At 64.9% G+C, this 55,898-nt stretch carries 51 protein-coding genes and 1 pseudogene; 21 read left to right on the top strand and 31 right to left on the bottom strand.

Annotation, left to right across the window (positions count from 1 at the left end; all coding sequences use genetic code 11):
- Positions 1-217 precede the first annotated feature (217 nt).
- The 9 genes from ACVOLL_RS16695 to ACVOLL_RS16655 all read right to left on the bottom strand — a co-directional run bounded on the left by ACVOLL_RS16695 (position 218) and on the right by ACVOLL_RS16655 (position 12,062).
- Positions 218-1,078: a PA4780 family RIO1-like protein kinase gene (locus tag ACVOLL_RS16695; protein WP_481513902.1), complete on the bottom strand. Its 861-nt coding sequence runs from the start codon at positions 1,076-1,078 to the stop codon at positions 218-220.
- 263 nt (positions 1,079-1,341) lie between these two features.
- Positions 1,342-2,898, bottom strand: coding sequence for an FAD-binding oxidoreductase (locus tag ACVOLL_RS16690; protein WP_481513901.1), 1,557 nt, complete (start codon positions 2,896-2,898; stop codon positions 1,342-1,344).
- A 14-nt stretch (positions 2,899-2,912) separates the two neighbouring features.
- Entirely contained in the window at positions 2,913-4,493 is a 1,581-nt protein-coding gene (locus ACVOLL_RS16685) for an alpha/beta hydrolase (protein WP_481513900.1), read from the bottom strand.
- A 9-nt stretch (positions 4,494-4,502) separates the two neighbouring features.
- On the bottom strand, positions 4,503-5,510 hold the full coding sequence (locus tag ACVOLL_RS16680; protein WP_481513899.1) for an NADP-dependent oxidoreductase: 1,008 nt from the start codon (positions 5,508-5,510) through the stop codon (positions 4,503-4,505).
- Entirely contained in the window at positions 5,510-6,682 is a 1,173-nt protein-coding gene (locus tag ACVOLL_RS16675; RefSeq protein ID WP_057626965.1) for an acyl-CoA dehydrogenase family protein, read from the bottom strand. The genes ACVOLL_RS16680 and ACVOLL_RS16675 overlap by 1 nt, the downstream gene beginning before the upstream one ends.
- A 55-nt stretch (positions 6,683-6,737) precedes the next feature.
- On the bottom strand, positions 6,738-8,102 hold the full coding sequence (locus ACVOLL_RS16670; protein ID WP_481513898.1) for a flavin monoamine oxidase family protein: 1,365 nt from the start codon (positions 8,100-8,102) through the stop codon (positions 6,738-6,740).
- Positions 8,103-8,393: 291 nt separating this feature from the next.
- Positions 8,394-10,829 carry a TonB-dependent receptor gene (locus tag ACVOLL_RS16665; protein ID WP_481513897.1) on the bottom strand — a complete coding sequence of 812 codons (2,436 nt, stop codon included), beginning with the start codon at positions 10,827-10,829 and terminating at the stop codon, positions 8,394-8,396.
- 89 nt (positions 10,830-10,918) lie between these two features.
- Entirely contained in the window at positions 10,919-11,770 is an 852-nt protein-coding gene (locus ACVOLL_RS16660; RefSeq protein ID WP_481513896.1) for a DUF1838 family protein, read from the bottom strand.
- Between the two features lie 115 nt (positions 11,771-11,885).
- Complete coding sequence (locus tag ACVOLL_RS16655; protein ID WP_481513895.1) at positions 11,886-12,062, bottom strand: hypothetical protein; 177 nt, start codon at positions 12,060-12,062, stop codon at positions 11,886-11,888.
- 151 nt (positions 12,063-12,213) lie between these two features.
- Between ACVOLL_RS16655 and ACVOLL_RS16650 the strand changes: the two genes are divergently transcribed.
- The 5 genes from ACVOLL_RS16650 (at position 12,214) to ACVOLL_RS16630 (ending at position 16,555) form a co-directional block, all read left to right on the top strand.
- Positions 12,214-13,401 carry a class I SAM-dependent methyltransferase gene (locus ACVOLL_RS16650; RefSeq protein WP_481513894.1) on the top strand — a complete coding sequence of 396 codons (1,188 nt, stop codon included), beginning with the start codon at positions 12,214-12,216 and terminating at the stop codon, positions 13,399-13,401.
- Positions 13,398-13,757: a hypothetical protein gene (locus ACVOLL_RS16645; RefSeq protein WP_296247458.1), complete on the top strand. Its 360-nt coding sequence runs from the start codon at positions 13,398-13,400 to the stop codon at positions 13,755-13,757. The genes ACVOLL_RS16650 and ACVOLL_RS16645 overlap by 4 nt, the downstream gene beginning before the upstream one ends.
- A 46-nt stretch (positions 13,758-13,803) precedes the next feature.
- On the top strand, positions 13,804-14,310 hold the full coding sequence (locus ACVOLL_RS16640) for a hypothetical protein (RefSeq protein WP_296247456.1): 507 nt from the start codon (positions 13,804-13,806) through the stop codon (positions 14,308-14,310).
- 338 nt (positions 14,311-14,648) lie between these two features.
- The gene (locus ACVOLL_RS16635) at positions 14,649-15,791 is read left to right on the top strand and encodes a nitrilase-related carbon-nitrogen hydrolase (protein WP_481513893.1); all 1,143 of its coding nucleotides are present in this window, start codon (positions 14,649-14,651) and stop codon (positions 15,789-15,791) included.
- 185 nt (positions 15,792-15,976) lie between these two features.
- On the top strand, positions 15,977-16,555 hold the full coding sequence (locus ACVOLL_RS16630) for a methyltransferase family protein (protein ID WP_481513892.1): 579 nt from the start codon (positions 15,977-15,979) through the stop codon (positions 16,553-16,555).
- 4 nt (positions 16,556-16,559) lie between these two features.
- Here the strand turns inward: ACVOLL_RS16630 and ACVOLL_RS16625 are convergent, their stop codons facing one another.
- The gene (locus tag ACVOLL_RS16625; RefSeq protein WP_481513906.1) at positions 16,560-17,309 is read right to left on the bottom strand and encodes a hypothetical protein; all 750 of its coding nucleotides are present in this window, start codon (positions 17,307-17,309) and stop codon (positions 16,560-16,562) included.
- A 141-nt stretch (positions 17,310-17,450) separates the two neighbouring features.
- On the opposite strand from ACVOLL_RS16625, the gene ACVOLL_RS16620 reads away from it, so the two are divergent.
- From ACVOLL_RS16620 to ACVOLL_RS16600, 5 genes are all read left to right on the top strand, one after another.
- Positions 17,451-18,827, top strand: a complete 1,377-nt coding sequence (locus ACVOLL_RS16620; protein WP_481513891.1) for an amino acid permease — start codon at positions 17,451-17,453, stop codon at positions 18,825-18,827.
- Positions 18,828-18,920: 93 nt separating this feature from the next.
- The gene (locus ACVOLL_RS16615; protein WP_481513890.1) at positions 18,921-19,505 is read left to right on the top strand and encodes a YdeI/OmpD-associated family protein; all 585 of its coding nucleotides are present in this window, start codon (positions 18,921-18,923) and stop codon (positions 19,503-19,505) included.
- A gap of 63 nt (positions 19,506-19,568) precedes the next feature.
- Positions 19,569-19,835, top strand: coding sequence for a hypothetical protein (locus ACVOLL_RS16610; protein WP_282272864.1), 267 nt, complete (start codon positions 19,569-19,571; stop codon positions 19,833-19,835).
- A 312-nt stretch (positions 19,836-20,147) separates the two neighbouring features.
- Positions 20,148-21,329 carry an NO-inducible flavohemoprotein gene (hmpA, locus tag ACVOLL_RS16605; RefSeq protein ID WP_481513889.1) on the top strand — a complete coding sequence of 394 codons (1,182 nt, stop codon included), beginning with the start codon at positions 20,148-20,150 and terminating at the stop codon, positions 21,327-21,329.
- A gap of 133 nt (positions 21,330-21,462) precedes the next feature.
- Positions 21,463-21,843 carry a DUF1761 domain-containing protein gene (locus ACVOLL_RS16600; RefSeq protein ID WP_481513888.1) on the top strand — a complete coding sequence of 127 codons (381 nt, stop codon included), beginning with the start codon at positions 21,463-21,465 and terminating at the stop codon, positions 21,841-21,843.
- Positions 21,844-22,656: 813 nt separating this feature from the next.
- Here the strand turns inward: ACVOLL_RS16600 and ACVOLL_RS16595 are convergent.
- The 4 genes from ACVOLL_RS16595 to aroE form a co-directional block, all read right to left on the bottom strand.
- Entirely contained in the window at positions 22,657-23,085 is a 429-nt protein-coding gene (locus ACVOLL_RS16595; RefSeq protein WP_481513887.1) for a hypothetical protein, read from the bottom strand.
- Positions 23,086-23,168: 83 nt separating this feature from the next.
- The gene (gene dinG, locus ACVOLL_RS16590; RefSeq protein ID WP_481513886.1) at positions 23,169-25,268 is read right to left on the bottom strand and encodes an ATP-dependent DNA helicase DinG; all 2,100 of its coding nucleotides are present in this window, start codon (positions 25,266-25,268) and stop codon (positions 23,169-23,171) included.
- Between the two features lie 74 nt (positions 25,269-25,342).
- Positions 25,343-25,672 (bottom strand): hypothetical protein, encoded by a 330-nt coding sequence (locus ACVOLL_RS16585; RefSeq protein ID WP_481513885.1) that lies wholly within the window; start codon positions 25,670-25,672, stop codon positions 25,343-25,345.
- 35 nt (positions 25,673-25,707) lie between these two features.
- Entirely contained in the window at positions 25,708-26,556 is an 849-nt protein-coding gene (gene aroE / locus ACVOLL_RS16580; protein ID WP_282269333.1) for a shikimate dehydrogenase, read from the bottom strand.
- Between the two features lie 52 nt (positions 26,557-26,608).
- Between aroE and ACVOLL_RS16575 the strand changes: the two genes are divergently transcribed.
- Positions 26,609-27,487 (top strand): TolB-like protein, encoded by an 879-nt coding sequence (locus ACVOLL_RS16575; RefSeq protein ID WP_481513884.1) that lies wholly within the window; start codon positions 26,609-26,611, stop codon positions 27,485-27,487.
- A gap of 241 nt (positions 27,488-27,728) precedes the next feature.
- Here the strand turns inward: ACVOLL_RS16575 and ACVOLL_RS16570 are convergent, their stop codons facing one another.
- The 4 genes from ACVOLL_RS16570 to ACVOLL_RS16555 form a co-directional block, all read right to left on the bottom strand.
- A complete protein-coding gene (locus ACVOLL_RS16570; protein ID WP_481513883.1) occupies positions 27,729-28,010 on the bottom strand; it encodes an SHOCT domain-containing protein in 282 nt (93 codons plus the stop codon).
- Between the two features lies 1 nt (position 28,011).
- Positions 28,012-29,001 carry a porphobilinogen synthase gene (gene hemB, locus ACVOLL_RS16565; RefSeq protein ID WP_481513882.1) on the bottom strand — a complete coding sequence of 330 codons (990 nt, stop codon included), beginning with the start codon at positions 28,999-29,001 and terminating at the stop codon, positions 28,012-28,014.
- Positions 29,002-29,031: 30 nt separating this feature from the next.
- Positions 29,032-29,946, bottom strand: coding sequence for a bestrophin family protein (locus tag ACVOLL_RS16560; protein ID WP_481513881.1), 915 nt, complete (start codon positions 29,944-29,946; stop codon positions 29,032-29,034).
- Positions 29,947-30,056: 110 nt separating this feature from the next.
- Entirely contained in the window at positions 30,057-30,305 is a 249-nt protein-coding gene (locus ACVOLL_RS16555; protein WP_481509186.1) for a hypothetical protein, read from the bottom strand.
- Positions 30,306-30,448: 143 nt separating this feature from the next.
- Here ACVOLL_RS16555 and ACVOLL_RS16550 point away from each other — a divergent pair, with 143 nt between their 5' ends.
- Positions 30,449-30,877 carry a hypothetical protein gene (locus ACVOLL_RS16550; protein WP_481513880.1) on the top strand — a complete coding sequence of 143 codons (429 nt, stop codon included), beginning with the start codon at positions 30,449-30,451 and terminating at the stop codon, positions 30,875-30,877.
- Between the two features lie 66 nt (positions 30,878-30,943).
- On the opposite strand, the gene ACVOLL_RS16545 is transcribed toward ACVOLL_RS16550, so the two are convergent.
- A complete protein-coding gene (locus ACVOLL_RS16545; RefSeq protein ID WP_481513879.1) occupies positions 30,944-34,279 on the bottom strand; it encodes an ankyrin repeat domain-containing protein in 3,336 nt (1,111 codons plus the stop codon).
- Positions 34,272-34,547 (bottom strand): YcgL domain-containing protein, encoded by a 276-nt coding sequence (locus ACVOLL_RS16540; protein ID WP_481513878.1) that lies wholly within the window; start codon positions 34,545-34,547, stop codon positions 34,272-34,274. The genes ACVOLL_RS16545 and ACVOLL_RS16540 overlap by 8 nt, the downstream gene beginning before the upstream one ends.
- A 241-nt stretch (positions 34,548-34,788) precedes the next feature.
- Here ACVOLL_RS16540 and ACVOLL_RS16535 point away from each other — a divergent pair, with 241 nt between their 5' ends.
- From ACVOLL_RS16535 to ACVOLL_RS16525, 3 genes and pseudogenes are all read left to right on the top strand, one after another.
- The gene (locus ACVOLL_RS16535) at positions 34,789-35,988 is read left to right on the top strand and encodes a beta-ketoacyl-[acyl-carrier-protein] synthase family protein (RefSeq protein WP_481513905.1); all 1,200 of its coding nucleotides are present in this window, start codon (positions 34,789-34,791) and stop codon (positions 35,986-35,988) included.
- Between the two features lie 5 nt (positions 35,989-35,993).
- Complete coding sequence (locus ACVOLL_RS16530; RefSeq protein WP_481513877.1) at positions 35,994-36,788, top strand: beta-ketoacyl synthase chain length factor; 795 nt, start codon at positions 35,994-35,996, stop codon at positions 36,786-36,788.
- A pseudogene (locus ACVOLL_RS16525) lies at positions 36,781-37,569 on the top strand (glycosyltransferase family 2 protein). The gene ACVOLL_RS16530 and the pseudogene ACVOLL_RS16525 overlap by 8 nt, the downstream one beginning before the upstream one ends.
- Before the next feature lie 10 nt (positions 37,570-37,579).
- On the opposite strand, the gene fabG reads toward ACVOLL_RS16525, so the two are convergent.
- From fabG to ACVOLL_RS16485, 8 genes are all read right to left on the bottom strand, one after another.
- The gene (gene fabG / locus ACVOLL_RS16520) at positions 37,580-38,311 is read right to left on the bottom strand and encodes a 3-oxoacyl-ACP reductase FabG (protein WP_481513904.1); all 732 of its coding nucleotides are present in this window, start codon (positions 38,309-38,311) and stop codon (positions 37,580-37,582) included.
- A 30-nt stretch (positions 38,312-38,341) separates the two neighbouring features.
- Positions 38,342-38,773, bottom strand: coding sequence for a hotdog family protein (locus tag ACVOLL_RS16515; protein WP_481513876.1), 432 nt, complete (start codon positions 38,771-38,773; stop codon positions 38,342-38,344).
- Positions 38,760-41,030, bottom strand: coding sequence for an MMPL family transporter (locus ACVOLL_RS16510; RefSeq protein ID WP_481513903.1), 2,271 nt, complete (start codon positions 41,028-41,030; stop codon positions 38,760-38,762). The genes ACVOLL_RS16515 and ACVOLL_RS16510 overlap by 14 nt, the downstream gene beginning before the upstream one ends.
- 65 nt (positions 41,031-41,095) lie before the next feature.
- A complete protein-coding gene (locus ACVOLL_RS16505) occupies positions 41,096-41,752 on the bottom strand; it encodes a LolA-related protein (RefSeq protein ID WP_481513875.1) in 657 nt (218 codons plus the stop codon).
- Positions 41,685-42,632, bottom strand: a complete 948-nt coding sequence (locus ACVOLL_RS16500) for an LpxL/LpxP family acyltransferase (protein WP_481513874.1) — start codon at positions 42,630-42,632, stop codon at positions 41,685-41,687. The genes ACVOLL_RS16505 and ACVOLL_RS16500 overlap by 68 nt, the downstream gene beginning before the upstream one ends.
- Complete coding sequence (locus ACVOLL_RS16495) at positions 42,629-42,928, bottom strand: ApeI family dehydratase (RefSeq protein ID WP_481513873.1); 300 nt, start codon at positions 42,926-42,928, stop codon at positions 42,629-42,631. The genes ACVOLL_RS16500 and ACVOLL_RS16495 overlap by 4 nt, the downstream gene beginning before the upstream one ends.
- A gap of 49 nt (positions 42,929-42,977) precedes the next feature.
- The gene (locus ACVOLL_RS16490; RefSeq protein WP_481513872.1) at positions 42,978-43,700 is read right to left on the bottom strand and encodes a ketosynthase; all 723 of its coding nucleotides are present in this window, start codon (positions 43,698-43,700) and stop codon (positions 42,978-42,980) included.
- Between the two features lie 5 nt (positions 43,701-43,705).
- Positions 43,706-43,975 (bottom strand): phosphopantetheine-binding protein, encoded by a 270-nt coding sequence (locus ACVOLL_RS16485; protein WP_481513871.1) that lies wholly within the window; start codon positions 43,973-43,975, stop codon positions 43,706-43,708.
- A gap of 199 nt (positions 43,976-44,174) precedes the next feature.
- Here ACVOLL_RS16485 and ACVOLL_RS16480 point away from each other — a divergent pair, with 199 nt between their 5' ends.
- On the top strand, positions 44,175-45,185 hold the full coding sequence (locus ACVOLL_RS16480; protein ID WP_481513870.1) for a chorismate transformation FkbO/Hyg5 family protein: 1,011 nt from the start codon (positions 44,175-44,177) through the stop codon (positions 45,183-45,185).
- A 77-nt stretch (positions 45,186-45,262) separates the two neighbouring features.
- On the opposite strand, the gene ACVOLL_RS16475 is transcribed toward ACVOLL_RS16480, so the two are convergent.
- The 3 genes from ACVOLL_RS16475 to ACVOLL_RS16465 all read right to left on the bottom strand — a co-directional run bounded on the left by ACVOLL_RS16475 (position 45,263) and on the right by ACVOLL_RS16465 (position 49,130).
- The gene (locus ACVOLL_RS16475; protein ID WP_481513869.1) at positions 45,263-46,609 is read right to left on the bottom strand and encodes an AMP-binding protein; all 1,347 of its coding nucleotides are present in this window, start codon (positions 46,607-46,609) and stop codon (positions 45,263-45,265) included.
- Between the two features lie 111 nt (positions 46,610-46,720).
- Positions 46,721-47,734, bottom strand: coding sequence for a cytochrome d ubiquinol oxidase subunit II (gene cydB / locus ACVOLL_RS16470; protein WP_481513868.1), 1,014 nt, complete (start codon positions 47,732-47,734; stop codon positions 46,721-46,723).
- Between the two features lies 1 nt (position 47,735).
- Positions 47,736-49,130, bottom strand: a complete 1,395-nt coding sequence (locus ACVOLL_RS16465) for a cytochrome ubiquinol oxidase subunit I (protein WP_481513867.1) — start codon at positions 49,128-49,130, stop codon at positions 47,736-47,738.
- A gap of 380 nt (positions 49,131-49,510) precedes the next feature.
- Between ACVOLL_RS16465 and ACVOLL_RS16460 the strand changes: the two genes are divergently transcribed.
- The 5 genes from ACVOLL_RS16460 (at position 49,511) to hemF (ending at position 55,654) form a co-directional block, all read left to right on the top strand.
- Positions 49,511-51,877, top strand: coding sequence for a S9 family peptidase (locus ACVOLL_RS16460; protein ID WP_481513866.1), 2,367 nt, complete (start codon positions 49,511-49,513; stop codon positions 51,875-51,877).
- Positions 51,878-52,087: 210 nt separating this feature from the next.
- Positions 52,088-52,519: an NUDIX hydrolase gene (locus ACVOLL_RS16455; protein WP_481513865.1), complete on the top strand. Its 432-nt coding sequence runs from the start codon at positions 52,088-52,090 to the stop codon at positions 52,517-52,519.
- Between the two features lie 40 nt (positions 52,520-52,559).
- Positions 52,560-53,138: a hypothetical protein gene (locus tag ACVOLL_RS16450; protein ID WP_481513864.1), complete on the top strand. Its 579-nt coding sequence runs from the start codon at positions 52,560-52,562 to the stop codon at positions 53,136-53,138.
- 16 nt (positions 53,139-53,154) lie between these two features.
- Positions 53,155-54,711 carry a hypothetical protein gene (locus ACVOLL_RS16445; RefSeq protein ID WP_481513863.1) on the top strand — a complete coding sequence of 519 codons (1,557 nt, stop codon included), beginning with the start codon at positions 53,155-53,157 and terminating at the stop codon, positions 54,709-54,711.
- Positions 54,712-54,757: 46 nt separating this feature from the next.
- On the top strand, positions 54,758-55,654 hold the full coding sequence (hemF, locus tag ACVOLL_RS16440; protein ID WP_481513862.1) for an oxygen-dependent coproporphyrinogen oxidase: 897 nt from the start codon (positions 54,758-54,760) through the stop codon (positions 55,652-55,654).
- Positions 55,655-55,898 lie beyond the last annotated feature (244 nt).

Here is a 55,898-nt window from a genome sequence, read left to right as displayed (position 1 = left end):
GCTCCCACAGAGTTGATGGATGGCTTGGAAGGCCTCTGCCGAGCATGGCTCGGCACTACCGCTGCTGCCCCCTCCCTTTTGCGCAGCAAAGGGGAGGGCTGGGGAGGGGTCGGCCTTTGCGGCCTTTCGAGCGTTGCCGGCTTCGCGGCTTACGCCGCTCCCACAAAGCAGGCGGATGGCTTGGAAAGCCCCTGCCGAGCATGGCTCGGCACTACCCTCAGTAGTCTTCTTCGGCGGCGGCTTCGCGGCCTTGCTGGCGGATCAGCGCTTCTTCGCGGGCGTCGTTGATGGCGTGACGCACGCTGTCCAGGTCCACCGCGTGCTCGTCCGGGGTGAACTCGCCGGTCAACACGGTATCAGGCAGTAGATCGCCGGCCTGGAACAACTCCCACATTTCTTCGCCGTACCAGGTTTCCAGCAGCTCCGGAGCCCAGCGGCCGAGGTTGGCGGTGAGGTTGTTGACGTCACGCAGCAGCATGGTGCGCGCGGCGTTGTTGCCACCGGCGCTGACTACCTGCGGGAAATCGATCACCACCGGGCCATCCGGGCCGACCAGCACGTTGTAAGGCGACAGATCGCCGTGGATCAGGCCACAGCACAGCATCAGCTTGACCTGCTGCACCAACACCGCGTGGAACTCACGCGCCTGCTCGGCACTGAGTTCCACCTCGCCGAGGCGCGCGGCGCTGAAGCCCTCAGCGTCGGTCACCAGTTCCATCACCAGCACGCCGTGAAAATAGCCGAACGGTTCCGGCACGCGCACACCTGCGTCGCGCAGCTGGTACAGCGCGTCCACCTCGGTGTTCTTCCAGGCCGCTTCGGCCTGCTTGCGGCCGTAGTTGCTGGCCTTGCCGATGGCGCGGGCCTCACGGCTGCCGCGCACCTTGCGGCCTTCCTGGTACTGCACGCGCTGCTGGAAGCTGCGCTGCGCCATGTCCTTGTAGACCTTGGCACAGCGGATCTCGTCGCCGCTGCGGACCACATAGACCGCTGCTTCCTTGCCGCTCTTGAGCGGGCGCAGGACCTCGTCGATGACGCCGTCGTCTATCAGTACCTGCAATTGTTGGGGTGTTTTCACAGTGTCTCGGTGGCTGCGGGTGGCGGCTCGATCTGCATCGAACGTGGGCCGTCCGGGTGGGATCAGGCCGGCATATTGTTGCCGATGGTACGGAAACGGGCCAGCGATGGCAGCACCGGGGGTTCAGACTGGACAGTTCCCATGGCACAAACACGGACGGCCAGGCCTTGGGCCTGGCCGTTGGTCGGTGATCGCAGGTCGCAGCAGGCTGCGCCCACCCTCTCCCCAACCCCTCTCCCGGGGGGAGAGGGGCTCAGGCGCACTCAGCGGCTCAGGACGCCGGGGTTCATCAGGCCCTTGGGATCGAGTTGGGCCTTGACCGCGTCCAGCACCGCCAGCGCCGCCGGGTCGCGGCCGGCACGGTAGTCGTAGAACTTGCCCAGCTGCAGGTTGGCCGCGCCATGTGCGCGCATGGTGTCGGCAATCTGCCGCTTGAGCGCGTCGGCGGCGGCCCGTGCTTCCATGTGTTCACCCGGGCAACCGATGCGTTCGCGATGATCGGCATCGACGGTGCGAACGTGGAAAGCGTTGTGGCTGTCCGGCCAGTAGATGCAGGGCTCGATCACCACGGTCTGCGCGCCCACGCTGGACAGCAGGGTGCCGATGAAGATGCCGTGCTTGTCCATGGTTTCCTGCTCGCGCGCGAACAGCGCCTGCAATGCGTTGAACATGCTGGTGGCCTTGGAATGCGGCACCAGCGCATGCACCGGTGCCCAACGCTCGCCCTGCGGACCCAGCATCGAGTTCCAGGCAGCAAACGGATTGGCGGCCATCATCTTGGGGATGGACGGTTCGACACTCTCGCCGAATTCAGCCACCAGCTTGCGCGCACGCGCGACCCGATCAGCCACCTCGGCAGCGCTGTCGCCTTCCAGGGTGATGTGCAGCGAGAACTGCTCCTGGTCGACGATGTCGCGCCCCTTCACCGCCAGCTTCAGACCAGAGATCAGGCCGCCCTTCCTGATCACATTGGTCAGCGCCTTGACGTCGCTGGACAGGCCGGCGCGGCGCATGCGCACGCGGGTCAGGGCCGGATCGAAGGCAGCGGTTTCGCTGGCCAGTCCGTGGCGTGAGAGCACACCGAGTGCACCGAACAGGCCTTCGGCGGTCGGGAACTGCCAGGACAGGTAGTCGATATGCGCATGCTTGGGGATCAGCTTGAGCACGATGCGGGTCTTGATACCGAGCAGGCCGCAGTCACCCAAGAACAGGCCGGTCAGGTCCGGGCCGTACCAGCGGAAGAACGGCGTGGTGTTGGCAGCCGCGGCCGAGCCGGTGGTGAGGATGTCACCGTTGGCGGTGACTACCTGCAGACCCAGCACCACGTCGGCCGAACAGCCATAGCGGGCGGTGCCGTGGAAGATCGCGCCCTGCGACATGCCACCACCCACCGTGGCATGCGAGCCGGACATTGGCCCGAAGTACGGGGTGCGTACGCCCTTGGCATCCAGCGCGTCCTTAAGGGCGCGCCAGGTGACGCCGGCTTCGACCACGACGTAGGCGTCTTCAAGGTTGATCTCGACGATCCTGTCCAGCGAGCTGGTGTCCACCAGGACGCTGGAGCTCTGCGCGGCGGTATAGCCGCCGGTATAGCTCATGCCGCCGCCGCGTGCGATCACCGCAACACCGGCGTCGGTGAGTTGCTTGACCGCAGCGGCCAGCTGTTGCACATCGTCCGGGCGTAGCACTGCCAGCAGCGGCTTGCCCTGCGAATAGACGTCGGTGGCGAAGTACTCAAGCTCGCTGGCATCGGTGACGATGCTGCCGCCCCAGCTGGACTGCAGCGTGGCGATGACGGCGGTTGCGTTGTCGTTGCTCATGGGGGTCCTTCAGCTCAGGCAGACAGGGCGGCGGCGCGCCCCTGGTAGTCGGATTCGGTATCAGTGATCACGCGCAGCGGCACCGGCAAGGCGCGCAGGCGCGCTGCAAGGTCCGGTGCGGTGGCATCGCGCAGCAGGCCGTGCAGGCGATTGCCAAGGCGCAGCAGCTCAACAACGTTGGCATGCACCAACGCAGGCGCAGGAGCATCCACACGGCGACGTGCAGCAGCACTGGGTGGCAGCCACGGCCACAGCAGATGGCGCTCGCGCTCCCATTGCCAGGCATCGCAGAGATAGCCGCCTGCGCGGTCGATGACGGTAGTCGGCAGGTTCTGCAGCAGCAGCGCCTGTTCTTCAACGTTGAGCAGCCATGGCGAATGCAGCACGACCTCGCTGACACGCGCACCCAGCGCATCCACCAGCCCAGGAACGTAACCGGCAGCCGCGCCATGCGCTTCGATCAGCAACGGCAGCTCGGCGCTGTCGCGCACTGCGTCCAACAAGGCAGCGACCACGCTGGCGGCATCCAGCCCGGCGTCGCTTTCGCAGGAAGCGCCGTGGCCAGGAAGATCCGGCAGCAGGCAAGCGCTGCCATCGGCATCAAGCTGTTGCGGCACCAACGGCCGGGTGCCGGGCGCATGCAGGCATAACCGCAGTTGGCCCTGCCCTGCCCGCTCCCAGACCGCCATGTCGCCGCCAACGGTGGCGATGATGCGTCGCTGCCAGCGATTGTTCGCCGCTGCACCAGCACTGCAAGCAACGAAGGCCGGCTCGGCAGCTAGCGTCTGTGCCAGCCACGCATCCATGCTGTCGAGCATCGCCAGAATGCCCGCGGGCTCTTCGACCACGGTTACGTTGGCGGGCAGACCGTGCAGACGCGGCATATGCGCCAGCAGTGGATCGCCGTGGCGGTAGACCAGCCACGAAGGCATCTGCAGCTGCTGCAGCCAGAAGTGATCGTTGTGGCGGAACGCCGCAGCGTAGCCTGCGCGATAGGTGTCGCCTACATCCAGCACATCCATCACCGTTTCGCGGGTGCTCTCAGTGGTCTGCGGTGGAATCGCCATCGCCGCGTCGGCGCGGCCGTCGTACCACGGGAAGTAATACTTCTGCTCGCGCATGCGCGACCACAGCCAACGCAGGTGCGAGCCATCCCATTGCGGCACGAACGGCGGCAGGTAGGCCTCGCCATACAGTTCGCTTTCCTGCGGGGTGAAGGCCGCGTAGCCATCCACCACCAGTGCGGCGACACGCTCGGGATTGGCCCAGGCCAGCCAAGTCGCGATCAGCCCGCCGGTATGCATGCCGAACACCGCGAAGCGCTGCAAGCCGATGGCGTCAACGAACGCCAGGGTGGCCGCGCCGAACTCGGCAATCGTCATCGGGTTGCCAGGCAAGGCATCGGAGTAACCGAAGCCGGGCGTGTCCGGCGCAATCACCGTATAGCGGTCGGCGTAGCGCTGCTGCATCGCCGCCCACATCCGCGAGTTCTGCGGTGATTGATGGATCAGCAGCAGCACCGGGCCGCTGCCGGCAATGCGGTAGTGCACCTGCCGTCCGTTGACGGAAGCGAAGCGACGTTGGATCGGGGTCATGCGTGTTCCTTAGAGCCGTACCAGCGCCTTGCCCAGGTTCTCGCTATTGAGCAGGCCGATGAAACCGGCCGGCGCAGCGGCCAGCCCGTCGTGGATATGTTCGCGGTAGCGCAGGGTGCCGGCAGCGATCATCTGCGCCAGTTCGCTGCGGCATTGCGCGAAATCGGCTAGATGGTCATGGACCACCAGACCTTCGAGCCGGGCGCGTGCGCCGATCACCGGCCCGAGATTGGGTCCGGCCGGGCGCTCGGTGCGGTTGTACTGATCGCTGAGCCCACACAACACCACCCGCGCATGCAGACGCAGCAGCGACAGCGCGGCTTCCAGCACGGCGCCACCGACATTGTCGAAATAGCCGTCGATACCGTCCGGGCAGACTGCGCGCAAGGCCTTGGCGAAATCCGCATCGCGGTAGCTGACACAGGCATCGAAGCCAAAATCATCGGTGACGATGGCGCATTTCTGCGCGCTGCCGGCGATACCCACCACGCGGCAACCCGCGGCCTTGCAGAGCTGGCCAACGACGCTGCCAACCGCACCTGCGGCAGTTGAAACCAGAATGGTTTGTCCGGCCTTCGGCTGCAGAATCCTGCGCACACCCGCCCACGCGGTGAGCCCGGGAATGCCCAGCACGCCAACGGCAGTACTGAGCGGTGCCAACCCCGCATCGATCAGCGAGGTGGTGCCCGCATCCAGCACGGCCTGCTCGGCCCAGCCGGTCATGCCGGTCACGACATTGCCGGCCGCGAAACGACCACTGCGATCTTCGATCACCGTGCCGATGCCATAGCCCGGCACGATGCTGCCCAGCGGCGGGCACGGCAATGCATAGCGGCCACCGAGTTGCGCACGCAGGAACGGGTCCAACGACAACCATTGCACCTGCACCAAAAGCTGGCCGTCACCGACAACCGGCAACGGCAGCTGCTGCGTTTCAAAATCCAGCAGCTGCGGCAAGCCTTGCGGGATCTGCCGCAGGCAGACGGCCTGCATTGTGCTGTGCAGGCCGTCCATCATCAGAACGCGTTGATGCCGGTCAGCTCGCGGCCGATCACCAGCTGGTGCACGGTCTCGGTGCCTTCGTACGTGATCACCGACTCCAGGTTCAGCGCATGGCGGATCGCACCGTGCTCGGTGGTGATGCCTGCGCCGCCGAGCAGGTCACGGCATTCGCGGGCGATGTCGATGGCCAGGCGGCAGTTGTTCCACTTCGCAAGGGAGACCTGCTGCGGCTGCATCTGCCCAGCGTCCTTCAGACGACCGAGCTGCAGCACCAGCAACTGACCGGCGGTGATGCGGCGGGCCATGTCGGCCATCTTGATCTGCGCGCTCTGGGTGGCGGCGACCGGGCGGCCGAACAGGATGCGTTCCTTGGTATAGGCCAGCACTTCATCCAGGCAGGCAATCGCAGCGCCCAGCGGGCCCCAGGTGATGCCGTAGCGGGCCTGGGTGAGGCAGCCGAGCGGCCCCTTCAGGCCCTTCACGTTGGGCAGGCGGTTGGCGTCTGGCACGCGCACGTTGTCGAAAAACAGCGCGCCGGTGACCGAGGCGCGCAGGCTCATCTTGTGCTTGATTTCCTGGGCGGTGAAGCCCGGCGTGCCCTTTTCGATGACGAAGCCCTGCACGCCCTCGTCGGTATTGGCCCAGACGATGGCGATATCGGCTACCGAGCCATTGGTGATCCACATCTTGGAACCGTTGATCACCCAATCCCCGCCGTCCTTCACTGCACGGGTCTTCATGCTGGCCGGGTCGGAACCGCCATGGGCCTCGGTCAGACCGAAGCAGCCGATCACCTTGCCGCGCGACATGTCCGGCAGCCAGCGCATGCGCTGCTCTTCCGAACCGTAGGCGTAGATGGGGTACATGCACAGCGAGCTCTGCACCGAGACGAAGCTGCGGATGCCGGAATCACCGCGCTCCAGTTCCTGGCAGATCAGGCCGTAGCTGACGCTGTTCAAGCCGGCGCCGCCGTACTGTTCCGGCAGCGAGCTGCCCAGCAAGCCCATGTCGGCGATCTCGCCGATCAGCTCGGTCGGGAAGCGACCCTGGTCGAAGCAGTCGCCGATGATCGGCAGCACGCGCTCATCGGTGAAACGGGCAACGGAATCCTGTACAGCGCGCTCTTCCTCGCTCAGCAGCGAACGCACGTCGAACAAATCGTAGGGGTTCAGTGTCTTCAGGCTCATTACTGTCTCTGGAAGGCGCGTCCGCGCCCGGAAGGTAGGGGATAAGGTAGTTCAATCAGGCCGAAAGAATTGCTGCAGCTGCACGCTCGCCTGACGTAACGGCCGCTTCCATGCCCGGAACCTGCAGTTCGGTCTGCTCGCCAGCGAAGTGGATGCGCCCGAACGGGGTGTTGGCCCAGCGCAGGGTTTCAGCGAAATAGCCGGGGGCAATCTCGGAGAAGGCGCCATCGGACAAGGGATCATTGCCCCAGCTGCGGGTCTCCAGCGGCAGCAGCGCGCCCTTGGACGCCGGCCGCAACCGCTGCATGGCATTGATGGCCCAGGCGAAGCGGGCCTCGCGGCCCAGCGTGTCGGCGTGTTGGGCCATGGCGCCGTTGAGCCAGACGATCAGGCGGTTGATCTGGCCATCGGCACCGGGCACGGCGAACACGCGCTGCAGCGGGCCGTCGCCCCATAGCGACAGCGGCAGGCCGTCGTCTTCCCAGAATTTGCGGGTGGGTTGCAGGTGGATGGTGGTGACGGCATTGGAGCGGCGTGCCGACCAGACCTCCTGCTGTGCGACCGGCGGCGCCGGATCAATCGCGATGCGACTGAGCGGGCCGCTGGGCAGGGCCAGCACCAGATGCGCGGCGCGGAAACGGCGGCCATCGGCGCAGCGGACCTCCAGCATGCCGCGCGCGGATTCGACCCGGGTGACCTGAGCGTCGAGTAGCGGCGGCTGCGACAGGGATGCAGCCATCGCCTCGGGCAGCGCCTGACTGCCGCCCTGCACCCAACCCGTGCCCCTGGAGCCGAACCGCCGCAGCGCATCACGGCGCAGTGCATCGAGCGCACTGATCGACTGCAGCGACGAAAAGCTGTTGCCGATATCCATCCACTGCATGGCCTGCGCCGACCAGCCCTTGCTGGCGATCAACTGTGACAGTGGGATATCCAGCGAGAGATTGGCAGGGTCGCGCCAACTGTCCACCGTCGGCAAGCCGAGCTCAGCGATCGCGGTGGCCAGCAGTATCGGCGGCAGCAGGCCATGTTCGCGACCCTGCAAGGTATTGAGCGGGCTTTCACCCCAAGATTTGGCCGGCACCAGCGTATCGCCGATGGCCAGGCCCAGCCCGGCGGCGGTCGGCAAGGCAGCTGACGGCGGCACGATGCCGACACCGACGCGCCTGGCGTGGGCGTGTACGCGCTCGTATGCAGTGCCGACTTCAACACCGCCGATTTCAAAGCGAATGCCATTGCGCACCACGGTCTGCAGACGGCCACCAACGCGGGGATTGGCTTCCAGCACGGTGACGCGGGCCCCACCGGCTTCCAGGGCATGGGCGGCGGCCAGACCGGCCAGGCCGGCGCCGGCCACGATGACATCGCTGGTAGGTACTTTGGCGTGCAGCATGCCGGGCAGCAGTGAAAGTGCGGCCATGCCAGAAACTCCGTTGATGAAATCGCGTCGTTGCATTGGTTCTGCCTGCGGAGGTGCGGGGTTGCTTTGTTGCTGTTGTTGCTTTTGCATTTGCTTCAAAAGCCGTCATTCCCGCGAAGGCGGGAATCGCTCTTGCCTTTGCTCTTGCCTTTCATGCATTGCCACAAAATCAAAAGCCAGAGCCAGAGCGATTCCCGCCTGCGCGGGAATGACGACCTGATAAATTTCTAGTGGAGAGCGCAACACGAAGGCTGGGACGGTGCGACGCACCCTCCCAGCCCACGTCACCGCTTAGAACTTGTAACTGACCTCAACCCCGTACATACGCGGCAGCGAAGGCGTCAAACCAAAGTCGCGCAGATTGGTCACCGCCAGTCCGGTCAACGGCGGCACTGCCGGCACGGCGACGTATGCATCCGGATTGATGGTGCGCTGCGCGTCTTCCAGGGTGCGGTCGTTGAACGCATTGGTCACGTAGGCCGAGACCTGCAACTGCTCGGTCGGGCGGATGCTGAAGCGGAAGTTGGTGCGGGTGGAGGCGCCGATATAGGCCAGGTTGTCGACCTGGATGTAGCGCTTGCCTTCGTAGTTGACGTCCATGTTGGCGGTGTATTCCCAACCATTGGACAGCGCACCGTCATACATCAAGCCCAGCGTTGCCTTGTGCTTGGGCACGCGAGGCAAGGTGGCGCCAGCGGCATCGGCGGCCGGATCAGCCAGCGTCGGCGCGTTGCTGCTGGAGAACAGATCGGCCTGGTCCTGACTGATGAACTTCAGGATCTCGGCATCGGTGAACGAGTACGCCAGGCTGGCCAGCCAACCCTGTGCGAACGCCCACTGGCTTTCCAGCTCGAAACCGCGAATGCGCGATTCACCAACATTGGTGGTGTAGCTGGTGGAGAACAGCGAGCCGTTCTTGCGGATCACCGGACCGGTTTCGGTCAGCTGCTGGTTGGTCCAGTCGATCTGGTAGATATTGGCATTGACCCGCAGGGTGCCATCCAGCCAATCGCTCTTCATGCCCAATTCGTAGTTCCAGGCCTCTTCTTCCTTGTAGGTATTCAAACCACGCGCGATCAGCGCGTCGCGGTCTGCTTCGCGGAAGTCGGCGCGGTAGACGTCGGTATTGAACCCGCCCGGCTTGTTGCCCTTGGAGGCCAGCCCGTACAGGTTGACGTTCTCACGCGCCTGGTAGCTCAGTGTCCAACGCGGGGTGAAGCTGCTGAAGGTCTTGTCCAGCGCATACGACTGCCGATAGGTGTTGGCACCAAGCACGCGTACATCGGTACCGCCCTTGCTGATCTCGTCGCGCGCATAGCGGCCTTCCAGCGAGGTCGTCCACTGGTCGTTGATGTGCCAGTTGATCAAGCCGTAGAGCGCCTTGTTGACGGTCTGGTCATCCGGGTTGGTCGGGATGGGCATGACCACCTTGTTGCCACCGATGGTGTAGCCGGTCAGGTCGCCGCCCCAGCCCGGCTGTGCGTTCTGCTCGTAGTAGTAGGCGCCGAGCATGCCCGACACTGCCAGGTTCTGGTCGGTGGTCAGGCGGATGTCCTGCGACCAGTTCTTTACACCACTGTTGGCGAAGCTCTCGAACGCACCGCCGTAGCCACGGATGGCGCTGTAGTCCTGATCGCTGGCAGCGTAGGTTTCACTCTTGTTGTAGGCCGAGGTCGAGGTCAGGTTCCAACCGTTGGCGAACAGATAGTCCACCACCACGCTGGTGCGCAACAGATCGGTCTTGCGGCCAGAGAAATAGCCTGCGGTCTCGAACTCCCTGGTGTTCAGCGCGTAGTCCGACGGCTCCTTCAGCTCACCGCAGTAATAGCCGCGGCGGCGCGATTCCAGGATCGGATACAGACCGAAGTACAGGCCACCGGTGTACTCGGGCAGATAGCAGTTGAGGTTGTTGCTGCCGAGCCGCGCGGCGGCAAAGTGCTGGTCGCGGCTCTTCTGCTTCATCACCCGCGCGGTGATGTCCAGTGAATCGGTCGGCGACCAGGCGATGGCCGCCATGCCGCTGACGGTCTCGGTGCCATTGAGGTCCTTGCGGCCCGATGCGTTGTTGTAGAACACGCCATCATTGCCACGCTTGTTCAAACTGACGTCGTAGCCGAACGAGCCATCTTCATTCGCGCCCGAATAGAACAGGCCCATCTTTTCCTGGCCGTAGTTGCCCACGCCCAGGGTGAGTTTGCCACCCGGCGCACTGCCCGGACGCTTGGTGATGAAGTTGACCGCGCCGGAGAAGGTGCGGCGACCGAAGGCCGCCGACTGCGGGCCACGGATCACTTCCACGCGCTGGATGTTCTCCAGGCCGTAGCTGGAAATGTCGCCTTCAACGTAGATACCGTCGATGAAGAACGAGGCATTGGCCTCGCCCTGGATGTTGGACATGCCGCGGATCACCGGACGGTCGAAGCCACGGCCGTAGCCGGACTTGAAGGAGAAGCTCGGCGACAGATTGGCGATGTCGCGCACATCGGTCAGGCCTTTCTTCTCGATGGTCTGCTCGGACATGGCGGTGATCGGCAGCGGCATCTGCTGCAGCGGCTCGGACACACCGCGCGCGGTCACGGTGATCTGGTCAAGGCTGTGCACGGCGTCGCTATTGGCTGCCGGCGGTGCGGGCGCTTCGTCGCTGTCGGCGGCGGCAGCGCTGCCCGCACACAGCAGCAGCGCGAGGGCGATCGAGGAGCACAGCAGGTCTGGCTTGATGGTTTTCATGGAGTTCCCGACTGCAAGGTGTGATCGGAATGGATTGGGAGGATGGATGCGCCGTCTTGGGGGAGGGTTCCGTCCAGTGGTTCCGTGCTTCAGTCCTGCTGTTTCGCCGCCGCGCCCTGCTTGAGCTGCTTGTAGGCGCTCCAGCTGGTGACGTTGGGCTGCACCCAGGTTTCGGGTGCGCGCGCGTATTCCGGGTAACGGCTACGCACGAGTTCCTGGATATCGGCCGGCAGTTCACTGACCGATGCGCGCTTGTTGCCCTGCGCGATGTACAACAGGCTGCCCGGGCGCATGCCCAGCTTCATCCAGGGCAGCCACGGCCCGATGCGGGTCCAGCCATAGGTGACCGGCACACTCTTCAACGCCGGGTTTTCCAGGTCCGCACGTGGCGCGAAGAACATGAAGTGTTCCGAACCCATATAGGTCGGGCCACTGGACTCGGCGGGGAATTCGGCAGGCTGCAGCGGGTTGGGATAGGCCAGCGGAATGTTGAGGGTCAGCATCACCTGGTCGCCAGCTTCCACCCATGGCAGGTGCATCGGCCGGCCCGGCGCGTTGAGCACGGTGTTGACCGGATCGTTGGCAACCTGCACGACCTCGTTGCGCTCGCCGGACAGCGGGTTGTCCCAGCTGTCGATGATCTTGCCGGTCTTCAGATCGCGGTAGAAGGTGAGCTCACGCGTGTACAGGCGCCACACACCATCGGCCTGCTTTTCGGCACGGCAGATGTTGTAGCCCTCGAAGCCCATCAGCGGCGCGGCTTTCTTGCCGGGCTCCTGCGCGAACAAGGTACCGGCCCACCACAGGATCTCTTCCTGCTTCGGGTCCAGCGAGCAACGCAGCTTGACCATTGCCTCGACGCTGCCCGTTTCAGACTGCAGATCCAGCGCTTTTGCCTGTGGCGAAAGTGCAATTGCGGCAGCCAGCAAAACCGATGACATTCGAATCACGTCCAACCCCCGGTTGAAATGGAGCGATGAAGCCAGTGCCCTGGCCTGCTCCGGACCACGGAAGACAGGCCTGCTGACCCATCGAAGATGACATATAGCTATATCATTAGTACATGATTGTCCAATCATTTGTAGAACCTATGTCGGCGATCCCCCGGCAGCGCTGGGCGGCGTGAAAACCTTGCTGCGCGAGCCACTGGCGAGACTGCGCAAGATGTTGCTTCGCAACAAAAAAGCTTCCGATCGGAGCATGAAAATCGGCACTGGCTTTTTGTCCGGACATTTGAGAAATTCGGGAATCGGGCTGTGTCAGCAGGGCTGCAGCCACCGCCGCAGGGACCGTGCCGCAGGTATCAAACCGGCGCTTGACCCCGACCAGACCTGCATGACATATAGATATAACTTTAGAACTTGAAGCCTTCCGAGGAATCGCCATGAGCCAGCAAGCCCTGCCCCCCAGTTGGCAGCACGTGGGCCGCCACGCGGTGTTCCCTGACAGCGCGCTCGACGACACCGCGCGCTTCGACTTCCTGGCCAACCTCAATGGCTACCTGGCCACCCAGCTCAGTCCCAAGGTCAAAGTCGCCTACGAAGGTCGGGTAAAACCCGCCTTCGAGAAGGAAAAGGGCCGTGCGCCGCAAACCCGCCATGAAGTGCGCAAGGCGATGGCTGGCGATGCGATCTATCAGACTTGGAGCGCCTTGCGCCGCAGCAGCATGGAGATGCGCCAGCAGGCCGGTCGCGGCCTTGTGCTCAAGCAGGTGGATGCACTGATCGAGAAAACCCGCGCACTCAACGCCAGCGACGACGGTCTGCAGTTGGATGCCTCGGTGCAGGTGCCGCGTTACTCCAGCGCGGTCGACATCCACTGCATGCCCGGCGGCTATCACACCGAGCTGCTGGCCGATGACGTGTCCGCCGCGGCGAACTACGACTGCGGCATCTTCGCCACCACCGGCGGCATGCTCGGCCGTTACAACGACGGCGGCGGCCAGGCCTTGGCGCAGTGGCTGCAGGAACAGCATCCCGGGTTCAAGCCACGCCGTATCCTCGATATCGGCTGCACCGTCGGCCACAACATCGTGCCGCTGGCGCAGGCCTTCCCCGATGCCGAAGTGATCGCGATCGACGTGGCCGCGCCGATGCTGCGCTATGCGCATGCCCGCGCCCGTGCGCTCGACGTCAACAACATCACGTTCCGCCAGGCCAATGGCGAAACGCTGGACTATGCGGATGGTTCGTTCGACCTGATCACCACCGCCATGTTCTGGCACGAGAGCTCGGCCACGGCGATGCCGCGCAAGCTGCGCGAGATCCATCGCCTGCTGGCGACCGGTGGCCTCACCGCGCATCTGGAACAGCCGCAATACCACGGCATGGACCCCTACGAGCAGTTCATCCGCGACTGGGATGCATACAACAACAACGAGCCGTTCTGGAGCGTGATGCACGAGTACGACCTGCGCCAGATGATGGCTGCGGCCGGCTTCGATGCCGAGCGCTATTTCGAGACCAAGGTCCGCGGCGTGGTTGACCGCGACATCTTCCCGGTCGCCAGCGAGAGCGGCGAAGACCACGGCCGTGCCGCGCTGTGGACCATGTTTGGAGCCTGGAAAGCATGAGCATCGACCCGATCGCCCTGGCCGGCAGCCGCGCCCGCGGCAAGCGGCCGTACTTCTTCAAGGATCCGGACGTGGAACGCGTGCTGTCCATCGCCATGGCCATTGCCATGGAGAACGCGGTCACCCATCAGCGCCTGGATGCGCTGGAACGCTTGATCGAACACAAGGGCCTGCTCAGCCGCGAGGAACTGGACCAGTTCCGCCCGGACCGTGAGGCCGAGGCACAGCGCACGCTGTGGATGAAGGAATACATCGCCCGGGTGCTGCGCATCGTGCAGCAGGAAACCGAGGCGGTGGAAGGCGGTGCTATGGACGTGCCGATGGAAGAAGTGATGGATGCACTTCGCAACGAATGAGGCCAAGCCTCAACTGATGACATCAATACGACCACAGGAAACCGCAATGCCGAACATGCAACTGCACCTGCCGCTGCTGGCCCGCCACGAAGGCGTCTGGGACGGCGTCTACCGTTACTACGATGCCAACGGCGACAAGATCGACGAGCACAAGTCACGCCTGATCTGCCGCTTTCCTGCCGACGAGAACGTGCCGTACCACCAGACCAACCATTACAGCTGGGCCGATGGAAAGGTTGAAGTGCGCGACTTCCCGACCCGCTATGAGTTCGGCCGCGTCATCTTCGATAACGAGCTGATCTATGGCTGGGCTGCTGAAGTGCCGCTGGACGATTACCACCGCACGGTGATGCTGTACTGGAAGCGCAAGGGCGAGGAAGGCCTGGAGCTGTACGAAATGATCCAGCTTTCCGACTGTGGCCAGCTGCGCAACCGCATCTGGCATTGGTACAAGAACGGCGTACTGGTGCAGCGCACTTTGATTGATGAAAAGTTCGTCAGTCGCGACTGGCAGAAGATCAAGGGCGAGAGCTTCAACGGCGACCCGATCTGATCTGCAGCCTTTGCTTGAGCCCCTCTCCCGCGCGCGGGAGAGGGGTTGGGGTGAGGGGAAGCTCCTGGCAAGCGAACCAAACGCTTTGACGGCTTTTGAAGCTTTAGAAGCTTTAGAAGCTTTAGAAGCTCCCCTCATCCGCCCCTTCGGGGCACCTTCTCCCGCAAGCGGGAGAAGCAACAGCAACAGCAACACAAACTGCAACTGAAACACCAACTGCACCTGCAACAGCAACAGCAACAGCAACTGCAACTGCAACTGCAACTGCAACTGCAACTGCAACTGCAACTGCAACTGCAACCAAGATGATCCACGCCGCCCATCCATCGAGGCAAGCAATGAGCAACACCCGCAGACATTTCCTCGGCAGCGCCGCCGGCCTGGCCGCACTCGGCGCCGTCGGCCCCGCCCTGCTTGGCAGCTCGGCACCCGCACAGGCGGCCATGGGCAAGGGCCCGGACGCGCTCAACGAGCATACCGACGGCACCTACGCCACGGTTGAACTGGCCAAGCCAGCCTGGACCCTTGGGCTGGTGCAATCGCGCGTGCACAGCTTCGATGCCAGGGAATGGAAGGCCGGCAGCAAGCGCAATCTGGCGCATATGCTCGAGCTCATCGACAAGGCGCATTACCACGCCAAACCCGACCTGCTGCAGTTCCACGAGTTCCCACTCAGCGGTTGGCGCAAGTGGACCCGCGATGAAATCCTCAAGTTCGCCATCACCATTCCCGGCGAAGAAACCGAAGCCATCGCCAAAAAGGCACGCCAGTACGGTACCTGGATCGTATTCGGTGCCTACGCCACCGATCCGGATTGGCCGGGCCACGTCTTGTCGATCACCACGATCATGAACGACAAGGGCGAGATCGTGGACAAGCACTGGAAGGCGCGCAACCTCAAGGGCGCCTTCCCGGATTTCGAACTGTTCACCACGACCACTTACGACGTGCTCGACCGCTACATGGAAATGTATGGCCGTGACGCGGTGGTGCCGGTGACGCGTACGCCGCTGGGCAATATCTGCACCAGCTCCACCCAGCGTGAGCCGGAGCTGTTCCGGGCGATGGCGTTCAAGGGCGCCGAAGTGTTCCTGCGTACTGCCTCGGGTGGTTTCTCGGACATGGATGTCGCCGCCTGCGCGATGTACAACGGCGTCTACTCGTCCATCGTCAACAACTCGATCTCGCCGGACAACGGCCCCTACTTCGACGATCCGGGTTCAGGCGGCACCGCCTTGTACGACCCCAGCGGCAAGATCGTCGCCGAGGCGCAGAGCAAGGAAGAAACGCTGGTACTGGGCCGCGTGCCGATCGCCGAGCTGCGCGCGCGCAAGCGCCAGCCTGTCGTGCACATGGATCTGTTTCGCGACGTCTACGACAGCTACCAGAACGCCTATCCGCCGAACCTGTGGTCGGAGTACCTGCCCACTTCGCTGGAAGATGCGGCGCGCTACATCCGCGGCAAGTCGCGCTGGAAGTAAGTTGAAACGACAACGGCGCCGCAAGGCGCCGTTGTTTCATCCGGCGCCACCGCTGATTCCAGCCGATCGAACCAAGACCGCTTCAGAACGCAGCGCGCAGTGCTGCCCACAGCAAATCCAACTCACGGGCAGGTGACACGGCACGGACCAAACTGAGTGTCCGTTCTGCGACGACGGAGTCGCCAATGCCAACCGTCTTCCATCTCGGCCTGCTGCTGTGCTGGGCGGTGGTGCTTGGTTATTGGGCCATCACCGCACTGCGCGCCAAACCGGTGAGCCGCAGCGAGTCGCGCGCCAGGCAGTTCCTGGCCTACTGGCTGCCGTTGATCATCGCGATACTGCTGCTGGGCCCAGGCCATTGGTTCGGCCACAGTTGGCTGCGTGAGCAGTTCGTTGCGCATTCAATGCCGATCTACACGTTGGGTCTGCTGCTGTGTGCGGCCGGTGCCGCACTCGCGTTGTGGTCGCGCTGGCAGCTGGGGCGCAACTGGAGCGGCAACGTGCAGATCAAGCAGGCGCACGAGCTGATCAGCAGCGGCCCGTATGCGCATGTGCGCAACCCCATCTACAGCGGCTTCCTGCTGATGTTCAGCGGCACCGCCTTGATGGTTGGCGATTGGCGCGGGCTGATCGCCGTGGCAATCGTGTTCGCCTCGTTCTGGGTCAAGCTGCGGCAGGAGGAGCGCTTCCTGGCGGCCCACTTCGGGCCCGCCTACGGCGCCTATGCGGCACGCACCAAACGCTTGATTCCCGGTTTGCTGTAAGGCCTCAAGCGCCGCGCTCCGGGTCATCCTCACCACCGCGTCCTGCGCCGTAACCCAGCCCGGCACCCATGCCCATGCCCGCCCCCATCCCACCCATGCCACCGCCACCGGCACCGCCTTTGCCACCACCAGCGGCGTCCCTCTCGGCGCCTTTACCTGCACCCTTGTTGCCGCCCCCGCTGCCTGCCGGACGCAACGGCCCTTGCCGGGGAATGGCGACCGCAGCCGGTATCACCTCCAGGTCCAATACGCTGCGCACGAAGTCGCGCAGTGACACCACCAGCTCGGCGGTATGGATCGGCCGGCCCTCGACCATATCGGTGGCAGCGCGCGCGGCCAGCCGCACCTGCTCCTCGGTGCCTAGCAGGATCACATCCGACAGCGCCGCCTCCACCGCATCGCGGATGCGCCGCGCCCGCTCACCCGCCTCACCCGGATCCGGGCTCGGCAGCAGCAGGGCACCGTCGGCGGTGGTAGCGGTCTGTCCCTGCGCCAGTTCGACAGCACGTCGGCGTAGATCGCGCAGGTGGCTCGGGTCAACGCTGAGATCGCCTGTAAAGGAACCGCCCAAGGTCTTGTAGGCAGCAATCAGGGTCTTCAGCCGCTCGTTGATCTGGCGGTTGGCCGCCTCCCGCTTCTGCTGCACCGCCTGCATCACCAGCAGGCGGATGCCCACGCCAATCAGGGTGATGATCGCCAGGCCCACCACCGTCGACAGCAGGCCCTGCCAGGAACTGAAATCCAGACCACGCATCCGCGCACCCATTGCTGCAGGCGCACATGCGCGCCGGAACCTGCATCGTAGCGGCAGCATGCCAATCCCCACCAACGGCACAGCCACTGCGGCGGGCGGACGCGGTATCGTGTCGCCCTCTTCTTGTCCTAGAACCCGCCGATGCCCAGCACTTCTTCCGCCCCGGCCAGCCCCCCTTCGCACAAGCTGGAACGCGCGCTCAAGCCGCGCCAGCTGATCATGATGGGGCTGGGCAGCGCGATCGGCGCCGGCCTGTTCCTGGGCTCGGGCGTGGGCATCCAGGCCGCCGGGCCAGCAGTGCTGGTCTCCTACCTGGTGGCCGGCACCCTGGTCATCATCATGATGCACGCCATGGGCGAGATGGCCGCCGCGCGGCCAGCCAGCGGTGCTTTCTCGGTGTATGCGGCCGACGCGCTGGGTGCCACCGCCGGTGCCACCGTGGGCTGGCTGTGGTGGGCACAGCTGGTGGTGGTGATCGCAGCTGAATCGGTCGGTGCAGCCGGCCTGCTCAATACGGTCTGGCCACAGTTGTCGGTACCGATGACCTCGTTGGCCTTCATGTTGGTGTTCACCGCCATCAACCTGCTGGGCGTGCGCAATTTCGGCGAATTCGAGTTCTGGTTCGCCATCCTCAAGGTCGGTGCCATCATCGCCTTCATCCTGGTCGGCATTGCCCTGTTGCTTGGCCTGCTGCCGAACGTGCCCTCACCCGGCCTGGCCAACATCACCGGCCATGACGGCTTCATGCCCAAGGGCCTGGCCGGCATCGGCGCGGCCCTGCTGGTGGTGATCTTCGCCTTCGGCGGCACCGAGATCGTGGCCGTGGCCGCGGCTGAAACCCAGGACCCCGAACGCAGCCTGGCCCGTGCCATCCGCACCGTGGCCTGGCGCATCCTGGTGTTCTACATCGGCTCGATCGGCGTGATCATCGCGGTGGTGCCGTGGAACAGCGAGACCCTGAAATCGCCATTCGCCGCAGTGCTGCAGGTCGCCAACATCCCCGGGGCCGCCACCGCGATCACCCTGATCGCGGTGATCGCCCTGCTGTCGGCGCTGAACGCCAACCTGTACGGCGCCTCGCGGATGATCTACTCGCTGGCCGAACGGGCTGAAGCGCCGCGCTGGCTGGGCCTGACCAATACCCGCCAGGTGCCGGTAGTGGCCGTCCTGGCCAGCGTGCTGTTCGGCTTCGTCGCCACCGTGCTGGAGCTGATCTACCCGAACAAGGTGTTGCCGGTGCTGCTCAACGTGGTCGGCTCCACCTGCCTGCTGGTGTGGACCATCACCCTGGTATCGCAGCTGATCCTGCGCCGCCGGGCCGACCGCCTGGGTACGCCGCTGCCGTTCCGCATGGCCGGTTTCCCCTACCTGACGGTGCTGGCACTGGCGATCCTGGCGCTGATTTTCGCGCTGTTGCTGGCCACCCCGGAAACCCGCCTGCAGTTCCTGTCGATGGCCGTCTTCACCGCTTTCATCGCGCTGTGCAGCGGTCTGGCAAGGAAGTCGCACCGCGCCTGACCATGCCAGAACAGGCTGTTCGCCCGCCTATGACCATGGCGGGCTTGTTTTAACGCGAAACTAACGGCAGGCTGCGCCCATCCGAGGCCAGTCATGCCAACCCAAGACCCCCGCGTAGACGACTACATCGCCAATGCCGCCGCTTTCGCGCAGCCGATCCTGCACGAGATCCGCCTGCGTGTGCACGGCGGCTGCGCGACGGTTGAGGAAGCCATCAAGTGGGGCATGCCGGCGTTCCTGTACAAGGGCAAGCTGCTGTGTGGCATGGCCGCGTTCAAGGCGCATGCCACGCTGGGTTTCTGGCAACGCGAGGCTGGCAGCGGCGATGACTCGGCCATGGGCCAGTACGGTCGCCTGCAGTCGCTTGGCGACCTGCCCGGCAAGCGCGAATTCACAACCCAGCTACGGGCCGCCATGCAACGTATCGATGCAGGCGTAACCCGCCCCAAAGCGGCCCCGCGCGCGCCCTTGCCGATGCCCCCGGCCTTCGCCGAGGCGCTGGCTGGTGCAGCCGTCGCAAAGGCACACTTTGACGGTTTCAGCCCCGGCTACCAACGCGACTATCTGGAATGGATAGGTGAAGCCAAACGCGACAGCACCCGCCAGCAGCGGATCGCCCAGGCCATCGAGTGGTTATCCGATGGCAAGCACCGCGGCTGGAAACATGAGAAACATTGACGTGGACCGCACCAGCGATTCCACTTGCCGCAAACATCCCCCCATCAGTCCTGTTGCTACGCCATGATCGACCTAGAAGACCTCATCCAGCGCTCCATCGACCCTGAGTCCGTCAGGCTGGAAGGCACCCTGACAAACCCGCCGTCGTTCGGCGTATACGCCATCGAGAACATCGATGACGGCAGCACCCATTACCGCTTTGGCAACCATCCGGTGCGCAAGCAGGAACTGGAGGACAAGTTCGGCAGCGCCGAGCTGGAGTACCTGTTCCTCAGCCGCGAAGACGCCGCGGCATTGACTGCTGCCCTGAATCGTCCCGAAGCGGACTGAGCGGGCCGCTGTAGTGCCGAGCCATGCTCGGCAGGGCCTTTCCCGGTGAATCCTCATGCCGGGCATGGCTCGGCACTACGCGCTTGCTCCCTCCCTTTGGCGAAGCCAAGGGGAGGGTTGGGGAGGGGTGGCTTTTCGCTGCCTGACGCAGCTGTGGCTTCGCGGCTTACGCCGCTCCTACATCCGCGGGTGAAGCCCCTTACCGAGCATGGCTCGGCACTACAATCGGGCGGCTGCTTGATTTTTGTCATCGAGAAAGCCAGCCCACTGCGCGGAACATGGAGCTACCCCCGAAGCCGGATAGTTCGCACCATGCTCAGCCCCACCCAACGTGACCTGATCAAAGCCACCGTCCCCCTGCTGGAAACTGGCGGCGAAGCGCTGACCAAGCATTTCTATGGGCGGATGCTGAGCCAGAGCGATGTCGCGCGCCCGCTGTTCAACCCCAAGCACCAGAGCAGTGGCGACCAACCGCGTGCGCTGGCCAACTCGGTGCTGATGTACGCCAAGCACATCGACCGCCTGGAAGCGCTGGGCCCGCTGGTGGGGCAGATCGTCAACAAGCACGTTGCCCTGCAGATCCTGCCGGAGCACTACCCGATCGTCGGCCACCACTTGCTGGCCTCGATCCGCGAAGTACTGGGCCCGGACATTGCCACCGACGAGATCATCGACGCCTGGGGCGCGGCCTACCAGATGCTGGCCGACCTGCTGATCGGCGCCGAGGAAGAAGTCTACGCAGCCAATGAAAAGGCCCCGGGCGGCTGGCGCGGCGCGCGCACGTTCCGCGTTGCCGAGAAGGTAGCCGAAAGTGCGGAAATCACCTCTTTCCACCTGGTGCCGGCCGACGGCGGCGCAGTGGTGGACTTCAAGCCCGGCCAGTACATCGGCATGAAGCTGGAACTCGACGGCGAGGAAACCCGCCGCAACTATTCCCTGTCGCGCGCAGCCAATGGCGTCGGCTACCGCATCAGCGTCAAGCGCGAAGGCAACGGCAAGGTTTCCAATCACCTGCACGACAACGTACAGGTCGGCGACACGCTGGAGCTGTTCGCCCCGGCCGGTGACTTCACCCTGGTTGCCAGCGAGCGCCCGGTGGCCTTCATCAGCGGTGGCGTCGGCATCACCCCGACCCTGCCGATGCTGGAGCAGGCGTTGGCCAGCGGTCGCCAGGTGCACTTCATCCATTGCGCGCGCAATGGCGACGTACATGCGTTCCGTGAGTTCATCGCCGACAAGCGGAAACTGCACCCGCAGCTGCGCAGCTACACCTGCTACAGCGAAGCACTGCCTGGTGATGCTGGCGATGCCGAAGGTTTCCTCAGCCTCGAGCTGCTGGAGCAGTGGTTGCCGGCCGAGCGCGACATGGATGCTTACTTCCTTGGCCCGAAGCCGTTCATGGCGCAGGTGAAGAAGCTGCTGCGTGAGGTAGGCGTGCCGGAAGCGCAGAGCCGTTACGAGTTCTTTGGCCCAGCTGCAGCGTTGGAAGCCTGAGCGGCACAGCCGCAAAAGTGTGAGAGGTAGGAGGCCGGCGGGGAAACCCGCCGGTCTTCTTTGTCGTGGCGGCTACGCAAGCGTATGCGACAGCGCTAGGATGCGGCATCGCTCACTGCTCAGGGGGATACGCATGAACGTTTATGCCGTGGTGTTGGCCGCTGTATCGAGCTTCCTGCTGGGCGGCTTGTGGTACTCACCCGTCCTGTTCGGCCGTGCCTGGAACCGTGAGAACGGCGGCGAAGTACCGCAGGGACATCCGGGCAAGGTCTTCGGTGTGGCCTTTGTGTTCTCGCTGGTGGCGGCATTTGCCTTCGCCTGGTTTGTCGGCCCGCAGCCAGAGCTGCGCAAGGCCTTGCTATGCGGTCTGGTCGCCGGCTTCGGCATGGTCGCGGCGAGCTTCGGCATCAACTACCAGTTCGCCCAGCGCAGTGGAAAACTGTGGGCGATCGACGGCGGCTACCACACCGCACAGTTCGTGCTGTTCGGCCTGATCCTGGGCCTGTGGCACTAAGCCAGCACTAACAGCCGCCGCTGTTGCTGTTGCTCTAGCCCCCTCCCTTTGCCGCAGGCAAGGGGAGGGTCGGGGAGGGGTAGCTTCGGCAGTTGCAGTTGCAGTTGCAGTTGCAGTTGCAGTGGATTTTGACTTTGCTCTACCGGGCCCCTTCCGCAGCGACGGAGCTGACGGACAAGACCCCGCATGGGGCGACGTGCAGGACGCACGTCGTTTTTCGACGATACAAGGACGTATCGTCGAAAAATCCCGGCAGCGGAGTGGACCTGGAGCGCGCAGCGCGGAAGGCGCGTAGGCAGGGTGTGCTTTCTTTTGGTTAGCTTTTCTTTGCACAAGCAAAGAAAAGTAACTCGCTCCCCGAAGGGGAGAGAAAGCCTTGGCTTCCGTTGTTGCTGTCGCTGTCTGCAAAACCAAAGCAAATACAAGTGCAGAGCTTTCGCCCGCCTACGGCGCGCGAGCGCACCTTGACCAGCCATTCGGCTGTTGAAGAGCTCTTATTTGCTTGTGCAAAGAAACGTGGCCCAAAGAAGTGCTTTTTCAACAGCCGAATGGCTGGTCAAGCACACCCTGCCTACGCGCCCACGCCGCTACGCGACGCGGGTCCACTCCGCCAGCGGGATTTTTCGACACGACATCCCTGTCGTGGCAAAAAACGACGTGCATCCATGCACGTCGCCCTTCGGGTTCTTCCCACTGGCTCCGTCGCTGCGGAAGGGACCCGGTAAGTCAAAGGCCGAAGCAAAAAGCACAAGCAACTGCTACCCCTCCCCAACCCTCCCCTGCGCTTTGCGCAAGGGAGGGGGCGAAGCGGCGTTACGCTAGGTTTGCGCGTAGCCAGCGCATCACGGTTTCAACTACACCCAGCTTCTGCGGCACGTCCAACCCCAGCGCCCGCGCAAAGCCATCAGCGTTGCGGATGAACGTCTGCCGCGCGATACGCTGCGCCTGCTGCACCGCCGACTGCTGTCGACGCAATTGCACGATCTGCACGGAGGGACGGCCCGGTGGTGCGAACTTCTGGTAGCGACGCAGCTCATCGGCGACAAGACCAACATCGGTGTCTGCCTTGAGCTGACTCTCACCCGCCAACAACAGCTGCTCCAGCGCCAAACCCGCAGCAGTCAGCGCATCGCCTTCGGCAGCGAACATTGCGTGCGTACCCAACAGCGCCAGTGCGCCATCGCGCTGCTGCAGTCGCTGCAGTTGCGGTGCCCAGGGGAAGCTTGCGGGAGGGGTGGCCATGGTTGTCTGGAGTAATGGAAGGTGGCGCACTTTACGGGTTGGAGCAGGGATGTTCCAGCGAAGGGCTCCCCCTCTCCCCAACCTCAACCAATAACCCGTTTGAACGGTGGCAGGGAATCAATGATGCGCTTGCCATACCTGCGCGTCAGCAGGCGCGAATCCAGGATGATCACCCGCCCGGTATCGGTTGAGGTGCGAATCAAGCGCCCGGAAAACTGGGTCAAGGTGCGCAATGCATGCGGGATCGCGATCAGGTTGAACGAGTTCAGACCACGGCTCTCGAACCATTCGCTCAGCGTCGAGGTCTGCGGATCGGTTGGCACCGCGAACGGCACCTGGGTGATCACTACCGTGGTGCAGGCCTCGCCCGGCAGGTCCAGGCCTTCACCAAACGAGTTCAAGCCAAACAACACCGAGCCCTCGCCTTCACTGGTGCGCTTGATGTGCTGGTCGATCATTTTCTGCTTGGCACCGTCGCCCTGCACAAGGATCTTCTTGCGCAGCGTCGCCGGCATCAGCTCGGCTACCTTTTCCATCTTCCAGCGCGAGGTGAACAACACCATGCTGCCCTTGTCCCAATCCAGCTCGCTGGCCAGATACTTGGCGACTTCCTTGGGATGACGCTCGCGGTCATCCGGCGTCACCGGAAACTGCGGCACGATCAACTCGGCCTGGTTCGGCAGGTCGAACGGTGAGGCAAGCGACACCATCTCCGCTTCTTCGGGAATGCCGTTGTCGATCGCCAGCGACTGGAAATCGCCGCCACCGGTCAGCGTCGCCGAGGTCATCACCACCGAGTCCACTTCATCCCACAGCAGCTTGCGCAGCACCATCGCCGCCGATACCGGCGAGCAGTGCAGGATGTAGTCGCCATCGCGTGACATGGTCACCCAGCGCGCGATCGGCGGCTGGCCCTCCTTGTCCTCGCGGCGCCAGCCGGCCCACAGGTTGTACTGCTGCTCGACCATTTCCTGGGCCATGCCCAGGTTGCGCTGCAGGCGCTCGACCGCCGGATCATCCTGCTTGCCCTTGGCCACCGCCGAGGCCGCCGCCGTTGCCCAGTTGAGCAGGGTGCGGGTTTCATCGGCCAGCACTTCGATCGGCTGGCGCCAGGATTCGGGCAGGCGGCCATTGGCGGCGCGCCACATCGGCTCGCGGTCATCGGGCTGCGGAATCCAGACATTGCCGATCTCGTCGCGGAACGCCTTGAGCAGTTTGCTCACCCGTGACGCCACATCGATGGCTTCGTTCGGCAACAGGTTGCCGATCTTGTCCTTGTCCACTGCGCGGTAGGCGCCGGCAATCAGGATCTGCAGGCGGCCGGTGCGCTTGGCCATGTCGTCCAGCGGCAGGTTGGCTGCCCCCTGGTCGATGGCGACGTTGCCGATGTGGTGGCCTTCGTCCAGCACCAGCAGCATGTCGCCGGGCGGCGCGATCAGGGGCTGGCCGCTGTCGCTATCGCCCAGCGACAGGGCCGACAACAGCAGCGCATGGTTGGTGACGATGATCTGTGCATCACGCACTTCGGTGCGTGCACGCAATACCGGACATTGCGCCGAATACGCGCAGCGACGCCCGGCGCAGGCCGAGGCCGGCGTGGTGATGCGCATGCGCAGCGTGGGAGTGACGTTCTCCGGCGCGTTGTCCAGATCGCCGTTCCAGCGGCCCTCGATGAAGGCCTTGGTCAGCTTTTCGGCAACGTCCATTTCAATCGGCGCCAGTGGCCGGTCGTAGAGCTGCACGTCGTCGCCGAACATGCCTTCCTGCACGCCCTCGCCCTGCGCTTCGGCGGCATTGCGGGTGCACAGGTAGCGGGTGCGGCCCTTGGCCAGCGCAACGGTGGCCTGCAGGCCGGTGGACTTGAGGAAGTTGGGGATGTCGCGCTCGACCAGCTGCGACTGCAAGGCCACGGTGCCGGTGCTGATCACCAGCTTCTTCTTGCTGGCCAGCGCGATCGGCACGCCGGCGGTGAGGTAGCCCAGGCTCTTGCCGACGCCGGTAGGTGCTTCCACCACACCGACGCCACCGGTGCCCAGCGCACGCGACACCACGCCTATCATCTGGCTCTGCGAGCGGCGCGTGCTGAAGCCCGGCGTGTTTGCCTGCAGCTTGCTGTAAGCGTCACGGATGCCGGTTTTGATGTCCTCGGTCAGCGCCCGTGGTGCTTCTACTTTTTCCGTCACGCCAACCTGCCAGCAGCTCAATCAAGGCGGGTATTTTCCCATACCCGCCCGCATTCACCGAATGCGTTGCCGGCTCAGGGTTTACCGGGAGCCTGTGGCCGCCGCAGGGCCTGCACGAGCGCCCAGGCCAGCATGATGTAGCCCGTCGCTTCCAGCAGTGAAAAAGCGAAATGGGCAATAGTGAACACCGTATTCAGCGAACTTAGTCCGTCATACCGCCCCATTGCGATGAACAGCAATGGCGAAGCAGTCAGCACGCCGCCAATCATGGTCACTACCAGCAGCAAGGCCAGCGCTGACAACGCCACGCTACGCACCTTGCCGCGCGGGGCGTCGAGCAACATCACCATGGCAACGCCAAGGGCAATCAGGATCGGCAGTCGGTAGCCGATGGAAACCAACAAGGTAGTCAGCAATTCCGTAGGTTCCATGTCCGGCCTCAGTCCGCGGTGACCAACAGCGCGTCGCCGGCACGCAGTTCGGCGTAGATCGCATCGGTCTCCGGGCGCATGCCATGCCATTGCTGGAAGCTCTCGGCGGCCTGCTCGACCAGCATGCCAAGGCCATCGAAGCTGTTGCGGCAGCCTGCCGCCCGCGCCCAGGCCAGGAACGGAATCGATGCCTCGCCGTAGTTCAGGTCCACCGCCGTGGTCATGCTGTTGACCAGCGACAGCGGCAGGTTGAAACCGCTGCCCTCGCCGCGCGCGGCCGAGGTTGCGTTGATGATCAGCTCGAAATCGCCCTGCTCGCGCAGGTCATCCCAGTACGCGGAGATGGCGCGGCCCGGTTCGCTCATCGCATCGACCAGCGCGTCGGCACGCTCGGGCGAACGATTGACCACGATCAGTTCGAGAATGCCGGCATCCAGCAGCGCCGGTGCAACACCGCGTGCGGCGCCACCGGCTCCGAGCAGCAGCACCCGACGGCCGCGCAGGTCCAGACCGTGACGGCCGGTGAGATCGCGCACCAGGCCGATGCCGTCGGTATTGTCGCCATGCCAGCGATCACCCTTGCGCAGCAGCGTGTTGACCGCACCGGCGCGATGCGCGCGCGAGGTGGTGGTGGTGCACAGCGCGAACGCGGCTTCCTTGTGTGGCAGGGTCACGTTGGCGCCGACGCCGCCGTCAGCGGCAAAGGCTTCCAGCGCCGCCACGAAATCTTCGGGCGAGGCCTCGATGGCGCGGTAATCCACGGCGATGCCATGTGCCTTGCCGAACGCGGACTGGATACGTGGCGACTGCGAATGGGCGATGGGCTGGCCGAAAACTGCGTAGCGTGGAGCGCTCATTGTGATCCTCTGCATGACCTAGACTGGACGCGACTTTGCTTGCTGGACCCGTATGCGGACCCGTCATTTGCTGCTCGCGCTGACCCTGAGTTTACCCTTTAGCCCCATTGCCTCGGCGCTTTCCGAGTTCGGCATCGAAGGCATGGGGGTAGTTTCCACCCGTGCAGATGAAATCCGCGCCACTTTGTCGGCGGACGGGCAGCGCATCATCTGGGCCAGCAACCGCGAGGGCGGCGCAGGCGGCTGGGACCTGTGGCAGGCGACCCTGCACGACAAGCGCTGGATGGAGCCGCAGCCACTGGCCTTGAACAGTGCCGCTGATGAGGTCGATCCCTTTCTCAGCGCCGATGGCCGTTGGCTCTACTTCGCCTCCAACCGGAAAGGCGGCCACGGCGGCTTCGACCTGTACCGGGCTGCCGTCGCCGCCGATGGCAGCCTCGGCCAGCCGCAGAACCTGGGCCCGTCGGTGAACGGCAGGCAGGACGAACGTTCACCCGCACTGGCTGACGACGGCCGGCTGTTGTTCTCCAGCAATCGTGGCGGTGGCAGCGGCGGTTGGGATCTGTGGCGTGCGCCGGCCGCAGGTGAGGGCTTTGCCGCGCCTACAGCCCTGATCGGCATCAACTCCGCCGCCGATGAGTTGGATGCGAGCTGGCTGGGTGGCGGCCGCGCGGTGGTGTTTGCCCGCGCCAATGCGACTGGCGGTGCCCAGCTGTGGCTGTCGCAGTGTCGGCAGGGGCAATGGGCTGAGCCGTCGCTACTGGGCTTGTCGTTCAACAGCGCTGATGGCGATACGCGTGGCGCGGTGATTGATGCCAACAAGCCCGGAGAGCTGGTGGTCAGTGGCAAGGCGCGCTCGCCACGGGCTGGTGGCATGGATCTTTACCGGATGAAGGCGCCGTTGGTTGATGGGGATGATTCGTGCCGGTGAGGTTTTGCCGCTGAAGCAAAAGCAAAAGCTCACCCCTCCCCAGCCCTCCCCTTCGCTACGCGAAAGGGAGGGAGCAGAAGCACCCCTCCCCAACCCTCCCCTTGGCCTGCGGCCAAAGGGAGGGGGCTGATCATGCGAGCTGGCAAATTGCAGTGCTGCCGCGTGTCTCCCTCCCTTTCGCGTAGCGAAGGGGAGGGTTGGGGAGGGGTGCTTCTGCTCTACCGCTTTTAGCTTTTAGCTTTTAGCTTTTAGCTCCAGCCAACACCGCAGCGCGCAGCGCCTCGTACTCAGCTTCACCAATCTGCCCGCCCTGCTTACGCAGCTCCAGCTCACGCAGCCTGGCATCCACACCGCCACCCTGCGCTGCCTCACGCTGCAGCCGCTCGGCCGCCGAATGCTGCTGCGGAGGACGCTTGCCAGCACGCACGATGGCGGCGATGAACACACCGATCGCCACCGCGAACAGCAATACGCCGATCAGCCATACCGCCCAGTTGTAACCTTCAAGACCGGGAACATTCATCTCAAGCCTCCTTCAGCCAACGCGCGATCTGCGGCGCGTAATAGGTCAACACACCATCCGCACCCGCACGCTTGAAGCCGATCATGGTCTCCAGCACGCACTTGCGTTCATCCAGCCAGCCATTGGCCGCGGCCGCCTTCAACATCGCGTACTCACCACTGACGTGATACGCGAAGGTCGGCACGCCGAACTCGGTCTTCACCCGGCGCACGATGTCCAGGTAGGGCATGCCCGGCTTGACCATCACCATGTCCGCGCCTTCGTCCAGGTCCAGCGCGATCTCGCGCATGGCTTCGTCGCTGTTGGCCGGGTCCATCTGGTAGGTCTTCTTGTCGGCCTTGCCCAGGCTGCCAGCGCTGCCCACCGCATCGCGGAACGGACCGTAGAAGGCCGAGGCGTACTTGGCCGAGTAGGCCATGATGCGCGCGTTGATATGACGGGCATCGTCCAGCGCGGTGCGGATGGCACCGATGCGGCCGTCCATCATGTCCGAGGGCGAAATGATGTCCACGCCGGCTTCGGCATGCGACAGCGACTGCTTGACCAGCGCCTCGACGGTGATGTCGTTGAGCACGTAGCCGCTGTCGTCGATGATGCCGTCCTGGCCATGCGTGGTGTACGGGTCCAAGGCCACGTCGGTCATCACGCCGAGCTCGGGGAAGCGTTGCTTCAGCGCGCGCACTGCACGCTGCGCCAGGCCGTCGGGATTCCAGGCTTCGGCCGCGTCCAGCGACTTGCGCGACGGGTCGATCACCGGGAACAGGTCGATCACCGGCACACCCAACTCCAGCGCCTGCTCGGCTTCGCGCAGCAGCTCGTCGATGGACATGCGGTCCACGCCCGGCATCGATGCAACAGCGGCGCGGCCTTCCAACTCATGCACGAACACCGGCCAGATCAGGTCGTTGCTGGTCAGCGTGTTTTCGCGCATCAAGCGGCGTGAAAACTCATCGTGGCGCATGCGCCGCGGGCGGTACTGGGGGTGCATCATCGCGGTACTCCTTGATACTGAAAACGGGGCTTACTGCAGCCGGTAACCCTGCGGCTGCAGTGGCTCGGGCAGCGGACTGTGGCCCAAGGCGTCGAGCAGATCGATTTCGATGGTACGCACCATCGCGTCCAGCGGCAGGTCATTGGGCTCGGTGCCGAACGGATCTTCCATCTCCTCACCGAGCTGGTCCAGGCCGAAGAAGGCATAGGCCAGCAGCATCGACACCACCGGCGTGGCCCAGCCCAGCGCGCCGGCGAGGCCAAACGGCAGCAGCACGCAGAACAGCCATGCGCAGCGGTGCAACAGCAAGGTATAGGCGAACGGCAGCGGTGTGCCGGAGATGCGCTCACAGCCCGCCTGCACGCTGGCCATGGCATGCAGGCGTGCCTCGAACTGGGCGTAGAGATAGGGATGCAAGCGGCCTTCGCGTAGCGGCACGGCCAGCTCACTGGCGAGTTGGGTCAGCATGCCGTCGGCGATGTTCTGCCGTGCCAGCACGGCGTGCTGGTCGGCCTGCAGCCAGGGCGCAGCGACAGCGGCCTGATCACGGCCACGCAGGCGTGCGGCCAACGCGTGGGCAAAACCGATCACCAGGCGGGTGCCGCGCTCGCGCAACTGCGGCTCGGCGGCAAGCAAGGCAGCGGCCTCACGGGCGAAGCTGCGTGATTCGATGACGAGCTGCCCCCACAGTTTCCGGCCTTCCCACCAGCGGTCGTGGCAGGCGTTGTTGCGGAAGCTCAGAAAGATCGACAGCACCAATCCCAGCAAGGTGAATGGCACCACCGACAAACCGCTGCCACCCAGCGGGTGCCAGCTACGGCTGAATGCCGCCACCAGCACCGCCAGCACGCCGATCGCCAGCACCTTGGGGGCGATGGCCGGCACGATGGAGCCGCGCAGGATATACAGCAGCTGCCAACCAGTGGGACGGGGGCGGATGATCATCGGGAAGCGTTGCAGTGCCCACAACGGGCCAACGGCGCCGGAGAGCTTCCGGCCAGCCCGCGCATTTTACGCCCCCCGGCGGTACCCCGCCGACCCGGACCGTCCCAGGTTCAGACGATGCCGCCGCCCAAGCTCAGCCGGATCACCCCGACCACAATGACGATGGCATTGAGCAGCAGGCCGGTCTTGGCCCGGCCGCGCTTGCTGGCATGGGTGAACAACAGGCCGATGGCGGCGATGATCGCGCCCACGGCCGCAAACGGGATCAGGAACCAATTACCCCAGCCCAGCAGCGGAATAAACGCCAAAATCATCCATAGCAAGGCAACAATGCCCCAGATCAGGCTGATCAGCCCCATGTACTTTCCTCCACCAGGCACAGCCTGCAAGATAGCCGGGAACACATGCAGAGCAAAAGGCCCTCACCCTGGCCGGAAGTTCTCGACAGATTCAGCCGGCGCCATGGATCATCCGCAATTACCGATCACCGGGGAGTGAAACCATGAAACTTCCGCTCGCTATCGCACTATCGCTTGGCGTTGCCTTGGCCGTAGGCGGCTGCGCCAGTACCTCCAAGGTCATGCTGGGCCAGGCCCGCGCACCGGTAGACCCCGCCAGCGTGCAGATCTATTCCACGCCGCCGGTCGGTTCGGTGGAGATCGCGCAGCTCGAATCCTCCAGCGCGGTTGGCTTCGGCACCCAGGGCCAGACCGATGCTGCCATTGCCCGGCTCAAGCGCGAGGCCGCCGCACTCGGCGCCAACGGCGTGATCCTGATGGGCGTGGGCTCCGGCGGTTCACCGGTCGGCATGTCGGTAGGCGCGGGCAGCTATGGCCGCCACACCGCTGGTGGCCTCAGCGTTGGCATCCCCACCCAGCAGAAGCGCGCCGCCGGCGTGGCGATCTGGGTACCGCCGGGCGCAGGCAAATAAGTTTTCCTGCTGGGCTTGATATGACAAGGGCGCCGTTCGGCGCCCTTGTCATGAGTGCAGCAGCGATCAGCTGTGATCGCGCAGGAAGCGGGCCATCGACGATACGCCCGGCACCGCTGGTTCGAATTCGCCGGCTACGTCGATGAAACCACGCATGATGGCGATGTCGCGCGGGGTGCGGTTGATCGCATCACGCATCTCCGGATCGGCACCGGCACGCAGCAGGCGCTGCACCAGTTGCGGCAGGCCGTGCAGTGCAGCCAGGTGCAAGGGGCCGAAGCCACGCGGGTCGCGTACGTCCAGCGAAACCTCTTCGTCGAGCAGACGATCCACGGCCGCCAGTACCACGCCCTCGTCGCAGGCGGTGCCCGGTTCAGCGCGCGCGCCGAGCAACAACAGCAACGGCGTTACCGTGCCCGCCGAGGCCTGGTCCGGTTCGGCACCGGCCAGCAGCAAGGTATCCAGCAAAGCAAGCAGACGGGTGCGGTCACGCGAGGTGAAACCGTACAGCGCCGCGCAATGCAACGGTGCCAGCTGCTGGTCATCGCCGGCATGCACGTCGGCGCCGGCAGTGAGCAGGCGCGCGGCGATATCGGGCAGACCCAAGGCGGCAGACAACATCAATACGGTGACGCCGCCGGGCAGACGATGTTCAAGCTTGGCGCCAGCATTGAGCAGGGCGGCCACGATCGTGGTCTGGCGCATGCTTACCGCCGCCGACAACGGCGTGGCACCACTGGCAGCAGCGTGCTGCGGGTCGGCACTGCGAGACAGCAGCAGGTCCACCACCGTCGCATGACCGCCGCCAGCCGCACGCAGCAGGCCGGTGCAGCCCTGCGCATCGACGGCATCGACGGCAAAACCAAGATTGAGCAGACGGCGCACGGCATCGGCATCGCCGGCCATCGCCGCAGCGGCGACGTCGGCATCACGCAGCGCGCGCAGCGGCAGCTGCCAGCCGCGCCAGTCCAGCAGGTCAGCCAGGTCACGACGGCCACTGGACAGCGCAACGCCCAACGGCGTCTGCCCATCGGCTGCGCGTGCATCCGGCGATGCGCCCTGCAGCACCAGCTGCTTGAGCGCGGACTCGCGCGCCAGGGCGGTGGCCAGATGCAGTGCGGTCATGCCATGGCTGTCGCGTGCCTCGCGGTCGACGCCATTGAGCAGCAGGTGCTGCTGCAACTTCAGCCAACCAAGGCGTACTGCCAGCGACAGCGCCGGATCACCGGCCGGCGAAGCGGCAAACGGATCAGCACCACGCTCCAGCAGCTCCAACGCGAACTGTTCGGTGCTGCGGGCGCCGTGGTCGTGCTGCGCGCAGGCGGCAAGGAAACGGGTCAAGCCACCGCGACCGGCTGGCGACACGCCCCGCTGCAGCAGTACCTGCAGGGTCGGGATCGCATCGACGCCGCGCGACAGCAACGCGAACATCGGTGTATCGCCGCAGGCGTCGAGCATTTCCGGCGCGGCATTGTGCGCCAGCAGCCAATCGACCACCCGCGGCTGCAGGGCCAGCTCCGGATCGTGCAGCAGACCGCCCAGTTCATCGGCCGCGCACAGCTTGGCCAAGGGCGCCATGCCATCGACGTTGCCGAACACCAGCGCTTCACGCAGCAAGGCCAGCGGCGCGCGGTCATTGAGTAGCGGCACAGCATCGCCATCTTCGCCACTGGCCACCGCCGCATCGCTGACTGCAGCTGGCAGCGGGTAACTCGGGTCGAGCAGCGAGACGATGCTCCAACGGCCGGCTGAGGCGGCGTGCTCGATGGCACGACGGCCATCGCTGCCGACCACATCGGCAGCAATACCCAGATCCAGCAGGCGGCGGATCAGCGCCGCCGATACGTGTTCGGCGCGGCTGGCCAGCAGCAAGGCATTGCTGCCTTCGCCATCGACGGCATGCACGTCAGGCTTGTGTGCCAGCAGGCGCTCCAGCACCGCGGCATTGCCCTGCGCGGCGGCGTCCAACCATGGCGTACGGCCGGCGGCATCGCGCGGCTCGACATTGGCGCCGGCATTGAGCAGGGTTTCAACGATATCGACATGGCCAGCCAGGGCGGCCTCGTGCAGGGCGCTGCGACGCTGACGATCGCGCGCATCCAGCCGTGCCTTGTGCTTGAGCAGCAGCTGCACGCCGGCCGGATCATCGTCATCGGTGGCCGCCGCCTGCACCAGCACCGGTACGCCATCGGCCGGTTCGACCTTGGCACCGCGCTCCAACAGGAACTTGCCCAGCCGCCAGTTGCCGGCCTGGCAGGCCACCGCCAGCGGGCTGTGGCCATCGTTGTTGAGGGCGTCGATCTCGGCCGCGGCATCGCGCAACAGTGCTGCAACGCCCGGATCGGAACTGCGTGCGGCGTGGTGCAGCGGCGTATTGCCATCGGCATCTGGCGTGCGCGGATCGGCGCCGTTGGCCAGCAAGGTCATCACCGCTTCCGGACGCCCGTGCCAGCTGTCGCGGGTCGCCGCCAGCAGCGGCGTCATGCCTTTGTGCGCCTGGTTGACGTCGACGCCGCGGCTGATCAGCGCACGCAGCAGGCGCAGATCCGGCAGCACCGCCGCCAGTACCGCCAGGCTACGCTGGTCGCGCGACTCGGCCGGGGCCGGCGCATGCGGATCGGCACCGGCATCCAGCAGCTGCAGGGCGCGATCAATGCGGCCACCGCGTGCAGCGTCATACAGCTGTGGAACCAGCTCATGCTGGGCGATGGGCTCCAGCGGTGCCGGTTCGGCCAGCGCTTCGGCAAATGGGTTAAATGCGGGCTGCTGTACGTCGCCAGCCTTGCTGGCGCCGGCAACCGGCGCGCTGCGCATCGACTGCAGCAGGTGATGCAGCAACGGCGCGACGACCGCTGTGGCAATGGCCAAGGGCCAACGCAAGGCCGCGCCGACCAGACCCGGCCAGGCCGCTGCGACGATGGCCGCGCACAACAGCAACACCACCGCTGCTGCGCCCAGACCGTGCCATGAATCAAGATTTCGCCCGCTCAGGGCCTGCCATTGTGTGCGCAGCGAGCTGTCCTCGCGCTCCATCGCCTGCCATAGCGGCCAGGTACGCCACAGCGCCAACAACGCCACGCTGACCGCGATGCTCAATGCCAACACCGCCGCCAGGCTGCCGCTGTCATGCAGCGCCGCCAACGGCCAGGACACCAGTACCGCAACCACCGCCGCGCCACCGGTCCACAGCCCCAGCAGGCCTGGCAGTTCACGTTTGAGTACGGCCAGCGACGGCGTCACCGTGCGGGTACGCCGCCACCATGACACCGCCAAGGCGAAGGCGGGCTGGGCCAGCACGCCACACACAGCCGCGACCACGCCACCGAACGCCGTGGCCAGGGTCAGCAACACCCCCAGGCCCAGCGCGGCGACAACTACGCGGCTGCGCAATGCTTCAGTCATCGCGACCGTCGATGCGGGCGATCTTCACCGGGGCCAACGGCAACGGCGGTGCCTGCAGGTGGAAACCACGTTCAGTCAGGTTGGCGCGCACCAACGCGACATCGGCCTGGGCCAGGCGACGTTCGGGCGTCAGCGCCACCTCCAGCACGAAGGTATAAGGGGCCAAGGTGTTGCCCAGCACGGCCGGGATCACTTCGAAATCATCACGCTTGGCGAGGTACACGTAGGTGTCCTGCTTGCGTTGGCTTTTATAGACGTAAGCTTGCATGCCAGCGGGCTTTGCCCTGCATTGAGAGTCAGAGATTGTGTCGGAAATCTGGCGCTGTTGAAAGGCGGCGAGCCAATACGCAGCTGGATTCGCCACGGTCTTATACATTCATTTACATCAAGATTCTGTTGATGTGCTGGCGTACCCGCAGTTTGATAGGTCGACTGGGGGCCACCTGCCGATATACTCGCGCCCCGTCGAATCCTTGGAAGACAACGTGCTGCCTGCATCACCGCCGCGTCTGCCGCCGCTGAACATCCTTGCCCATACCGCGACAACGGCTTTGGGCGCGGGCTTGGCTGCACAACAACAAGGCCTGCGCGGACGCCACAGTGGTTTGCGCCGCAACGATTTCGGCGCCGATCCGCTGCCCTGCTGGATTGGGCGGGTAAATGGCCTGGAGCACTTGTCCCTGCCCGCCGACCTTGCCGGATTCTCCTGCCGGAACAACCTGCTGGCCTGGCTCGCGCTACAGCAGGACGAGGTTCTGCCTGCCTTGCAGCAGGTCCGCCAACGACACGGAGCCTCGCGCATCGCGGTGGTGATGGGAACGTCCACCTCCAGTATCGGCGCTACCGAAGAAGCCTACGCCCGCCTGGAAACCGCCGCCGACGGCAGCCTGCACTTTCCACAGGAACTGCAGCGCCCGCGCATTCATACCCCGCATTCACTGGGCGATTTCGTACAGGCAGCGACCGGATTGAGCGGCCCCTGTGTAACCGTCGCCACTGCCTGCTCATCCAGCGCCAAGGTCTTCGCCCAAGCCGCACGCCTGATCAATGCAGGCTTGGCCGACGCCGCCCTGGTCGGCGGCGTGGATACCCTGTGCGGCAGCGTGCTGTACGGCTTCAACTCGTTGCAGCTGGTCGCACCGACGCCGTGCCAGCCGTTTGACGCGCGCCGGGTCGGCCTGTCATTGGGCGAAGCCGGTGGCTACGCGGTACTTGAGCGCGCCGGGGCAGGCCCGGCCACGCCCTTGCAGCTGCGCGGCTATGGCGAATCCAGTGATGCTCACCATATGTCCGCCCCACACCCGGAGGGACTGGGTGCGCACCTGGCCATGCAGGCTGCCCTGCAGCGCGCCGGCATCGATGCGAGCGACGTGGGTTACCTGAATCTGCACGGTACATCGACACCAGCCAACGACAGCATCGAAGCCGCAGCAGTTGCTGCGTTGTTCCCGCCAAGCCTTCACGCCAGCTCGACCAAAGGCTGGACCGGCCATACCCTGGGTGCCGCCGGCATCGTCGAGTCGGTATTCGCGCTGCTGGCGCTGAGCGACGGACTATTGCCCGGCACGCTGAACAGCGAGATTCCCGATCCGGCGTGCGGCCCGCAGATCCGCTTCGAAAATGCCCAGGCCGACATCAACTACGCGATGAACAATTCCTTCGGCTTCGGCGGCAACAACTGCTCGCTGGTGTTCGGCAAGGCAGGATGAGACAGATGCTGGAAGCAACTTTGGAAGGCATGGGATTCTGGGGCACGGGCCTGCCCGACTGGGACAGCGCCTGCGCCTGGATGCGCAAGGGCGAACGCCCGCTCGACCCGCCTGCGCGGCCATCGCCGCAGCTGCTGGCTGCCAACGAGCGGCGGCGCGCGCCCGGCACCGTGGCGGTTGCACTCGAAGCCGCGTTGGCCGCATGTGAAGCGGCGGACCGTGCACCGGCAACGCTGCCGTCGGTATTCACCTCCACCCACGGCGAGCTGACCATCACCGATTACATGTGCGCCACGTTGGCCACTGATCCCGCCGCCATCTCGCCCACCAAGTTCCACAACTCGGTACACAACGCTGCCGCCGGTTACTGGACCATCGGTGCCGGTGCGCATGTTGCGGCCACCGCCATCAGCGCCGGCCACTACAGCTTCGTGCAGGGTCTGCTGGAAGCCATGGTGCAGCTGCATGCTGGCGAAGAAGCCGTGCTGTTGGTTGCCTACGACGGCAACGCCAGCGGCCCGGCAGCCGAGGTGTCGCCAAGCACCGGTCTGCTTGGCGCAGCCTTTGTGCTGTCACGCAGCGCATCTGCGGGTCTACCCAGCCTGCAGCTCAAGCTGCACGACGAAGCTCCGTTGACGGTTCCGCAGGGCACCCAGCAAGGCCCGCTGCTTCAGCTGTTCGGCGACAACGCAATGCATCCAGTTCTACCGCTGCTGGAAGCATTGGCGATGGATCAGGACACGCTGTGGATGCGTGCAGGCACCAGTCAATGGTTGGAGATCAGTATTCGCCATGAGTGATCTGCACCAACTGTCTACCGACAACGTTGCCGTGGTGATTCCGGCACTGAACGAAGAACTGCGCATCCGTCAGGTCGTCGAAGGCGCGCTGCAGTACTTCCCACACGTGATCGTGATCGACGACGGTTCCACCGACCGCACCGCCGACTGCATTGCTGATTTGCCGGTCACCGTGCTGCGCCATCCGCAGCGCATGGGCAAGGGTCACGCGCTGCGCAGCGGCTTTGTCGAGGCCAGCCGACGCGGCCTGCGCGGGGTACTTACCCTGGATGGCGATGGCCAGCATGTCGCCGCCGATCTGCCGCGCCTACTTGCCAGCGCCAATCGCCATCCGGGCAGCATCATCATCGGTGCGCGCCTGCGCAAACGCGCCTCGCAGCCCTTGTACCGACGCTTGGCCAACGAGTTCGGGGACTGAGGCATCGCCTGGGGCACGCATTACCAGGTGGCCGACAGTCAGAGCGGGCAGCGCTTCTACCCGGCCGACGTGATCGCCCTGCGCGACATCTCCGCCGAAGGCTTCGTATTCGAAGCGCAAGTAGTCATTTCGGCGGCACGCCAGCTCGGCACGCGCTGCGTTTCAGTGCCGATCGAATCGCGCTACCGCTGCGCCGACAGTGATGAGCAGTTCCGTCCCAGCCACTTCAAGCCGCTGCAGGATCTGTATCGCATCACCAGCCACATCGTGCTGCTCGCCTTGCGCCATGGCCACGTCTGGCGCGTCTACCGCACCATCCGCAGAAATCCGCCGATCATCGACAGCACCGACGCCGGCAGCTGAGCCACCGCGCTCAGCCCATGCCGCCGTTGATACCGATCACCTGGCCATTGATGTATCCCGCTGCATCACTGCACAGGAAGGCCACCAGTGCTGCTACTTCTTCCGGCTTGCCTGCACGCGCGGCGGGCACCGTCTGTTTGATCAGCTCAAGCGGAAAAGCATCAGCCGCCATCTGCCCTTCGATCACCCCGGGCGCAACCACGTTGACGCTGATCCCGCGACTGGCCATTTCCCGCGCCAATGACTTGCTCGCACCATGCAGGCCAGCCTTGGCCGCGGCGTAGTTGGTCTGGCCGCGATTGCCCAGCACCGCAGCCACCGACGACACACTGACAATGCGGCCCCAGCGGGTGCGCGCCATCGGCAGCAGCAAGGGCTGGGTGACGTTGAAGAAGCCGTTGAGGCTGACGTCGATCACCCGCTGCCAACGCTGTGCGTCCATGCCAGCCATCGGCGCGTCATCGTGGATGCCGGCGTTGTTGACCACGATCTGGATCGGGCCATCGCTCAGCAGCACCTCCAGCGCAGCGCTTACCGCCTCGCCATCGGCGACATCGAAGGCCAGCGCCTGCGCGCTGCCTCCGTCAGCGATGATCTGTGCCACCACCGCTTCGGCACGCTCCAGGTTGGCGTTGGCATGCACGATTACATGCGCGCCATCGGCCGCCAATCTGCGGCAGATGGCGCCGCCCAGATCACCGCTGCCGCCGGTTACCAGCGCACGTCGTCGTATGCTCATGATGGGTTCGCTCCGCTACGTCTTATTGAATGTTCATGGCAGCTGCAGCATCACTGCCGCGCGGCCTTCGGCCAGCAGCTGGCCACGATGATGGATGCGGAAGCTGTACTGCTGGCTGCCCTCGCCCTCCGCCAGTACCTGTGCGGTGGCCTGCAGTGCATCGGGAAGATCATCAATCCGCGCCACATGCAGCTGCACATCCCGCAGCGCCACCAACACGCCCGGCACTACCGCACCACCGCGCTCGCGCCCACGCAGACCGCCATGCACCGCCATCGCCTGTGCACCGTACTCGCACAGATGAATCGCGCGCAGTTGATCACCGCTGCGCAGCGGATGCGTTGCAGCACGGTGGTTGAAAGCACGCAGCGCGATGTCCTGCCCTGACCAGCTCACCACTTCGTCCCACAGGCACATGCCACCCTGATGGGGGACCAGCTGCAGGATTTCTTCACGTCCCAGCATTGCCAACCTCCTGTGTCGGGTGCCGCGATATCAGCAGCGCCAACACGAAGTTGCAGACCACGCCCAACGCCACCGTGCTGCCGATCGCACGCAGCACCGGGATCGACGACAGCCCAAGCAGACTGAACACGAGCAGTGTCATCACGCTGCACACCAGCAAACCATGCAAGGTACGCAGCTGATCGGCATGGCTGTCGCCCGCGTGTTCGAAGAACAGGCCGTAGTCCAGGCCCAGCCCTGCAGCGAGGATCAGCCCAATCAAGTGAAACAGGTTCAACTCCACGCCCAGTCCGCGCAGCACCGCCAACACCAGCAACGTGGTCAGCAACATCGGCAACAACACCCGCAGTACCCGCCGTGGCGAGCGCAACGCGATACCCACGGTCAACGCCAACAGCAGTAATGCAACCGCAAGCGCTACCAGCACGCGGCTGCGATAGTCGGCCACCAATGACTCGGAAGCCTGCTTCATGTCCAGCAACTGCGCACCATGCAACTGCGCGGTACTGGCCACTGCCGCAACATCATTGAGGCCGCTCAGCGAGACCAGCGCGATGGCATGGTCTTCGCCCTGAACCAGCAGACCATCGACCGCCGTTGCCAGCGGCGTGCCATGCAGATCAGCCGGCTGCAGTGGTGGCGCGCGACGGGCCTGCTGCACATCGGCGACAAACGGCTCGAACGCATCATCGATGAACGGAGTTGCCGCCACCGCCGTTGCCAGCGCCGCGCGCAGGGCGGCTTCATCAGGCAGCTGTTGCTGACGTTGGCGCTGAATTGCTGCGCTGGGCAGATAGCGCGCAGCCATGTCGTATCGCTCCAGCGCGCCGTTGGCGACCAGTGCATCCAAGGCCGGCCGCAGCCGTTCACTCGAAGCCAGTGCCGCCTGCGCGTCTTTGCCGCGCACGGTGATCAGATAGCGCACATCAGGTGCGCCCAGTTCACTGCGCAGCTGCGCATCGCGTAGCAGATCCTGTGGGTCCACCGGGGTCAGCCGTCCCAGATCGTTCTGCCAGAATGCACCAGGCGCCAGCAGCATGACCGCCACCGCCAACGCAGCGAGAACCGCCAGTGACCAGCGTGGGCGCGGCAGACGCTGGGTGTGCTGCCACAGTCGCGCCAGCCGCGCGGAGTCGGCGAAATCACGCGTCGCCGGATCAATCAAACCCGGCAGCAGATAGCGCGTGGCCAGCGCCGCCGTCGCCAGCGCGGTGATGGTGAATACCGACAACTGCTTCAGCCCGTCCACGCCCGAAAACAGGAAGGTCAAATAGGCGATGCAGGTGGCAATCACGCCGGTACCCAAGGTCGGCCACAGCGCGCGCACATTGTCCCAGGCCGAGCGGCCCGGCCGCTGGTGGCTGAAGAAGTGGATGGGATAATCCTGTACCACGCCGATCAGGGTGAAGCCGAACGCAATGGTGATGCCATGCACGCCATCAAAGCCCAGCGCCACCGCACACAGGCCAGCAAGCCCGGCGCTGGCCAGCGGCAGAAAGCCGAGTATCGGCATTTTCCAACTGCGGTAGGCAAACCACAGCAGCAGGATCATGCCGATGGTATCCAGCGTGCCGATCATGCCGGCTTCGCTGGCAGTGCGGTTCCCGATCTTCACCGAGAACGCGCCCGGCCCGCTCAGCTCGATGCGGCTGCCGCTGCCGGCGGCGATCGCGGCGAACTGGTTGTTGATCGTATCTACCGCCAATTGCTGTGCGCCGGGATCGAAGCCGGCAGCGTGGGTCTGCACCAGCAGCAGGGCCTGCTTGCCGGCACGGTCGAACCAGACATCATCGATGCGCTGCGGTGCATTGGCTGGCTGCAGGGCCTCGGCCACCCGCAGCACCTGCAGGGTGGGATCGGAGGGCAGCAAGGGTTCGATCAAGCCCCCCGCCGGCGAGCCCAGATCCTGCAGACGCGCCTGCAGTTCCTCGCCGAGGGTGGCGCTGGAAAACGCATCTGCCGGCAATGCATCGATCAGATAGCGGTAGGGCAACAGGCGTTCGGGAAATGCCTCCAGCCCGGCCTGTTCGCCATTGGCGACCAGCTCGAACTGGGCGTCGGCAGCCAGCGCTTCGCGCAGCGCGCGCGACTGCTGCGCCAGCTGCTCCGGCGCGGCTCCGGACAGTGCGACCAGCAACAAGCGCGCGCCCGGGCCTTCGCCCAGCTCGTCCAACAACAGCTTCTGTGCTGGTGTGCGTGCATCGGGCATGAACTTGCGCAGGTCGCCGCTGACCTGGATGCGGCTGCTGATCCACATGCCCAGCACGCCAAGCAGCAGCAACCAGACAATGGCCAGGCCGATGCGATGCGTGGACGAGAGCTTCAACGCGTGGTGCCCGTATTGCACAGGCCATTCAATGTGGCAGCCTCGCGTACTGCAGCCGCAGCAGTGGCGGCAGCGCCGAGCAGGGTGCGCTGCACATCGCCCTTTGCCGGCTGGGTCTCGATGCAGCGCAGTTCCGCATTCTGGCCATGCAGGGTCACCGCGCGCACGCGACGGGCCAATGCCTCAGCCTTGGGTGTCAGCTGGAGTTGCCAGTGCTGGGCGCTGCCGGAGGCCTGCAGCCGGTAGCTGCGCTCCAACGCGGCAAGGTCACCGGCCAACATCGCACCAAAGCTGGCCTGCAGATCGGCAAGCTCCGGCACCCGCTGCAGCGCGAACACGCGCGGCGGCTTGCCGGCGCGGGCGATGCTGACCTGGCCATTGGCAATGGTGGTGGTCTCGGCGTATGGCGCGCGTACCTCGCGGACCAGGGTGCCGACATCAGGGCGACGGTACTGGCCTTCGACCCGCAGCGGCTCCTTCAACAGTGCAGAGCCACGCAGTTCGACGAAGCTGGTCTGGCTCGGTGCCGGCTGCGCCAGTTGCCGCAGTATCCACGCCGCATCGACGCCGTCGGCCAGCGCCGGGCTACTGAGCAGCAGACCTGTCAGCAGCATCGGCAGCAGTCGCACGGTCTTGGGAATGCCAGAAATCATAGAAATTGAACCAGTTGTATGGGGCGTCGCGCAGGTGATGTTCCAGCCTGCCGGCATAACGGTGGATAAGCGTGGACAGCGCTTCTGCCCGGCCGCGGCGCGGGATATCCACCACCTCGGCAAATGACTCGAAGCGCAGGTCATAGCGATTGCCGCCAAGGTATAGGCCGAACGCCAGCACGATCGGCGCCTTCAATGCATTGGCGATCAACCACGGTGCAGCCGGGAATGCTGCGGTACTGCCGAGCAGCGGTGCGGCAACGGACGGCTCGTCTGGACGTGCCCGATCCACCAGCAACGCCACCATCGCGCCATCTTCCAGCGCCTGCTGGATGGCCAGCACGATCGCGGTGCCATCCTGCCCGGCATCGATGATGCAGTCGGCGAGCTTGGGGTCGAGTTCGGCCAGCAGCTCGGTAATGGCGGCGTTGTGCGCGCGGTCCATCAGCACCCGCAGCTTCAGCTCCGGACGCATCCTGGCCAGCACCCGCAACGCATCGAAACTGCCCAGGTGGGAGCCGAACACCAGCACCCCACGCCCCTGGTCCAACATCTGCAGCAAGGGCTCGGTGCCGCTGCTGCTGATGTCGAACAGGCCGGTGCGTCCAGCCAGCAGGAACACCCGATCAAGAATGGTGGCGGCGAAGGTGTGGATATGCCGGGCCACTTCCAGCGCCCGCGCCGGACGAGCGCGCAGGCGCTGCAGGTAATCGGCGGAGGCTCGCCGTTCGGTGCCGCGTACACAGTAAAAGTACAGAGTGATGGGATACAGGCAGGCACGAGCGATGCCGCGCCCGCCATGACGGGCGATGCCGCCGATCAAACGGATGGCGAAGCGCCCGCCGCCTTCCGGACGATGCTTCCAGTCCGGCTCGTTCATGCGCAGGCGTCGCCTTCGGCCAGCACCAGTTCACCGCGCACCAGCAACAGGTCTTCGCGCAAGACGCGGAACTTCCAGCGTGGCTCCTGCCCTTCCAGCTCCACCCGGGCCTGCTCATCCGGCAGCAGCGGTGCCATGAACTTCACCTGCGGCAGGCGCAATGCACCAATTGCATGCCCGCTCGCCGCGGCCACTGCCAACAACACCTGTTCCAGCACAACCACCCCGGGCACCAACGGCCGGCCCGGAAAATGGCCGGGCAGGCAGGGATGATCGGAGGGAATGCTGAAGTGCATGGCGTTCTGTACCCGCTATTTTTCGGACAGGATACCGGCGCGTCCCGGTTCAGCGCAGCAGGTCGCGCCAGAACGCCGGGCCGAGCTGGCCCATCTGGCGGATGAAATCCCAGGCATTGCGGTAAGGCCGATGCGGGAACAACTGCGAGCGCACCGCATATTCCATGGCGAAGAAGCCACCGATCAGCCCCCAATCGGCGATATTCGCGCACCACGACCATTGCTCGTGGGTCACCGGCCACCACGGCTGCAGGCCGAATGCAGCCAGCAGGCCACCGGGCACCACGCTCATCGCCAAGCCCAGGTTGACCAGCGCCAACAGCACCAGCACCAGCGCCCAAGCGCCGCTGAGGCGGCGCGTATAGCGCTCCAGCTCGGCTGTCACCGGCATGCCGGCGCGCACGTACAGCGCCTGCACGATGCGGGTGATCAGCGGAATCTGCCCGGGCAGCAGTGAACGCGCAAAACCCCACGCAACCAGCAGCGGGAATACCACCGGCGGAGCCAGCAGCAGCATCCACGCCCAAGCCGAGCCGCCCAGCCACCACAGCAGCGCACAACACGCCGCCAGCACGCCCAGCGCCCAAGACTGGCGTCGCGCAAGCGGCTCCAGCAGGCATAGCAGGACCAGCCCGGCCAGCGCAGCCGCTGCCCACATGCCTTCATTGCGCAGGCTGGCCACGTGCGACAGCACCGGATAGGCCAGCAGCAGGATCACCCGCAGCGCCAGCGCCACCGGCCCGTGGCCGGGTTCATGGCTGGCGGCGGTCACGCCGTTCAGACCGTCTTGTTGGCTTGGATATGAGCCGACAGGGCACGCAACGAGCCGAAAATGCGCCGGTTGTCTTCATTGTCCGAGCGCAGCTGGAAGCCGTAGCGCTTGCTGATGGCCAGGGCCAGTTCCAGCGCGTCGATCGAATCCAGGCCCAATCCGTCGTTGAACAGCGCTGCTTCCGGGTCGATCTGGGCCGGGTCTTGATCTTCCAGGTTCAGGCTCTCGACCAGCAGCCCTGCCAGCTCGCGTTCGGCTTCATTTTGTTGCGACATTTCCACATCCACGGCAAATCAGACCCGCAACGATCCGGCATCGCCGACTGTTGCGCAAGCATGACAGGTCCAGCACGCGGGGTATCATTGCCGTCTCTGCAATGCCCGATACGCCCTGCAATGACGTTTCCGCTCCACTCCCGCCGCCAATTCCAGCTGCACGCCAACCGCCGTTCCGCCAATGTCACGGGGGGCTGAGATGAATGCCCAGACGTCTCCGGCGGCGGCCGCCGCGCTGCAGATCGACTATGCCGATCCCGTCCAGCTGCCAGCCCTGCTGGCTGATCCGCAGGTGCTGGCGATCTTTGGTTTCCAGGCCGGGGACGGCGCTGCCGCCAGCGATGACCCACGCTATCTGCAGGTAGGCCTGCAGCCAGACGGTGTGGCCCAGTTGGAAGTCTGGCGCAGCGACAAGCCGGTCAGCTGCGGCCGCGAGGCCAACGGTGTGGCCTGGGCCAGCGACGGCGCGCTGATGTTCGGTGCGCTGCAGATCGATGAAAGCCAGCATGGCGGTATCGTTGGCGCCTCCGAGCATGCCTATGCACGCATGCTGGAAGCCCTGCCGGCGCATGCCTATCCGCACCTGCTGCGGATCTGGAACTACCTGGACGCGATCACCGACGGCGAGGACGACAGTGAGCGCTACCGCGAATTCTGCGTTGGCCGTGCACGTGGCATCGGTGCCATCGACACCACCACCCTGCCGGCTGCCACCGCCATCGGTCGGGTCGATGGTGTGCGCGTGCTGCAGGTCTACTGGCTGGCCGCGCGCGAGGCCGGCACGCCGCTGGAAAACCCGCGTCAGGTCAGCGCCTACCGTTATCCGCGCCAGTACGGTCGGCAATCGCCGAGCTTCGCCCGCGCCATGCTGGCGGCAAGCGGCAGTCGCTTGCCATTGCTGCTGTCAGGCACTGCCAGCGTGGTTGGCCATGCCACCCTGCATGGCGACTGCACTGAGCGCCAGCTGCAGGAAACCTTCGCCAATTTCGAAGCCTTGATCGGCGCGGCACGCGCGCACCGCCCGGGTTTGCCGGCGCAGTTCGGCGACGGCAGCCGGCTCAAGGTCTACGTGCGCGACGCCACTGAAATCGACGACGTGCGTGCAGCCTTGGCCGCGCATCTGCCACCCGGGGTGCCTTACATCATGTTGCATGCGGCGGTATGCCGACGCGACTTGCGGGTAGAGATCGACGGCGTCCACGACGCCTGATCAAGTACCTTCGACAAGCGCGCCTGTGACAGGCGCGCTCACTGCAGATTCGCCAGCTGCAGTCCTACAGCCCCGCCTCAGTGCCGCAACAGCGCCAGTACCGCGTCACGCGGCAGCTTGCCGGTGTCGTTGCGCGGCAACACCGCCACCTTGCGCAGTGGGCGCGGCAGGAACACCGGGTCCATGAACTCGCGTAGTTCGCGCAGGATATCGGCCTCTTCACGCTCAGGCGCCACCACCAACGCGGCGATGCGGCCGACCGCATGGCCGGGCTCGGGCTCCAACTGCACCACCACCGCATCCACCACGCCGGGCACCGCCTGCAGCTTGCGGGTGAGATCGCCCAACGAGGCACGCTTGCCGGCGATCTCCAGCAAGTCGGCACGGCGGCCACGCAGCACGAAGCGGTCACCCGGCAGCAGTTCCACCAGATCCGCCAGATTTACGGGTGTGGGCAGATGCGCCGCATGCACCCGCGTGCCGTCGGGCTGGGGCTCCAGACGCACGCCCGGCAGCAGGCTCCAGGCGGTTTCGCTGGCCGTACGGCGACGCGCGAAGATGCAGGTCTCGGTGGAGCCGAACATCTCCCGCACCTCGGTGGCGAATACCTGTTCCGCAGCCGCCGCCAGTTCCTGTGACAGTGGCGCGGTGGCAGTGACGATGCCTGCCAGCGGCGGCAAGCCCACGCCCGATTCGACCAAGGCCTTGAGGTGCACCGGCGTGGTGATCAGCACGCGCGGCGCCTGCACCTGCTGCAGCGCCAGCACAACGTCCTGCGGAAAGAACGGACGCCCGGCCTGCAGCGTCGCCGGTGCCAGCAGGGGCAGCAGCACCGCCATCTCCATGCCGTACATGTGCTGCGACGGCACCGTCGCCACCAGCGCAGGCTGTGCATCCCCCCACAGGCTCTGCAAGGCCTGCAGGTTCTGCGCGGTACTGCTCAGGAACGAACCCCAGGTCTTGTTGTTGGCGCTGGGCGCGCCGGTGCTGCCGGAAGTGAAACCGATCGCCACCAGTTGATCGGCCGCCAGTTGCGGAATCTCGCCATCCAGGCGCGGCAGTTCGGCGGGCAGCACAAAGCTGCCTGCTGGCAACGGCTGCAGGGCATCGTCACTGAGGCAATAGGTCTGCGGATAACGCTGCTGTACATCAGCCACTACCGCATGCGCACGCGACGATGGCAGCAGGTTCACCTGGCCGCGCAGCGCTACCGCGCAGAACGCAACCAGGAAGCGATACCGGTCTTCACACAGGTTGACCGCGTGCTGACCGACCGGCAGCAGCCCAGCCACTGCCCGCACCTGCTCGAAGAAGGTCCGTAGGTCGATCGACTGACCTGGGCCGACCGCCAACAAGCGCTGCAGCTCACCATTGGCCAGCGGATGACGGGATGGAGATGACAACTGCTCGGAAACAACCGACATGCGACGACCACGACCTCGTTCGATGGATGACCCATCGCGACGGCAGCCACAACAGGGCGGCCAGCTTGGCCCTGCAAGGCCCGGCTGGCAAGCCGGGCCAAGTCCCCAGATTCAGTGATAGCCGGTTTCGGCCGTCACCTTGCCGCGGAACACCCGGTACGACCACACCGTATAGCCGAGGATCACCGGCAGCAGCAGCACCAGCCCGACCATGCTGAAGCCCAGTGACGACGCAGGCGCAGCGGCCTGCCACAGGGTCAGGTGCGGCGGCAGCAGGTAGGGCCACATGCCCAGCACCAGGCCAATGAAGCCCAGCACGAACAGCGCCAGGGTCAGCAGGAACGGCGGCAGGTCGCGCCGTGGATGCATGGCGCTGCGCCACAGCGCCACCGCCACGGCCAGGGTCAGCAGCGGCACCGGCGACAGCCACCAGAAGTTGCCATCGCTGAACCAGCGTTCCATCACCCGCGACTGCAGGAACGGCAGCCAGGTGCTGACCAGGCCCATGAACACGATCACCGCCACCATCAGCGGCCGCGTCAGCGAACGCGCCAGGGCCTGTTCACGGCCCTCGGTCTTGAGGATCAGCCAGGTGCTGCCGAGCAGCGCATAGCCGGTGACCACCGCGACCCCGGTCAGCATCGAGAACGGGCTGAACCAACCGAACGCACCGCCGCTGTAATGCCCATCCTGCATCGGCAGCCCCTGCACCAGCGCGCCCAGGATCACACCCTGCGCGAACGCCGCCAGCAGCGAGCCCATCGCAAATGACACACTCCACAGCGCGCGCGAACGATGCGCCTTGAAACGGAACTCGAAGGCCACGCCGCGGAATACCAAGCCCATCACCAGCAGCAGCACCGGCAGGTACAGGCCTGACAGCAACACCGCATATGCCTTGGGAAACGCCGCCATCAGGCCGGCACCACCGAGCACCAGCCAGGTTTCATTGCCATCCCAGATCGGCGCGGCGGTATTCATCATCACGTCGAGCTGCTGCTCGTCCTCGGCAAATGGCGCAAGGATGCCGATGCCGAGCACGAAGCCATCCAGCACCACGTACATCAGCACGCCGAAGCCAATCACCGCGAACCATGCCACCGGCAGCCAGGTTGTCATTTCCATGTCAGCGTTCCTCCAGCGGTTCATTGACACCGGACAGCGGCCGCGCGGGGGTATGCATGCCGTCGTCGCGCGGCGGCAGGTCATGTGGCTTGGGCCCACTGCGCATGATCTTGACCAGGTACCAGATGCCCCAGCCGAACACGAACAGATAGCCGATCACGTAGACCACCAGTGACAACACCGTCATCCACACGCTCTGCGTGCCGACTGCATCAGCGGTACGCAGCACGCCATAAACCACCCACGGTTGCCGGCCCATTTCGGTGACGAACCAACCCGCCACCAGCGCGACGAAACCGCTGGGCAGCATCCAGTTCCAGCCGCGCAGCAGCCATTTCGATTCCAGCAGACGCCCACGCCATAGCTGGAAGGCCGAGATCCACGCCACCAACAACATCAACGAACCGATCCCGACCATGATGCGGAACGCATAGAACACCGGCACCACCGGCGGCCGCTCGCTGGCCGGCACCGAAGTAAGCGGCGCGAACGTACCGTCCGTGCTGTGGGTCAGGATCACGCTGCCGAGCTTGGGAATGGCGATCTGGTAATCGTTGCGCTCTTCCTTTTCATTGGGCACCGCGAACACCACCAGCGGCACCCCTTCGCCGGGCTTGGCTTCATGCCAGTGCGCCTCCATCGCCGCGATCTTCATCGGCTGATGTTCCAGCGTGTTCAAGCCATGCATGTCACCAACGAATATCTGCACCGGCACCGTCAAAGCAGCGAATGCGACGGCTGCCACCAACATCTTGCGACCGGCTTCCACATGCACACCGCGGCGCAGATACCAGGCACCGACACCGCCGATGACAAAGCAGGTGGTGATGAACGAACCCAGCGCCATATGCGCCAAGCGATACGGGAATGATGGGTTGAAGACTATCTGCCACCAATCCTGCGGGTGCACGATGCCATCAACCAACGTGTAACCGGCCGGCGTATGCAGCCAGCTATTGGAAGACAGGATCCAGAACGTCGAGAACAGCGTGCCCAATGCCACCATGCAGGTAGAGAAGAAATGCAGGCGCGGCGAGACCTTTTCCCAGCCGAACAGCATCACGCCGAGGAAACTTGCTTCCAGGAAGAACGCGGTCAGCACCTCGTAGGTAAGCAAGGGGCCGATCACAGTGCCGGCCACTTCGCTCAGTCGCGGCCAGTTGGTACCGAACTGGAACGCCATGACGATACCGCTGACAACGCCCATGCCGAAGGACACGGCGAAGATCTTCTGCCAGAAGAAAAACAACTCGCGCCAGACCGGATTGCGGGTGCGCAACCAACGCCATTCGACGAAGGCCAGCCAGCTGGCCGTACCGATGGTGAAGGCCGGAAACAGCACATGAAAACTGACGACGAATCCGAATTGGATCCGGGACAACAGCAGCGCTTCCACGGGCGCTTCTCCGCGACTCTTTAATTGGGGCGATTCTGGTCCGGTATTGGTTAAGAACGGATGTGACCGGATGTCGCAGTGCGTCAAAAAGTCGCAGCAGCTGTAGCTCCCTCCCTTTGGCGCAGCCAAGGGGAGGGCTGGGGAGGGGTCAGCTTTTGGCTGGCCCGGTAGAGCCGAGCCATGCTCGGCTGGAGCCTTACCGATAAAGCCCCTGCCGAGCATGGCTCGGCACTACGCTTCTGCCACCGCCCTTCGAGGCAACCGAAACATTGCCGATTCCGGCAGCTCACCCGCCGAACCCTGCCTCCATGACCTGTGGCCCAGCCCGCCGCATTGGCCTGCTGCTACGCTTGGCCAGTTCTCTTCACCGGTGCCCAATGATGCCCAAGCTGCTGCCCCTGTCCCTGCTGTTGTTGACCGCTTTCGGCAGCGCCCATGCCGCGCCCACGCCGATCACCATCGAGCAGGCCATGGCCAACCCGGACTGGATCGGGCCGCCGGTGGAATCGGCCTGGTGGTCGTGGAACGGCCAGCAGGTCGAATACACGCTCAAGCGCCAGGGCAGCGCGGTCCGCGACAGCTTCCGCCTGCCGGTGAGTGGTGGCGTTGGCCAACAGGTCGCCGATGACCAGCGCGGCACCCTTGATGCCGCCGACCGCGTCTATGACAGCAGCCGCCAGCGCATGGCCTTCGTCCGCAACGGCGACGTGTTCATGCGCGACCTGCGCAACGGTACGCTGACCCAGCTGACCCGCAGCAACGAGCGTGCCGGTGGCGTCAATTTCGCCAGCGACGGCGGCGTTATCTGGGAAGTGGGCAACAACTGGTTCCACTGGAATCCGCGCAACAACATCACCAGCCAGGTCGCCCAGCTGAAGGCTGACAAGAATCCGGCCGACGCGCCCAAGGCCGACGTACTGCGCGACCAGCAGATGCGCACCCTGTCCACCCTGCGCACCGATCGCGCCCAGCGCGAGGAACTGCGCGAGCAGGGCGAGCGTTGGCGCCAGGCCGACCCGACCCGTGCGCCGGCACCGATCTTCCTCGGCGCCGATGTCGAGATCGTCGACAGCGCGCTGTCGCCCGATGCCCGCCACCTGATCGTGGTCACCAAGCCCAAGGGCTACGAGGAAGGCCGCGGCGGCAAGATGCCGCTGTACGTGACCGAGTCCGGCTACGAAGAAGCCGAAGACACCCGCACCCGCGTTGGCCGCAACAATCCCGAGCCGCATGCGTTCTGGCTGGCCGATGCGGCAACCGGCAAGGTCGAAGCGCTGTCGCTGGACAACCTGCCCGGCATCGCCACCGATCCGCTGGCCGAGCTGCGCCGCAAGGCCGGCAAGGACGCGCTCAAGGGCAATCGTCCGCTGGAACTGATGAGCGAGTTCATGGGCGGCGGCATCCGTTGGAACGCCGACGGCAGCCAGGCCGCACTGATGCTGCGCGCCAACGACAACAAGGACCGCTGGATCGCCACCACCAGCGCCAGCAGCGCACGCCTGGAGAACCGCCACCGCCTGACCGACGGCGGCTGGATCAACTGGGGCTTCAACGATTACGGCTGGATGCCCGATGGCCGCACTCTGTGGCTGCTGTCCGAGGAATCCGGCTATTCGCACCTGTACACGCAGACCGGCAGTAGCAAGCCCAAGGCGATCACCTCGGGCAACTGGGAAACCTCGGCTCCGGTGATCAGCGCCGACGGCAACAGCTTCTACTTCGTCTGCAACCAGAAGTGGCCGGGCGACTACGAAGTCTGCAACGTCAACGCCAACGGCGGTGCCGTGCGCGAAGTGACCGCGCTCGATGGCGTGGAAGATTTCAGCCTGTCGCCGGATGGCCAGCAGCTGCTGGTGCGCTATTCCGCGGCCTATCTGCCTGCGCAGATCGCGGTGCTGCCGACCAGCGGCGGCGAAGCACGCAAGCTGACCGACACCCGCAGTGCCGAGTTCAAGGCCCGCGAGTGGGTGCAGCCGCAGATGGTGCAGGTGCCATCCAAGCACGGTGCCGGCCATGTCTGGGCCAAGTACTACGGCCCGGAAAAGCTCGAACCGGGCAAGCAGTACCCGATCGCCATGTTCGTGCACGGCGCCGGCTACCTGCAGAACGTGCATGCGCGTTATCCCACCTACTTCCGCGAGCAGATGTTCCACAACCTGCTGGTGCAGAAGGGTTACATCGTGCTGGACATGGACTACCGCGGCAGCGAAGGCTATGGCCGCGATTGGCGCACCGCCATCTACCGCAACATGGGCCATCCGGAGTTGAATGACTATCTGGACGGCTTGGATTGGCTGGTGGAAACCAAGCAGGGTGACCGCGCCCATGCCGGCATCTACGGCGGCTCCTACGGCGGCTTCATGACCTATATGGCGCTGTTCCGCTCGCCGGGTACGTTCAAGGCTGGTGCGGCGTTGCGCCCGGTTGGTGATTGGCACCAGTACAACCACGCCTATACCGCCAACATCCTCAACACCCCGGACATCGACCCGGAGGCTTACCGCATCTCCTCGCCGATCGAATATGCCGAAGGCCTGCAGGACAACCTGCTGATCGCGCACGGCATGATGGATGACAACGTGTTCTTCCAGGACTCGGTCAACATGACCCAGAAGTTGATCGAGCTGCACAAGGACAACTGGTCGATCGCGCCCTACCCGCTGGAGCGTCACAGCTATACGCGTGCCGATTCCTGGCTGGACCAGTACAAGCGCATCCTCAAGTTGTTCGAACAGGAACTGAAGTAAGCATCAACAAGGGCGCCGCGAGGCGCCCTTGTTGTTTGTGGGTCAGGCTTTGCTCCCTCCCTTTGGCGTAGCCAAGGGGAGGGTTGGGGAGGGGTGCTCTTGATCTTGATCTTGATCTTGATCTTGTTCCGCTCCTGCCTACGCAGCACCCCACCGCCACCCAAGCCTCCAGTACCATTCCCCACACGGAGCCCTATCCGCAGGAAGCACATGTCCACCGCAGAAAACCCCATCCGCATCGTCACCGCCGTCATCCTCGATCCGCAGCAACGCGTGCTGGTCGTGCGCAAGCATGGCTCGGATACCTTCATCCAGCCCGGCGGCAAGCGCGAACCCGGCGAGGATGCATTGCAGACCCTGGCACGTGAGCTCCACGAAGAGCTCGGTGTCCACGTCGACAGCAGCAGTGCACTGGCACTTGGCAGCTTCGAAGACCTTGCCGTGAACGAACCAGGCCGCCGTGTGCAGGGCGAATCCTTCCTGGTAAGCATCATCGGCATGCCGCAGGTGCAGGCGGAAATTGCCGAGCTGAAGTGGATACCGCTACAGCCACCGCACGGCGTGAAGCTCGCGCCGCTGAGTGCGCTGCATGTATTGCCTGCAACGTGCGCCGCGTTGTCCTCCTCAAAGAAAGCCGACTGAACCCAGGAACGATCCACCAGAACATCCGTAGCGAGCCACCGTGAATTCACCCCAGCTCCCACCAATCCCGGCCACGCCCTCCGCAGCGGCCTCGTTCATCGCCGTCACCGCCAAGCTCTCGCTGGTGATGGCTGCGTTGGCCATTGTCTGCAGCCTGCTGCAACTGCTGGCAGTGGTCCTGATGGGCCGCCTGGACATCCTGCAGGCCATGCAGAACGAAGGCCTGCCGGTAACCCCAGGCATGCTCTGGCTCGGTGAGCACGCACTCTCGCTGAGCGTGCTGGGCCTGCTGCTGTCGATCGCGTTTCTGGCGGTGTCGTGGGCCTTGCTCAAGCACCGCGAATGGGGCCGGATCGGCTTCATCGTCTTTCTGGTGCTGGTGGCCTTGGCCAACTTCGCCTTCCTGCCGCTGATCCACGGCATGTTCGAGAGCATGCAGGCGATGGTGCCTGCCGACTTCCTCAATTCACCACAAGGCCTGGAAATGCGCGTGCAACTGCGCGTTGGCCTGTGGACTTCGCTGATCACCGGCATCGCTGCCGCGCTGGCGTTGGCCGTGCTGCATGCGTGGCTGGTGATCAAGCTGCGTCGCCCCGACGTTCGCGCCCTGTTTCGTTGAGTCCCCCGGAGTTTGCATGTCCGTCCCACGTTACCTGTCCGCCCTCGCCAGCGGCCTGCTCGCGCTGAGCGCGCTACCGGCCGCTGCGGCCAACCTCAGCTGCGGCAGCTATACCGCCGAACAGGGCTCGGCCCGCTTCGTGATCGAAAGCAGCAGCCAGGCTTCGATGCGCTATGAAGGGCTGGCACCCACCCAGTACGTGATCCGCCAGCAGGGCAACACCCTGCATGCTGCCGACGTATCCAATGGCTTCAGCACCGAATACAGCCTCAGCCGCGACGGCAAACGCATCACCGGCAGCCTTGGCGACTACGTGCTGGCTGCCAGCAGCAGCTGCAAAACCGCGCCTACGCCGGCCGCAGGCAGCTGCCGTGCCGATATCGACAGCTGCATCGAGAATGCCAGCGCAGCAACGCCGCTGCAGCTGCGCCAGTGGTGCCAGGAAGACCTGCCCTTCGCCTGCGAGCGCCTGCTGTCCAGCTACCGCGATGAGGCCCAGGCCGCACAACAGGCCGCAACGCCGGACCCGGATCTGGAAGAGCCTGCCGTCTGCAAGGAAGGCAACCCGCAGTACAACGAAGCGGCCTGCCTGGCAGCGGCCAAGGAAGTCCTCGGCATCGCCATGGCCAAGGCGCTGGCCGGTGCCTTGAGCAGCAACACCGCGGTCCTGCCCGAGCCACGTTTGAATGAACTGCTGCAGCTGTGCCGCAGTCACCCGGATGCAGGCTTCTGCAGCGAGGTCGCCGACGCGCACTGGGATGCCGGGCGCTACCTGCCCGCGCGCGATGCGCTGCAGCTGGCCTGTAAGGCCGGCGCCGACGAGATGACCTGCAAGCGCGCACAAGCGCTGGCTGCATTGAGCGCCACCGACCTTGAAGTCGGCCCCGCCAGCAGCCTGCCCTGCGGCGACTACAAGGCCAGCACCGGCCTGATGGACGAGCTCGGTTTCGGCAACGATGGCCTGGTCACGATGGGCATGGGCAGCGAGCTGCGCGCACGCCTGCAGGATGGCGCCATCCATATCCGCCACGACAAGGGTGGCGACTTCGTGCTCAAGCCGCTGCGCAACGGCGGCCTGCTCGGCATCGACAGCTGGAACCGCTATGCCGTTTACCAACGCACTGGCGGTAACAAGCAGTGCAGCGCACCGAAGGTATTCGTCGAACTGCCGCTGCCGCAGGATTGCCCAGTGGGCAGTGATCCGCAGGCCTGCTGCGACAGCGGCAAGCTACAGGGCTGCAATACCCTTGGCCACCGCCATGCGCTGGCCGGCGACTGGCAGGCAGCCGCGCCGGCTTACCAGAAGCTATGCCAGGCCGGTGTGCGCGTTGGCTGTGAGAACCTGCGCAGCGTCTACGAGAACACCGGCGACGAAGACATCCCCGGCAAACTGCTGTCCATCTGCAAGCGCGACGGCAAGGGCACCCATGTGGCCTGCGATGTCTACGAGACCACCAACTGGGCAATGGCCGGCCTGGGTGCACAGTTGATGCGCGCCGCCGAAGACCTCGACAACGAAGAAGACGCCGACGCACCGGCGCCGCCCAGCAAGGGCAAATCGCTGCGCAAGTAGGGCCTGGGGCGCAGGCCGCGGCAGCGGCCCGCGCTACAGTACGCACATGAACGAATTCGACCGCGTACGCGACTATCTGACCGGCCTGCAGGACCGCATCTGCGCCGCCATCGAGCAGGCCGACGGCCAGGCCCGTTTCAACGAGGACCGCTGGCAGCGCGCCGAAGGCGGCGGTGGCCGCACCCGCATCCTGCGCGATGGCGCGGTGTTCGAGCAGGCCGGCATCGGCTTCTCCGACGTCGCCGGCACCCGCCTGCCACCCTCAGCCTCCGCCAACCGCCCAGAGCTCGCAGGAGCGTCCTGGCGCGCCTGTGGCGTGTCGCTGGTATTCCACCCCAGCAACCCCTACCTGCCGACCACCCACGCCAACGTGCGCTACTTCCAGGCCGAACTGGATGGCAAGACGGTGGCGGCCTGGTTCGGCGGCGGCTTCGACCTGACCCCGTTCTATCCCTTCGACGAGGATGTGCAGCACTGGCACAGGGTTGCACGCGAACTGTGCGCGCCTTACGGCGAAGACCGCTATGCCGCGCACAAGCGCTGGTGCGATGAATATTTCTTCCTCAAGCACCGCAATGAAACGCGCGGCGTTGGCGGCCTGTTCTTCGACGACCTGCACGCTGACTTCGAAACCGACTTCGCCTACCTGCAGGCGGTTGGCGACGGCTTCCTTGATGCCTACCTGCCCATCGTCGAACGCCGCAAGGACACGCCATATGGCGAACGTGAGCGCGAGTTCCAGCTATACCGCCGTGGCCGCTACGTCGAGTTCAACCTGGTCTACGACCGCGGCACCTTGTTCGGCCTGCAGAGTGGCGGCCGCAGCGAGAGCATCCTGATGAGCCTGCCACCGCGCGTGCGCTGGGAGTACGGATACACCCCCGACAGCGGCAGCGACGAAGCGCGCCTGGCCGAATACCTGGTCCCGCGCGACTGGCTGTAGTGCCGAGCCATGCTCGGCAGGGGCTTTACACGCAGCCTTGTGGGAGCGGCGTCAGCCGCGAAGCCATCAAGAATGAAATCGCGGCAATGCCTGCAATCGGATGGACCACCAGCTTCGCGGCTTACGCCGCTCCTACAACACCTTTGCCGAGCCTGGCTCGGCCCAACCAGTCTTTATTGAGAATGATGGTGATGTTGGCGGTGGGTTACAGCAGCGCCAGGTCAACATAATCCACGTCGTCGCA

The sequence above is a fragment of the Stenotrophomonas sp. STEN035 genome (assembly GCF_056759935.1).
The sequence above is the reverse complement of the archived record's forward strand: the minus strand, read 5'-3'. Positions and strand labels throughout refer to the sequence as shown.

Excerpts from the sequence above, each read along its gene's own strand:
- ACVOLL_RS16510 (WP_481513903.1), bottom strand. The coding sequence starts at position 41,030 with ATGTGGATCAGCAGCCGCATCCAGGTCAGCGGCGACCTGCGCAAGTTC.
- ACVOLL_RS16620 (WP_481513891.1), top strand. The coding sequence starts at position 17,451 with ATGCCCAGCACTTCTTCCGCCCCGGCCAGCCCCCCTTCGCACAAGCTG.
- ACVOLL_RS16445 (WP_481513863.1), top strand. The coding sequence starts at position 53,155 with ATGTCCGTCCCACGTTACCTGTCCGCCCTCGCCAGCGGCCTGCTCGCG.
- ACVOLL_RS16645 (WP_296247458.1), top strand. The coding sequence starts at position 13,398 with ATGAGCATCGACCCGATCGCCCTGGCCGGCAGCCGCGCCCGCGGCAAG.
- ACVOLL_RS16625 (WP_481513906.1), bottom strand. The coding sequence starts at position 17,309 with ATGCGTGGTCTGGATTTCAGTTCCTGGCAGGGCCTGCTGTCGACGGTG.
- hmpA (WP_481513889.1), top strand. The coding sequence starts at position 20,148 with ATGCTCAGCCCCACCCAACGTGACCTGATCAAAGCCACCGTCCCCCTG.
- ACVOLL_RS16515 (WP_481513876.1), bottom strand. The coding sequence starts at position 38,773 with ATGCTGGGACGTGAAGAAATCCTGCAGCTGGTCCCCCATCAGGGTGGC.
- aroE (WP_282269333.1), bottom strand. The coding sequence starts at position 26,556 with ATGAGCGCTCCACGCTACGCAGTTTTCGGCCAGCCCATCGCCCATTCG.
- ACVOLL_RS16505 (WP_481513875.1), bottom strand. The coding sequence starts at position 41,752 with ATGATTTCTGGCATTCCCAAGACCGTGCGACTGCTGCCGATGCTGCTG.
- ACVOLL_RS16575 (WP_481513884.1), top strand. The coding sequence starts at position 26,609 with ATGCGGACCCGTCATTTGCTGCTCGCGCTGACCCTGAGTTTACCCTTT.
- ACVOLL_RS16540 (WP_481513878.1), bottom strand. The coding sequence starts at position 34,547 with ATGCAAGCTTACGTCTATAAAAGCCAACGCAAGCAGGACACCTACGTG.
- ACVOLL_RS16600 (WP_481513888.1), top strand. The coding sequence starts at position 21,463 with ATGAACGTTTATGCCGTGGTGTTGGCCGCTGTATCGAGCTTCCTGCTG.
- ACVOLL_RS16455 (WP_481513865.1), top strand. The coding sequence starts at position 52,088 with ATGTCCACCGCAGAAAACCCCATCCGCATCGTCACCGCCGTCATCCTC.
- ACVOLL_RS16670 (WP_481513898.1), bottom strand. The coding sequence starts at position 8,102 with ATGGCCGCACTTTCACTGCTGCCCGGCATGCTGCACGCCAAAGTACCT.
- ACVOLL_RS16500 (WP_481513874.1), bottom strand. The coding sequence starts at position 42,632 with ATGAACGAGCCGGACTGGAAGCATCGTCCGGAAGGCGGCGGGCGCTTC.
- ACVOLL_RS16680 (WP_481513899.1), bottom strand. The coding sequence starts at position 5,510 with ATGATGGACGGCCTGCACAGCACAATGCAGGCCGTCTGCCTGCGGCAG.
- ACVOLL_RS16655 (WP_481513895.1), bottom strand. The coding sequence starts at position 12,062 with ATGTCCGGACAAAAAGCCAGTGCCGATTTTCATGCTCCGATCGGAAGC.
- ACVOLL_RS16665 (WP_481513897.1), bottom strand. The coding sequence starts at position 10,829 with ATGAAAACCATCAAGCCAGACCTGCTGTGCTCCTCGATCGCCCTCGCG.
- ACVOLL_RS16570 (WP_481513883.1), bottom strand. The coding sequence starts at position 28,010 with ATGAATGTTCCCGGTCTTGAAGGTTACAACTGGGCGGTATGGCTGATC.
- ACVOLL_RS16495 (WP_481513873.1), bottom strand. The coding sequence starts at position 42,928 with ATGCACTTCAGCATTCCCTCCGATCATCCCTGCCTGCCCGGCCATTTT.
- ACVOLL_RS16650 (WP_481513894.1), top strand. The coding sequence starts at position 12,214 with ATGAGCCAGCAAGCCCTGCCCCCCAGTTGGCAGCACGTGGGCCGCCAC.
- ACVOLL_RS16485 (WP_481513871.1), bottom strand. The coding sequence starts at position 43,975 with ATGTCGCAACAAAATGAAGCCGAACGCGAGCTGGCAGGGCTGCTGGTC.
- hemF (WP_481513862.1), top strand. The coding sequence starts at position 54,758 with ATGAACGAATTCGACCGCGTACGCGACTATCTGACCGGCCTGCAGGAC.
- ACVOLL_RS16550 (WP_481513880.1), top strand. The coding sequence starts at position 30,449 with ATGAAACTTCCGCTCGCTATCGCACTATCGCTTGGCGTTGCCTTGGCC.
- ACVOLL_RS16675 (WP_057626965.1), bottom strand. The coding sequence starts at position 6,682 with ATGAGCCTGAAGACACTGAACCCCTACGATTTGTTCGACGTGCGTTCG.
- ACVOLL_RS16545 (WP_481513879.1), bottom strand. The coding sequence starts at position 34,279 with ATGACTGAAGCATTGCGCAGCCGCGTAGTTGTCGCCGCGCTGGGCCTG.
- ACVOLL_RS16615 (WP_481513890.1), top strand. The coding sequence starts at position 18,921 with ATGCCAACCCAAGACCCCCGCGTAGACGACTACATCGCCAATGCCGCC.
- ACVOLL_RS16560 (WP_481513881.1), bottom strand. The coding sequence starts at position 29,946 with ATGATCATCCGCCCCCGTCCCACTGGTTGGCAGCTGCTGTATATCCTG.
- ACVOLL_RS16610 (WP_282272864.1), top strand. The coding sequence starts at position 19,569 with ATGATCGACCTAGAAGACCTCATCCAGCGCTCCATCGACCCTGAGTCC.
- ACVOLL_RS16555 (WP_481509186.1), bottom strand. The coding sequence starts at position 30,305 with ATGGGGCTGATCAGCCTGATCTGGGGCATTGTTGCCTTGCTATGGATG.
- cydB (WP_481513868.1), bottom strand. The coding sequence starts at position 47,734 with ATGGAAATGACAACCTGGCTGCCGGTGGCATGGTTCGCGGTGATTGGC.
- ACVOLL_RS16690 (WP_481513901.1), bottom strand. The coding sequence starts at position 2,898 with ATGAGCAACGACAACGCAACCGCCGTCATCGCCACGCTGCAGTCCAGC.
- hemB (WP_481513882.1), bottom strand. The coding sequence starts at position 29,001 with ATGATGCACCCCCAGTACCGCCCGCGGCGCATGCGCCACGATGAGTTT.
- ACVOLL_RS16480 (WP_481513870.1), top strand. The coding sequence starts at position 44,175 with ATGAATGCCCAGACGTCTCCGGCGGCGGCCGCCGCGCTGCAGATCGAC.
- ACVOLL_RS16640 (WP_296247456.1), top strand. The coding sequence starts at position 13,804 with ATGCCGAACATGCAACTGCACCTGCCGCTGCTGGCCCGCCACGAAGGC.
- ACVOLL_RS16460 (WP_481513866.1), top strand. The coding sequence starts at position 49,511 with ATGCCCAAGCTGCTGCCCCTGTCCCTGCTGTTGTTGACCGCTTTCGGC.
- ACVOLL_RS16475 (WP_481513869.1), bottom strand. The coding sequence starts at position 46,609 with ATGTCGGTTGTTTCCGAGCAGTTGTCATCTCCATCCCGTCATCCGCTG.
- ACVOLL_RS16530 (WP_481513877.1), top strand. The coding sequence starts at position 35,994 with ATGCTGGAAGCAACTTTGGAAGGCATGGGATTCTGGGGCACGGGCCTG.
- ACVOLL_RS16595 (WP_481513887.1), bottom strand. The coding sequence starts at position 23,085 with ATGGCCACCCCTCCCGCAAGCTTCCCCTGGGCACCGCAACTGCAGCGA.
- ACVOLL_RS16635 (WP_481513893.1), top strand. The coding sequence starts at position 14,649 with ATGAGCAACACCCGCAGACATTTCCTCGGCAGCGCCGCCGGCCTGGCC.
- ACVOLL_RS16660 (WP_481513896.1), bottom strand. The coding sequence starts at position 11,770 with ATGTCATCGGTTTTGCTGGCTGCCGCAATTGCACTTTCGCCACAGGCA.
- ACVOLL_RS16685 (WP_481513900.1), bottom strand. The coding sequence starts at position 4,493 with ATGACCCCGATCCAACGTCGCTTCGCTTCCGTCAACGGACGGCAGGTG.
- ACVOLL_RS16630 (WP_481513892.1), top strand. The coding sequence starts at position 15,977 with ATGCCAACCGTCTTCCATCTCGGCCTGCTGCTGTGCTGGGCGGTGGTG.